Here is a 57,671-nt window from a genome sequence, read left to right on the forward strand (position 1 = left end):
TGCTTTATTATTTAGATAAAGTCCAAAATGCAAATGTGGTCCAGTACTCATACCAGTAGAGCCTACATAAGCAATCACTTGTCCTTGCTTAACTTTTTGTCCGCGTTTGATTTTTGCAAAGCGACTAAGATGAGCATATAAAGTCATATAGCCTGACATGTGTTTTACTTGTACAACCTTACCATAACCACCTTTTGTCCCAACAAAGCTAATCGTTCCATCTCCTGCACTTTTAACTGGAGTACCCGTTGGAGCTGCATAGTCAATACCTAGGTGTGCTCTATAGCGTTTTAATATAGGATGGTATCTTGCTCTAGTAAAACGATCTGAAATTCTTGTATATTTGACAGGTTTAGTTAAAAAGAAATTTTCAAGCTCTTTTCCTTGAGCATTATAATAAGAATCTTTATATAAAAATACAGAATATTCTTTACCTCTAATATTAGCTAAAGCCGCTTGGATATTAATATCGCCAAAAAGTCTTCCTAGTCTTCTTTTTTGCTCATAAATTAATACTACACTATCGCCTTTTCTAACATTTTTAAAATTAACACTATTTTTAAAAGCTCTTACCATAGCTCTTGCTAAGGTTACGCTACCACTTTCATCATAAACATCTTGATAAGCTGAATTGTTAATAGCTACGCGAATAGTTCTTTTTTCTTTGGTATAAGAAATTGGAGTAAAACTTAATACGAATTTATTTTCAGTATTTTTGTAAATATGAATTTGTAAATCATCACTGATTGGGATTAAAACCTGTTCTAATTCTCCTTGATCATCTTTTAACATTTGGTATTTAATACCACTTGCAATTTCTGCACTTAGTTCTTTATCTTCAGCATCAAGATTATAGTATAAATTTAAAGGTATAGAGTGATCTTGTAAAAAATCAAGTAAAGTTTTGCCATTCTCCCAAGAAAGTTCTTCAACACTTGAAATAGCAAAAAGTTTTATCGATATAAGTAAAGATATGAAAATTTTTTTCATGGTATTTTAAAGCCTTCTAAAATTTAAACATAAATTTGTATTTTACTTAATTTTTCTTACAATTTTGTAAGGAAAATACAATATAATTTAATTTTTACACTTTTTTAAGGAGCATCAGTTGTCAAGAATTATTTTAATACTTTGTTGTTTTTTAGCATTTTTGCAAGCTAAAAATTTTGATTTAATACAAACAAAACTTGAAAAAGTAGATGATATTTATGGTTATATAAAAGATGATCCTAGAATTTTATTGCACTCAAGTGGTATAGTTGTGCATGAAATTGATACACAAAAATCAATTATTGCAAGAGCTAGTGTGATAGGACGTGAAAATGGCTTAGTTAAATTACAATTTAAAGTTTTTGATATGCTAGCTCAAGATGCTATGCCTTTACCAAATGTATTGCCACAAGTAGGCGATAAAATAGTTTTAAATTATTTATATGATAGAGCCTTGATTATAGCTCCTGATAAAAATGTGTATGATTTTATAGCTCAAAAATTAAATGGACTTTATTTTTTACACCCTGATTTATTTGGTGCTCATATGATACAAGAATACCGCCAAACTCCAAGAAGATCAGATTTTAGATCTTTTTGTTCAAAAAATGCTGTTGGGCTTTTAGTGGTAGCTTTAGAAAATAAAGCTGAGATAGTTGATTGTCAAGATTTTGGCAAGATAGAAGAATTTAACATACCTCAAGCTCAAAGTTTGCAAATTCCATTTTATTCAAGAATTACAGGTTATAAAAGCGATATTTTTAGCTTAAATGATGAAGCAATTGGAAATTATTATGTATATTATGAAAAATTAATTAGCTTAACTAGAGAAAAATAATGCAAGAAATCCATCAAAAATTTTTTCAAGATCTTTTAGGGATTGAAAATGCTCATTTTGATCCTATCCATAAAAGAGCGTATAGTTATGATGCTACTAAAAAGCATTATTTACCTGATGGAGTGCTTTTTCCAAGAGATGAAAATGATATTAGTCAAATTTTAAAATATTGTAATGAAAATAAAATCATCGTTATTCCTAGGGGCTCAGGTAGTGGATTTACCGGTGGAAGCTTAGCTATTAATGGTGGAGTAGTGTTAAGCTTTGAAAAACATATGAATAAAATTTTAGAAATTGATCTTGAAAATTTAGTTGCAGTAGTGCAGCCTGGTGTGATAAATATGGCTTTACAAGAAAAAGCAAAAGAATATGGTTTATTTTATCCACCTGATCCTGCTAGTATGGAGTATTCTTCTTTAGGGGGGAATGTAAGCGAAAATGCAGGGGGTATGAGAGCTGCTAAGTATGGTATAACTAAAGATTATGTAATGGCTTTAAGAGCTGTTTTACCTAATGGAGAAATCATTAGAGCAGGTAAAAAAACTATAAAAGATGTAGCGGGTTATAATCTAGCTGGAATTTTAATAGCAAGTGAGGGATCTTTGGCTGTGCTTAGTGAGATTACTTTAAAACTAGTAGCTTTGCCAAAGTTTAAAAAGACAGCTATGGGGATTTTTAACAGCATTGATGAAGCAATGAATGCAGTTTATAAAACTTTAGCTAAAGGTGTGACTCCTGTATCTATGGAATTTTTAGATCAATTAAGCATACAAGCATTAGAACAAAAATTCCAAAAAGGCTTACCTATGGATGCGGGTGCGATTTTAATCGCTGATGTAGATGGCAATGTAGAAGAGGCTATTGAAGCAGATTTAAAAATTTTGCAAGAGAGTTTTTATGAATCTGGCGTAAGAGAGTTTAAAATAGCAAAAGATGAGCAAGAAGCAGCCAATATTTGGTTTGCTAGAAGAAACTGCTCTCAAAGTATAGCAATGTATGGAAATTTAAAGCTTAATGAAGATATTACAGTGCCGCGTTCAAAACTACCTGATCTTTTAAAAGGCATAGCTGAAATTTCTAAAAAATATGGTTTTAAAATCCCTTGTTTTGGTCATACTGGCGATGGTAATGTGCATACTAATGTAATGGTAAGTGATAAAAATAATCCTGAGTTGGTTAAAAAAGGTTACGAAGCTGTAGAAGAGGTGTTTAAGCTTACAGTTTCTTTGGGTGGGACTTTAAGTGGAGAGCATGGTATAGGCATTTCAAAAGCTCCTTTTATGAAGCTTGCTTTTAGCGAAGCTGAAATGGACTTGATGAGAAATATCAAAAAAGCATTTGATCCAAATAATATACTTAATCCTTTTAAAATGGGACTTTGATGAATTTTAAAAACTTCATAAAAATTCTTTTAAGCATAAGAGATAAAGAAATTTTAAATTATGCTGCAGCTTTGAGTTTTTATACTATTTTATCTTTAATACCGCTTTTATTTTTATGTTTTTGGGTTTTTACTCAAATTCCAAGTTTTGAAATGTATCAAGAAAGAATTAAAAATTTAATTTTTACTTTTTTAATCCCAACTCAACAAGAATTAATAACACAATATATTAACACTTTTTTAAAAAATAGTGTCAATCTTGGTTTAATTGGTCTTTTAGCTATGGCTTTGACTTCTTTAGCATTTTTTTCAGGTTATGATTATGTTATTAATAAGCTTTTAGAAGAAGACTCTAAAAGTCTTTGGCATAGTATAAGTTCTTATTGGACTTTGGCAACATTAACTCCACTTGGACTTGGAGTGAGTTTTTACATTTCAGGTTTTATACAAAAAACCTTAGATGATTTTAATATTGCTTTAAATTTTTTTGAGATTTTACCTTATGTGATTATATGGGCTTTGTTTTTTACATCTTATTCAAGTTCAGTGAGTAAAAAAGGTGATTTAAAAACTTTGCTTATTAGTTCTTTTGGTGCTTCTGTGATTTGGTATATTTCTAAGATGATTTTTGTATATTATGCTGTATATAATAAAACTTATTTAAATGTATATGGTTCTTTTTCTGTGATATTGTTTTTCTTTTTGTGGATTTATATTTCTTGGATTATTTATCTTTTGGGTTTAAGAGTTTATTTGATTTTAAATCAAGAAAATAAAGGGAATAAAACCAAGAGAAATTACAAAAAGAGCTAAATAACGATGAAAAATAGCCATGAAGGATAAAAATATATAAATAAGATAAATTTCTAATGGTATGTGTAACAATATACTATTTAATTTAAAATCAAATAATGCTAATAATATTTCATCTAATACATCTCCATAAGATAATAAATGCAGTAATAAACTTATAGGGTAAAATAAAGCAAATAATATGCTTAGAGGTATACCTAAAAATTGTTGGAAACTAATAAGTGGAAAAAAATATAATACAGGAATCATCATTGCTAAAAAAGTCCAAAAATTTATAAAAACAATATGAATATAATTTTTTGAAAAATTATCTTTAAAATGATGTAAATATAAATAAATATAAAATACTCCTAAACTTGAAAACAAAAAGCCAACGCTAAATAATAAATTTGGAAATAAGCTTATACATAAAATTACACTTAAGAATAAAAATTTAAAACTCAAAATTTTAATATTTTTGCTAAATAGATAAAAAGCAAAAATACTCATACATAAAGCTCTTATATAAGAAGGGCTAAAGTCTATTAAAAATATATACAAAATTAAAAGCAAGAAAGTAAAAATACTAATATCAAGTTTTAAACTTCTATAAGGAAAATATCGTTTGTGAAAAAAGGCATATAAAGGAGCAAAAATCAAAAAGCAAAAGCTAAATAACAAGCCCAAATGATATCCACTAATAGCAATTAAATGCGCGATATTGTAAAAATTTACATCATTTCTAAGCTCACTTGATACATTTTTTGCAAAAAATAAAGCCCCGTAAAATTCTTTGATTTTTTCATTTTGATGTTGATTTAAAAAATACTCCACTAAGATATTTTCTTTTTGAGTATTAGTTTTATGAAAATCATAACTTGGTACAAAAAAATTTTTACTAAGATAATCTTTAAAGTTAATATTTTTAGTAATAATCCTAAGATTTATAATATCATTTTTAATTAAATTTAGTTCTTTAAAACTAGTAGTGTAAAAAACAAAATCAGAATTTTTAATTTTAAAAACTTGGTATTTTTTACCTTTTTTATTAGTTTTTTGATAGCTAGATATAATGATATTATTTTTAAGCAATAAATGTTTTGCGAGTTTAAAATTTTGGTATTTTTTATACTCATAAATGAGATTTAGGCTAAAAATTGCTAAAAAACATAATAATAAAATTAAAAATTCTCTATAAGAATCTTTTATAGAGAATTTTAAATTCATTTTTTCTTAGAAAAGCGTGATAAGTATAACCATATAATAAAAATTAAAGTGATTATAAAGGCAGGTGCTATATAAGGATGATTTGAAAAAATTTCAAAAGCCTCCTTTAAGGTGTTTCCAAAAATAAATCCAGCATAACCAAGTATTATAGCCCAAATTAAACTAGCTAGGGTATTGATGATAAAAAATCTTACAAAGCTAAATTTGCAAAGGCCTGCTGCTATAGGAATGATAGTTTTTACCCCGTAAATAAATTTTTGCACTACTAAAAGTAAATCTCCATATTTTTTGATTTTTATCATAGCAAGCGCGATTTTTCTTCTATGATTTTTAAAATAAGGCATTATGTCTTTTTTATAATATTTTCCTAGAATAAATAATAGGGTTGAACCTATGGTATTAGCCAAAAAGGCTAAAAATATACACAAATGCAAATCAAGTTTAGTTGAACTTGCACAAAGTACCCCGGCAGCAAGTATGGCCACCATTCCTCCACCAAAAGAATAAAAAAATAAAATCAAATAACCATAAGTGCTAAGATTATCAATCATTTCTTGCATGAAAAACCTTATCTTGCAAAATCAACAGCTCTAAGCTCTCTGATGACATTAACTTTTATTTCACCAGGGTATTGAACTTTTTCTTGAATTTCTTCAGCTATTTCTTTAGCTAAAAGCACAGATTCATCATCATTGACTAATTTTGCATTAACAATAACTCTAATTTCTCTACCAGCATTAATAGCATAAGCTTTTTTAACCCCTTCTTTACTTTTTGCTATATCTTCAAGTTCGCTAACTCGTTTCAAGAAGGCCTCAAGCACCTCACGCCTTGCTCCAGGGCGTGCAGCACTTAGTGTATCTGCTGTACAAACTGCAGCTGATTCTATACTTGTAGCCTCTTCATGTCCATGGTGAGCATAAATTGCATTAATCACTATAGGATGTTCTTTGTATCTTTTGCAAAGTTCAGCCCCTAAATCTACATGAGAACCTTCAAATTCATGCGTTAAAGCCTTGCCTATATCGTGTAAAATTCCAGCTCTTCTTGCTAGTTTTTCATCGCCACCACACTCAGCTGCTATGATTCCAGCTAAATGCGCTACTTCCAAAGAGTGTGCTAGAGCATTTTGTCCATAACTTGCTCTATATCTTAATTTTCCTATTAATTTAACAATTTCAGGATGGATATTATTAAGTCCTAAATCCATTACTATAGTTTGACCTTCTTCTAAGATATTATCCTCAAATTCTTTGCAAACTTTTTCATGAATTTCTTCTATTTTTGCAGGTTGTATTCTACCGTCTTCAACTAAAAGTTCAATCACCTTTGTAGCAATGGCGCGTCTATAAAGATTAAAACAACTTACTATAATTGCTCCAGGCGTATCATCTATGATAATATCAACACCCAAAACCATTTCTAAGGTTTTAACATTTCTCCCTTCTTTACCTATAATGCGTCCTTTTAACTCATCATTTTTGATATTTACTACATTGATCAACCTTTCAGCAGCGAATTCTCCTGCAAATCTTGAAGTAGCTTGTGCTAAGATAAAATTAGCCTTTCTTTTGGCTTCATTTCTAGCCTCTTCTTCGTATTTTCTAACAATATGAGCAATTTCAGCTCTTGAGGTTTCTTCTACTTTTTGCAAGACTATACTTTTTGCCTCTTCTTGTGTGAGACCAGCTGAATGTTCAAGAATTTTTAAAACATCATTTAACTTTGTTTCGTAGCTTTGTTTTAAATTTTCATTTTCTTCATGTAAAGCTTTTATAGTTTGCTGCTCTTTTGCTAATTTGTTTTTGTTTTCTTCATGAAGTTTTTCTTGATAATGAAGATTTTGTTCTTTTTTGTTGAGTTCTTCTAGCTTAATAGAATACTCTTTTTGTAGTTTTTGAATTTTTTCATCAAATTTTTTCTTTGCTGCAAATTCAGCCTCAGCAACTGAATTTTTAGCATCTTTAAGTGTTAGCTCAGCTTCATATTCAATGGCTTTTGCTTTTGCTTTTGCTTGCTCTAAAAAGATATTGAAATTTGCATCATTAATCTTTTTGGCGACTATATATCCAATCCCTCCGCCTATGAAAACGGCTATTAATGCGACTAATATTTCTATCATTGTTTTTAACTTTCCTAAAATATTTTTTATATGGGTTTATATAAAAATTTCCTTTTATATCATGGTCTTGACTAAAAATTTGATGAGATTTTGCATCCATCATTTGTGTGAAAATAACTAAAGGTTTTTTATAAGAAATATTTTCAAAAAACCTATCGTAAAATCCTTGGCCATGACCAACTCTTCCTAATTTTGCATCTACTCCTATAACAGGGATGATTGCAACATCTATACGAGTTTGCAAAAAAGAATCTTTTGGTTCATATACCCCAAAACTCTTTTTATCAAGAGCTAACCTTAATTTTACTACCTTTAAACTTTTATCTTGCATAAATGGAACAAAAATTCGGTATTTTTTTGTTAAAAAATGTCTGAATTTATAAAGATTAATTTCATATTTTAAAGGAAAATATATAAGGATATTTTTATAATTTTTACAAGATTTTAAAATTTTATTTACTTCTTGAAAAACTAAAAAATCTCTTTTGTATTGAAATTTTAGTTTTAATTTCATTTTAAATTTCTGTTTTATTCTAAAGTCATTTTTTATCAAAGCTTTCCTTGGTTTTTTAACTTTTTATGTTATACTTTTAAGCTTAAAAAATCATAAGGATATGACTTGAAATTTAAAATTTTTTTAGCAATTTTTGCTATGATTTTTTTTACTTCATGCTCAAGTGATAAAGAAAATTCTAGTAATGAAAATACTGATAATGCAAGTTTAAGTCAAAGTGAAAATACTGATTTTACTTTGAAATTTTTAGATGGTAGAAAAATGTATGTGAAATATCATGAACAAGAATTTAATTTTGATGATACAGCAAAAGCTAAGTTGTTTGTATTTTTTACAAGTTGGTGTGAGCCATGTAAAGCTGAAATTCCACATTTAAATAATTTAAATAAAAAATATCAAGATAGATTTGAAGTCATAGCGCTTTTTTTAGAAGAAGATAGAAAACAAGAATTATTGGAGTTTATACAAAAAGAAAAGATGAATTTTCCTTCGGTTTTAGGAGAGAATAGTTTTATTTTTTCTAAAGTTTTAAATATCAGCTCTATACCAACAATGGTTTTATTTAATGCAAAGGGTGAAAAAGTTAAAGAGTATTTAGGTTTAATTCCTGAAGAAATGTTAGATATAGATATACAAAAAGCGATAATGTAATGTTTGGATTTTTAAAAAATGGTTTAAAAAAGACTTTAGAAAGCATCCATTTAGTTAAGGCTTCAAATAAAATCATTACAAAAGATTTGCTTGAAGAGATGCTTTTAGAAGCTGATGTGGCATATGAGATAGTTGAAGAGATTATTTACTATCTTCCTCCAAGTGATGAGGTTAAAAAGGCTGATTTAGAGCGTGTTATGGGGACTTATTTTATTTATGATAAGCCTGAACTTGCTAATGCTAAGCCTTTTGTGGATTTGATTTTAGGTGTAAATGGGGTAGGTAAGACTACAAGTATTGCTAAAATGGCACATTTGCATAAAGAAAATGGTGAAAAAGTTATACTTGGAGCTTGTGATACTTTTAGAGCAGGAGCTATAGAGCAGTTAAAATTATGGGCACAAAAATTAAATATAGATATTATAGCTACTTCACAAGGACATGATCCTTCGGCAGTTGCTTATGATGCTATTTCTAAAGCTTTAGCAAAAAACTATGATAGGGTTATTTTAGATACAGCAGGACGCTTGCAAAATCAAAAAAATCTTGCAAATGAGCTTGAAAAAATTGTTCGCATAAGTGATAAAGCTATGCAAGGAGCTCCTCATAGAAAAATCCTTGTACTTGATGGCACTCAAGGTGTAGCAGGAATTTTGCAAGCAAAAGCTTTTAATGATTTAGTAAAACTTGATGGAGTGATTATTACAAAACTTGATGGAACTGCCAAAGGTGGAGCTTTATTTAGCATAGCAAGAGAGCTTGAACTTCCTATTTTATATGTAGGAGTAGGGGAACAATTAGGACAAATTCATGAGTTTAACCCTAGTGAATATGTTAAAACTTTAGTTGAAGAGATTTTTGCTTAATTTATGGCTAAAAAACACATTTTATTTGAATGTCAAGCTTGTGGAAATCAACAAAGTAAATGGCTAGGCAAATGTCCTGAATGTGGTTCTTGGGATAGTTTTGTTGAGCTAAAGCAAGAACAAGTTAAGGTTTTAAAAGAGTTAAATTCATTCTCAAATACTCCAAGTTCTGCAGTATGTATAAATGATGTTATAGCAGAAAATTTCACACGCATTAGCACTGATGATAATGAGCTTGATTTAGTTTTAGGTGGTGGGCTTGTTGTGGGTTCTTTAGTGTTAATTGGGGGTTCACCCGGGGTTGGAAAATCCACACTTTTATTAAAAATTGCTTCGAATTTGGCTAAAAGTGGTAAAAAAGTGCTTTATGTAAGTGGCGAGGAGAGTAAATCTCAAATCAAACTGCGTGCAGATCGTTTAAATGCAAATTGTGAGAATTTATTTTTACTTACTGAGCTTTGCTTGGAAGATATTTTAAGCGAGCTTTCTAAAAAAGATTATGAAATTTTAATTATTGATTCTATTCAAACTTTATATTCTAATAAAATTACTTCAGCAGCAGGTAGTATCACTCAAGTTAGAGAAATTACTTTTGAGTTGATGCGCTATTCTAAAGCCAATAATATTAGCACTTTTATCATAGGACATATCACTAAAGATGGGGCTATAGCTGGACCTAGAATTTTAGAGCATATGGTAGATGTGGTGCTTTATTTTGAAGGCGATACCAATAAAGAAATAAGAATTTTAAGAGGCTTTAAAAATCGTTTTGGAAATATTTCCGAAGTTGGTATTTTTGAAATGACTTCCAAGGGCTTGATTAGTGCTAAAGATATAGCTAATAGATTTTTTACGCGTGGTAAGGCAGTAAGTGGTAGCGCTTTGAGTGTAGTGATGGAAGGAAGCAGAGCTTTAGTGCTAGAAATTCAAGCCTTAGTTTGTGAGAGTGCTTATCCAAAGCGTAGTGCAACAGGCTATGAAAAAAATCGTTTAGATATGCTTATAGCTTTACTAGAGAGAAAGCTTGAAATTCCCTTGGGGCATTATGATGTTTTTATTAATGTAAGTGGTGGGGTAAAAATTAGTGAAACTGCAGCGGATTTAGCGGTGGTTGCAGCAATTATTTCAAGTTTTAAAAACCGCCCTTTGAGTAAAGATAGTGTTTTTGTGGGTGAGCTTAGTTTAAATGGTGAAATCAAAGAAGTATTTTCACTTGATGTGCGTTTAAAAGAAGCTAAAATGCAAAAATTTAAAAATGCCATAGTACCTGTAAAACCTATGGAGGAACTTGGCTTAAAATGTTTTGTAGCTAAAGAATTGCGTGAGGTTTTAGAATGGATGTAAAATTTGATGTAATCATTATAGGTTCAGGTCTTGGAGGCTTAAGTGCGGGTGCTTTTTTAGCTAAAAATGGAAAAAAAGTTTTAGTTTTAGAACAGCATTCTTTAATCGGTGGTTGTGCTACTTGTTTTAAAAGAAAAGGCGCTTTGATTGATGCGGGACTTCATGAGATGGACCTAGGTGAAGCAAAAACTGATATGAAGTATTTGGTTTTTGAAAAACTTGGTATAAAGGATAAAATTGAAATTTTACCTTTACCAAGTGCATGGAGTATTAAAAGTAAAAATTATAATCTAACTTTACCTCATGGTATAGAAAAAGTAAAAGAAGTTTTGAAAAAAGAATTTCCGCAAGAGTGTAAAGGTATAGATAAATATTTTAAAGCTATAAAAACGCAAGCTTATGCTATTCGAAGATTTCCTTGGGATTTAAAATTAAGTGAGTTGTTGTTGTTTCCTTTTGACACTGCTTGGATATTTATTAAAAATAGATTGTTTAATAAAAAAGTTTATGATGTTTTAAATGCTTATATTAAAAATGATAAGCTAAAAAAGATTTTAAATGCAAATATGAGTTATTATCATCATGATAGTAAAGAATTTATTTTCAGTTTTCATGGCATTGCTCAAAAGCATTATTATGATGGTGGAGTGTATATTAAAGGTGGCTCGCAAGCTTTAAGTGATGCTTTGGCTGAGGTTATCAAAGAAAATCAAGGGCAGGTTTTAGCTAAGGCTGAAGTTGTTAAAATACTCACAAAAGAACAAAAAGCTTATGGAGTAGAATACATTCAAAATAATCAAAAATATACCATCCATGCGCAAAATATCATCGCAAATTGCGATCCTTTAATCGTATATAAAGACTTGCTTAAAGAGTTAAATTTAACCCAAGAAATCAAAGCAATAGAATCTAAAAAGCGTGCTTGTTCTTTAGTGAGCGCTTATTTTATTTATGATAAAGATATTTCTAAAATTTATGAAAATATGGATTATTGCAATTTTATATTCGAAGATGATTTTTTAAATAGTTCATATGAAAACACTAATATTTTAAAACTAGATATTAAACAAAGGCCTATGGCTTTTGTGAATTATTCTAAGGTTGATAGTGGCTTAGCTAGTGATAAATACATAGGTGTTGTAGCTTTTAGTTCAAATTATAGCGAATGGGATTTAAATAAGCAAGATTATAAAACTAAAAAAGAAGAAGTATTAAAAGCCATAGTGCAAAGGCTTGATGAGATTTTTCCAAATTTAAGTTCACACTTAATCCATCAAGAATTAGCCACGCCAAAAACTATACAAAGATATACTAAAGCTTACGAGGGTACAATTTATGGATTTTCTCAAGATCAAGAAGGGGTTAAATATAGATTGCATTATAAAAGTAAAAGTATAGAAAATTTATATTTTGCTAATGCTTTTATATTTCCTGGAGGTGGTTTTACAGGTGCGATTTTGGGTGGATATTTTTGTGCTAATAAAATGAATTTTCATTAAAATATAAGCAATTTTTTTTTATAATATTAGCTTTGAAATATTTATTCTGCTAAGGATTTTTAATGAAAGATTTATTTTTATTTAGTTCTTTTATAGATTCTAGCCACACTTTTGCATACTTTTTTCATTTGGGTATAGTGGTTGTGATTTCTTTGATTTTAGCAAAACTTGCTACAAGATCTATGCAAATTGTCCCAAGAGGTAGTCAGAATTTGGCTGAAGCTTATATGGAAGGCATTTTAAGCATGGGTAGGGATACTATGGGTAGCGATGAAGCTGCTAGAAAATATTTACCTTTAGTTGCAACTATAGGTTTTATGGTGTTTTTTAGTAATATCATAGGAATCATCCCTGGTTTTGAAGCTCCAACAGCAAGTTTAAATTTTAGTGCTTCTTTGGCTATTATAGTATTTGTGTATTATCATTTTGAAGGTATTAGAACTCAAGGATTTTTTAAGTATTTTGCACATTTCATGGGACCTGTGAAAATTCTAGCACCTTTGATGTTTCCTATAGAAGTGGTTTCTCATTTTTCAAGAGTTATTTCTTTATCTTTCCGTTTATTTGGTAATATCAAGGGAGATGATTTATTCTTAGCAGTTATTTTAGCTCTTGTGCCTTGGGTTGCGCCATTGCCTGCTTATATGCTTTTAACTTTTATGGCATTTTTACAATCTTTTATTTTTATGATTTTAACTTATGTTTATTTAGCAGGTGCAACTGTAGTTGATGAGCATCATTAATTTTTAAAAAGCAAAAAATATTTTTTGCTTTTTTCTTTTTTAATCTTCTTCTTTTATTCTTTTTTAAACTCTTTTTGAAATAAAAAACGCTAGAATAAACAAAAAATTCTAAGGAAAATTTTAATGTTTGAAGTTGTTATAGGACTTGAAGTTCATGCACAATTAAATACAAAAACAAAAATCTTTTGTTCATGTGCGACTTCTTTTGGAGAAAAATCAAATACTAATGTATGCCCAACATGTTTAGCTTTACCAGGTGCTTTACCTGTATTAAATCAAGAAGCGGTAAAAAAAGCCATAGCATTTGGAAAAGCAGTTAATGCAACTATAAATAAAAAAAGTATTTTTAATAGAAAAAATTATTTTTATCCTGATTTACCAAAAGCTTATCAAATTTCGCAATTTGATATTCCTATAGTGGAAAATGGTGAGTTATTTATCAATGTAAATGGAGAAAATAAACGCATAGGTATCACTAGGGCTCATTTAGAAGAAGATGCAGGAAAAAATATACATGAGAGTAATTTTTCAAAAGTAGATTTAAATAGAGCAGGCACGCCTTTGCTTGAAATTGTCAGTGAACCTGAACTTAGAAGTTCCGATGAAGCAGTGGCTTATTTGAAAAAATTACATTCTATTATAAGATTTTTAGACATTTCAGATGCAAATATGCAAGAAGGTAGTTTTAGATGTGATGCTAATGTTAGTATTCGTCCTAAAGGTGATGATAAGCTTTATACTAGAGTGGAGATTAAAAATTTAAATTCATTCCGTTTTATTCAAAAGGCGATTGAGTATGAAGTAAAACGCCAAAGTGAAGCTTGGGAAGATGGAAAATACGATCAAGAAGTTGTGCAAGAAACAAGATTATTTGATACGGTTAATTTAGTTACTAGAAGTATGAGAGGTAAGGAAGATTCTGCTGAATATAGATATTTCCCTGATCCTGATCTTTTACCTGTAATTTTAGATGATGAAATGCTAAATCAAGATATACCTGAACTTCCTGATGAGAAAAAAGCTAGATTTGTGAGTGAATTGGGTATTAAAGAAAGTGATAGTGAAGTGATTGTTTCTTCATTAGAGCTTTGTAGATATTTTGAGTTTCTAATTAATCAAAAATTAAATCCAAAACTTTGTGTTACTTGGCTTACGACAGAGTTAATGGGGCTTCTAAAAGGCGAATTGACTATAGAAAACTCACCTATAAAACAAGAAAAATTAGCTGTTTTGATCAAACGTATAGAAGAAGGTGTTATTAGCGCTAAAGCAGGTAAGGATATTTTAGCTTATGTATTTGAAAATACAGAAGTTGAAATTGATGATGCTATTGAAAAACTTGGTTTAAAACAAGTAAGTGATGATGGTGCTATTGAAAAGATTATTGATGAAATTTTAGCAAACAATGAAGATAAAGTAGCTGAATATAAAAGTGGTAAAGATAAACTTTTTGGTTTCTTTGTCGGTCAGGCAATGAAAGCAGGTAAGGGTGCATTTAATCCTGCTAAGGTAAATGAAATTTTAAAAGCAAAACTTGGTTAAATATGAAAATAGCAGTTGTTGGTGCAGGAAAATGGGGAAGTGCTTTATATGATGCATTGAGCGTTAAAAATGAATGCGTAATAACTTCTTTTCACGAAAAAGATCTTTCTTATTTTGTTAGTACCAAAGAAGCTTTAGAATATGAATATTTAGTTTTTGCTTTATATGCTCAAGGAATGCATGAATGGCTTGCAAATAATTTTAAAGATTTAAATCAAAAAATTCTTGTAGCTTCTAAGGGTATTGATTGTAAAAGTTTAAAATTTATGGATGAGGTTTTTAGTGAGTTCATAAGTAGTGATAGGCTTTGTTTTTTAAGTGGTCCTTCTTTTGCAAGTGAAGTTTTAGAAAAAAAACCTTGTGCTTTGGTTGTTAGTGGTAAAAATCAAGAGCTTTGTAATCAATTTGCAAGTTTTTTTCCAAATTATATTAAAACCTATACAAGTTCTGATGTTAAAGGCGCTGAAATTTGTGGTGCATATAAGAATGTTTTAGCAATTGCAAGTGGAGTTTGCGATGGTTTAAATTTAGGCAATAATGCAAGAGCTTCTTTAGTTTCAAGAGGCTTGGTGGAAATGCACCGCTTTGGACAATTTTTTAATGCTAAAGAAGAAACATTTTTAGGGCTTAGTGGGGCTGGAGATTTATTTTTAACAGCTTCAAGTAACTTATCAAGAAATTATAGAGTAGGTTTGAGTTTGGCTAGTGACAAAAATATAAAAGATATTTTAATGGAACTTGGCGAGGTAGCTGAAGGAGTGCAAACTGCTTATGCTATACATTCTTTATCGAAACAATTTCAAATTTATACCCCGATTGTTAACGAAGTAGTCTTAATGCTAGAGGGTAAGAATGCTTGGGAATCTTTAAAAGATTTGATGTCATCAAAGGAGGAAATATCATGATCATCAAAAATGCAAAAATTTATGGCGAGCAAAAGCTTGATCTTAAAATAGAAGATGGGAAAATTACTCAAATTGCTAATGATTTAAATGATGATGAGTATATTGTTGATATAGAAGGCAAAACTTTACTTCCCTCGTTTATTGATTTAAATGTTAGTTTGCTTGATAATGAATTTAGTATAGATAAATTATATGATCTTGAAAAAGCATGCTTAAAAGGTGGGGTAGGGACTATTGTTTTAAAAGATAGTTTAGAAGCTAATACTCAAGGCTATGCGCTTTATTTTGATAAATTAAAATCTTTAGATATTAATGTTTTACCTACTATTAATGTATTAGATAAAACAGAAAAATTAAAAAATATTGCTACCTTAATTGATATGGGCGCAAAAGGCTTAGAGCTTTCAAGTACTTTAGGAGCAAATTATTTAAGACAATGTATGCAATATGCCAATATGAAATCAACCCCTGTATTTTTAAAGTGTTTTGATGAGAGTTTTGACGATCATGGAGTAATGAATGATGGACAAATAAGCTTTGAATTAGGACTTATAGGAATTAGTGATATAGCTGAAACTAGTGAAGTGGCAAAAATGAAAGAATTAGTGGAATTTTATAAAAATAAAGCTTGTTTTAGCTCTTTAGCAATTACAAGATCGTTTGAATTATTACATGATCAATATAGTGAAATTTCAATCCATCATTTAATCAAAGATGAAAGTACTTGTGAAAATTTTAACACTCAAGCAAAAATTTTACCTCCATTAAGAACAAAAGATGAAGTAACAAATCTTAAAAAGTTGCTTCAAGATAAGAAAATCACTTTCTTAAGTTCTTTACATGCTCCTAACACTAAAAAAGATTTGGCTTTTGATGAAGCAGGTTTTGGAGTTAATGCCATAGCTATATATATGAGTTTATGTTTTACATATTTAGTAAAAGAAGGTATCTTAACTTGGAAAGAATTATGTGATTTTACAAGCTATAATCAAGCGCAATTTTTAGGATTAAATAAAGGTAAAATAGAACTTGGTTTTGATGCTGATTTAGTTGTATTTGATGAAAAACTTTCTTTTAATGGAGAAGGTTTATATGCAAATGATATCTTGCAAGGTAAGGTAGAAAAAAGTTTTATAGCGGGAAAAGTTTTTAGCCTTTAAGCTAAAAACTTTTATTTATCTTGCATAGCTTGAGCTACTTGAGCTGAACTATTTCTAATTTTTTCCATACATTCTCTAGCTTCTTTGGCTAAATCCACGCTTTGATTTACGCCACTTAAGCCATCTTTAATGCTTTGTACAACTTCAGCTGTTACATTTCTGATAGAATTAATGGTAGTAGTGATTTCATTTACTGAATGTCCAGTTCTTTCAGCTAGATTTCTAACTTCATCAGCAACAACAGCAAAACCTCTACCATGCTCACCTGCACGCGCTGCCTCAATAGCTGCATTTAGAGCTAAAAGATTGGTTTGATCAGCTATATCGCTAATGGTTTGAATAATATTTTTAATTTCTTCTGATTGCTCATTTAATGATGATACGAGATTACTACTATTGTTCATCATATCAGCAATGCCTTGAATATTTTGAACCGTATTTTCTATAACACTATCGCCCTCTTGAGTGAGATTGTCATTTTGTTCAGCTAATTCACTAATGAGCTTTAATTTTTCCTCATCTCTTACAACTTGTTCGGTAATATCTGTTGCAAATTTAATAACTTTGTAAATTTCTCCATCATCATTTTTGATAGGATTATAACTTGCTTCTAAATGGATTAGTTTGTTGTTTTTACCAAAGCGTATGAATTTTCCTGATTGAAATTTACCACTTCTTAGCTCTTCCCAAAAAATTGTATATTCTTTGGAATTTCTAAATTTTTCCTCGCAGAACATACTATGGTGTTTTCCTTTGATTTCACTTAGTGAATAACCCATGGTTTGAGTGAAGTTTTCATTAGCATTTAAAATCTCTCCATAAGGATTAAATTCAATAATAGCCATAGAACGATTAGCGGCATCTATGGTGTTTTTTAGATCAAGCATTTCATAGTTTCTTTGAGTAATGTCATTTGCAAATTTAATAACCTTATACACTTCATTGTTTTGGTTTAAAATAGGAAGATAATTGGCTTCAAGATAAATATCTTTCCCGCCTTTTGCAATGCGTCTAAAAAGTCCATTTCTTGATATACCACTTTTTAAATCTCTCCAAAAATCAACATAGCGTTGTGACTTTACAACCTCTGGTAAACAAAACATACTATGATGTTTACCTTTGATTTCATTTAAAGAGTAATTCATAGTTTTTAGAAAATTTTCATTAGCATTAATAATAGTTCCATCTGTTTGAAATTCTATCATGGCCATAGTTTTGCTAATAGCATTAAGTATATCTTGAAAAGCTTGATTAGATTGCTCTAATTGAGTAATTTGTTCATTAATTTTTTTCTTGTTGATAAACATAAAACCCCTTTATAAAATAATTCGGAATTATATAGTGCTTTTTAAAATAAATAATTTGTTTATATTAGCTTTTTGTTAAATTATAAAATTTTTCTTGGAGAGAATTTCTTATTTCATCGTTAATTTTCTCATTGTCATTTAGATATTGTTTGTTAAGTTCTTCAAGCTCTTTTAAAAATCCAAAAAGTGTTTCTTCCCATAAAGCATTATTTCTTTTACTTAAATTCATTGTTTGGATATGATTAAGTTTTCTACTCATATCGCTTAAATTCTCTAAAAATTCATCTTTATAATTTTCATCTTGGAGTGTAAAGGTATTTTGTAAAAGATTATTTTTTATATTTCTTATTTCTTCGTTAATTAGATCACAAAATTCAGGATAAATATCATTTTTAATAGGTTCAAGTAAGGCTTGTTCATCTAGTTTTAGAGTATATTTTTTTATGGCAAAAAAAAGAATTAAAAAAGCTATTGCACTGACTAAAATATAGAAAGTCATTTTGTTTTGATAATCCTTAAAAAATAAAAATGGTGCGGTTAGCGAGATTTGAACTCGCACACGCTGAGCGCACCACCCCCTCAAGATGGCGTGTCTACCAATTCCACCATAACCGCATAAGCCCCACAAGAGGGCTTTGAAAATTTTAAGCTGCTACTAATGCTTGGAATGGATTAGCATAAAGAGCGATAAGAGCAATAACAAGTGCATAAATAACTTGAGCTTCAATCATCGCTAAAGCAATAAACATAGTAGTCATTAATTTACCACCAAGACCAGGGTTTCTAGCAGTACCTGCTATAGTTGCTGCTGCAGTATTACCCATACCGATAGCTCCACCTAAAGCTGCAACACCAAGTCCTAAACCTGCTGCTAAGATAGAAAAAGAAGCTAACCATTGATTCATAGAACCTTCAGCTGCAAATGCAAAACCGCTTAAAGCTAGCATTAAAAATACGATTTTTTTCATAGTTTTTCCTTGTAAAAATTTAAATCCTTTCGGCTTGCGTATCCCTACTCGTGATTTATAAAAGCGAAATTATATACAAATATAACTTTAAAATTATTGAAATTTAAATTAATATTATATATTTTAAAATAAATTAAAGTTTTTTTTAGCTACATTAAAAATTTTTATAGTTTTATAAATTTAAGGTTATCTTTATGAATGAAAAATTTTCTAAAATAGGCTTTGTATTAGCGGTAGCAGGTTCAGCTGTTGGACTTGGAAATGCTTGGAAATTTCCAACTTTGGTAGGACAAAATGGAGGTTCAGCTTTTGTGCTTTTATATTTGCTTTTAACTTTGGGGGTAGGGTTTGTAATATTTTTGGCTGAACTTAGCATAGGAAAACTTAGTGAAAAAGATCCTGTAAATGCCTATTATACTTTAGCTCCAAAACATAAAAGAGCTTGGTCTATAGTTGGTTTTTCTTTAATAGGTGCTATTTTGATTGTTTCTTTTTATAGCGTGATAATAGGATGGATTGTTAAGTATGCTTATTTTGGGTTTTTTCCTTTACCAAAAAGTATAGAAGAAAGTGGCGCTATTTTTGGAAATTTACTTTCTAATGATGTTTTATCTCAATTTATATGTTTTACTTTTGTGTTTATAGTAATTTTTTATGTAGTATCAAAAGGTGTTAAAAGTGGCATAGAAAAACTCAATGTTTGGATGATGCCAAGCTTATTTATACTACTTATTTTAATGCTTGGATATTCTTTTAGTATGGATGGTTTTTCTAAAGCAAGTGAGTTTTTATTTTCTCCGGACTTTTCTAAGCTTAGTGTAGGAGCATTTTTAAGTGCATTGGGACTTGCTTGTTTTTCTTTATCTATTGGAGTGGGTTCAATTATAACTTATTCTGCAAGTTTATCTGATAAAACAAATTTTATTACAAGCACTATTAACATTATCATTATTAATATTATTATTGGTATTATGATGGGACTTATTGTATTTACTTTCATATTTGAATTTAATGGAGATCCAGCTCAACAAGGTCCAGGTTTGATTTTTGTATCTTTGATGAGTTTGTTTTCAAATATTGACCCAATTGGCTTTTTACCTTTGGGAAATATTTTAGCTGTGGCTTTTTTTATAGCTTTGTTTTTTGCAGGGATTACTTCAGCAGTTTCCATGATAGAACCTTTAACCTTTTATTTAATCAATTCTTATAATTTTACAAGAAAAAAAGCTTTGATTTTTATAGCTTTCATTGTGTATTTTTTGGGAAGTTTGTGTATTTTATCAGGAATTGAGTGGAGTAAAGATTCTTTAGAATTTTTTGGAAAAAGTTTTTTTGATATATTAGATTTTATTGCTTCAAATTTAATGATGCCTTTAGGTGGATTATTTGGTGCAATCTTTGTAGGTTTTGTGCTTAAAAAAGAAGCTTTACAAACTTTATTTTATCCTTATATGAGGGGTAAATACTTTGAGTGTTGGTATTTTTTTGTAAGATATATCTCGCCTTTAGCTGTGATTTTAATCATGGCAAAACAATTATTTTTTTAAGGTTAAAAGATGAATGAAAAATTTTCTAAAATAGGCTTTGTATTAGCGGTAGCAGGTTCAGCTGTTGGACTTGGAAATGCTTGGAAATTTCCAACTTTAGTGGGTAACAATGGTGGTTCAGCTTTTGTGGTGGTATATTTACTTTTAACCTTGGGTGTGGCTTTTGTGATATTTTTGGCTGAACTTAGCATAGGAAAACTTAGTGAAAAAGATCCTGTAAATGCTTATTATACTTTAGCGCCAAAAAATAAAAAGGCATGGTCATTTGCGGGATTTTTTATGCTTGGTGCTATTATTTTAGTGTCTTTTTATAGTGTTGTTATAGGTTGGATAGCAAAATATGCTTATTTTGGGTTTTTTGAACTACCTAAAGATACAAATGAAGCAGGCGCTATTTTTGGAAATTTACTTTCTAATGATGTTTTATCTCAATTTATATGTTTTACTTTTGTGTTTATAGTAATTTTTTATGTAGTATCAAAAGGTGTTAAAAGTGGCATAGAAAAACTCAATGTTTGGATGATGCCAAGCTTATTTATACTACTTATTTTAATGCTTGGATATTCTTTTAGTATGGATGGTTTTTCTAAAGCAAGTGAGTTTTTATTTGTACCTGATTTTTCAAAATTAAGTGTTAATTCTATATTAGACGCACTAGGGCTTGCATTTTTTAGTATGTCTTTGGGTGTATGTGTGATTTTAACTTATGCAGCAAGCTTGCCTGATAAAACAAATTTTATAAGCAGTGCTTTAAATATTATCATTATTAATACTATCATTGGTTTGATGATGGGACTTATTGTATTTACTTTTATATTTGAATTCGGAGCCGATCCTACTCAACAAGGTCCAGGACTTATATTTATATCATTAACAACGCTTTTTGCAAAGTTAGGGTTTTTGGGAAATGTTTTAGCCATAGCCTTTTTTATAGCTTTATTTTTTGCAGGGATTACTTCGGCTATTTCTATGATAGAACCTTTTACTTTTTATCTTATAAATCGTTATCAAATTTCAAGAAAAAAAGCTTTGGTTTTTGTGGGTATGATTGTTTATTTTCTTGGAAGTTTATCTATACTTTCTTTTTATCATGTAAGTGCATCAAGTTTAAATTTCTTTGGGAAAAGTTTTTTTGATATTTTAGACTTTTTCATACAAAATTTATTAATGCCAATTTCTGCTTTAATTACAGCATTTTTTGTGGGTTTTGTGCTTAAAAAAGAAGCTTTACAAACTTTATTTTACCCATTTATGCGTGGGATATATTTTGAAATTTGGTATATCTTTTTAAGATACATTTCTCCATTAGCGGTTATTTTAATTATGGCTAGACAGCTTTTTTTCTAAGGTATTAAAATGAATGATAAATTTTCTAAAATAGGTTTTGTATTAGCAGTAGCAGGTGGAGCTATAGGGCTTGGAAATGCTTGGAAATTTCCAACCTTAGTAGGCCAAAATGGTGGTTTTGCTTTTGTACTTTTGTATTTACTTTTGACTATTAGTATAGGATTTTGTGTATTTTTGGCTGAAATTGCTATGGGAAGATTAAGTCAGAGTGATCCTGTAAATGCTTATAAAAGCTTAGCAACTAAATATGCTCAAAAATGGAAATTTGCTGGATTTTTTATGCTCGGTGGAATTTTTGTATTATCTTTTTATCTTGTTATTATGGGTTGGGTTTTAAAATATATGATAACTTCGATTTATTATCTACCTAGTAATACTCAAGAAGCAGGAGCTTTATTTGGAAATTTAATACAAAATAGTATTTTAGAAAGTAGTTTGTATTTTTTAATTGCTTTTTTTCTTACCTTGTTTGTTGTTTCAAGAGGGGTTAAAAGCGGTATAGAAAAACTTAATGTTTGGATTATGCCAAGTTTGTTTATTATGCTTGTTTTAATGCTAGTATATTGTTTTTTTCAAGATGGTTTTAAGGAAGCTTTTATTTATTTGTTTTATCCTGATTTTACCAAGCTTAGTTTAAACTCTGTTTTAACAGCTTTAGGTCTTGCTTTTTTTACTTTATGTTTAGGTATAGGTTGTATTACCACTTATGCAGCCTCTTTAAAAGATGATACAAATTTAATTACAAGTTCGGCCATAATTGTGCTTTTAAATATCAGTATAGGTTTGATGATGGGACTTATTGTATTTACTTTTATATTTAAATTTAATGCTAATCCTGCAGAAGGAGCTGGGCTTGTATTTATATCTTTAACAACTTTATTTTCTAATTTAGGTGCTATCTTTGGACATTTTTTAGCTTTTTATTTTTTCTTAGCTTTATTTTTTGCAGGGATTACCTCAGCAGTTTCTATGATAGAACCTTTTACTTTTTATCTTGTAAATGAATATAAAATTTCAAGAAAAAAAGCTTTGGTTTTTATAGGCTTTGTAGTCTTTCTTTTGGGAATGAGTTGTATTTTATCTTTTAGTGCTAATTATGGGGCTAGCTTTAGTTTTTTTGGTTTAAGTTTTTTTGATATTTTAGATAAATTAACTTCTAATTTTATGCTCCCACTTGGAGCTATTGCAAGTGCTATTTTCGTAGGATTTTTTGTGGAAAAAATAAAAATTTACAATTTATTTTCTAAGTTTATGAGTAGAAGTATTTTTGAAGTATGGTATTTTTTACTTAGATTTGTTGCACCTATTGCGATTATTATCATTATGTTAAATCAAATTTTATAAATTTATTTTTTAAGAAAGTAGAGTTATAATTGCAAAGATGTAAAAATAAGGAAAAATTATGGCTAAAAAGTTAATTGATGTGATGGATACCACATTTAGGGATGGTTTTCAATCTGTTTATGGTGCTAGAGTTTTAATGAATGATTTTTTTCCTGCCCTAGAAGCAGCTAAAGAAGCAGATATTAAGCATTTTGAATTTGGTGGTGGAGCTAGATTCCAAAGTTTATTTTTTTATTTAAACGAAAATGCTTTTGAAATGATGGACAAATTTAGAGCCATCGTTGGAAAAGATGCAAATTTACAAACTCTTGCAAGAGGGGTTAATACCGTAGCACTTGATACAGGTAGTAAAGAAATTATCAATTTGCATGCAAAAATGTTTGCAAAACACGGCACAACTACAATAAGAAATTTTGATGCATTAAATGATGTAAATAATTTAAAATTTAGTGGAGAATGTATAGTTAAACATGGCTTAAAACATGAAATTACTATTACTTTAATGGATTTACCTCCAAAATGTAAAGGTGCGCATGATGTGCCATTTTATGAAAGAATTTTAAAAGAAATCCTACAAGCTCAAATTCCTTTTGATAGTATTTGTTTTAAAGATGCAAGCGGAACTTCAAATCCAAATAAAATTTATGAAGTTATTAAAATGGCTAGAAAAAACCTGCCTGAAAATATGCATATAAGATTACATACGCATGAAACCGCAGGGGTAAGCATAGCATGCTATTTAGCGGCTTTAGAAGCAGGTGTTGATGGTATAGATTTAGCTGCAGCTCCTGTTAGTGGCGGTACTTCTCAACCTGATATTTTAACAATGCTTCATGCTCTAAAAGGAAGCAATTTTGATCTTGGTTTAGATGAAGAAAAAATTTTAAAATACGAAGAAGTGTTAAAAGATTGTTTAAAAGATTATTTTCTACCACCTGAAGCAACGGCGGTGAATCCTTTAATACCTTTTTCACCTATGCCAGGTGGAGCACTAACTGCTAATACACAAATGATGAGAGATAATAATATTTTAGATAAATTTCCTCAAGTTATAAAAGCTATGCAAGAAGTAGTAGAAAAAGGTGGTTATGGTACTTCTGTTACTCCTGTATCGCAGTTTTATTTCCAGCAAGCTTTTAATAATGTAATGTTTGGTCCTTGGAAAAAAATTGCAGATGGATATGGAAAAATGGTTTTAGGATATTTTGGAAAAACTCCTGTTGCTCCAGATCCTGAAGTAATTAAGCTTGCAAGCGAGCAATTAAAATTAGAACCAACTACAAAATTAGCCACAGATATTGCTGATGCTGATGAGAGCAAAAGTATAGCTTATATTAAAAACTTATTAGAAAAAGAAAATTTAGAAACAAGTGAAGAAAATATTTTTATCGTTGCAGCTTGTAAAGAAAAAGGCATAGCTTTCTTAAAAGGCGAAGCTAAGGTTAATGTTAGAAAAAATAGCAAATTAAAATCAAGTCTTATCGATGAAAATCAATTTACCGTTTCAGTTAATGGTAACAAATACCATGTAGAAGTAAGTGCAGGTTTTGATAGAGATGTTAATGTTAAAAGTGCTGTAAAAGTAAGTGCAGATAATGCAAAAGTTGCAAAAACTCAATTAAGTGATAATGCTATTGTTGCAAGTATGAATGCAAATGTGTTTAAAATTTTAGTTAAAGAAAATGATAGTGTAAAGGCAGGTCAAGTTGTAGCTGTACTTGAAGCTATGAAAATGGAAATTGAGATTAGTGCAAGTAAAGATGGAGAAATTGCAGAACTTTTAGTAAATGCTGGTGAGAGCGTAAGTGAAGGTCAAGCTTTAATGACTTATAAATAAGGAGGTAAAGATGAAAGGTTTAGAAAATTTAGGCTTAGAAAATATCGGACAAGTTTTTCACAATCTTAGCTATGATGAGCTTTTAAAGCACGAAAAAAACAATAATGAAGGTGTATGTACTAAAAATGGTACCTTTAGTGTAGATACAGGGATTTTTACTGGAAGAAGTCCTAAAGATAAATATTTTGTAAAACAAGATCCTTCGCAAAAATACATTGCTTGGGGTAAGATTAATCAGCCTATTAGTGAGAAATTATTTGAAAAGCTTTTAGCAAAAGCTAAAAAACAACTTAGTAATAGTGATATTTATATCCAAGATGCATATTGTGGAGCTTCGTTAAAAAGTCGTAAAGCTGTGCGTTTTGTAACTCAAATTGCATGGCAAGCACATTTTGTAAAAAATATGTTTATTCGTCCAAAAGAAGAAGAACTTAGTGAGTTTAAACCTGATTTTGTGGTGTATAATGCTTGCAAATGTATTAATGAAGATTATAAAAAAGATGGTTTAAATTCAGAGGTTTTTGTCATTTTTAACATAGAAAAAAATATAGCAGTAATTGGTGGAACTTGGTATGGTGGAGAGATGAAAAAAGGAATTTTTTCTATGATGAATTATTGGCTTCCACTAGAAAATAAACTTTCTATGCATTGTAGTGCTAATGTTGGAGAAAAAGGTGATGTAGCGCTTTTCTTTGGGCTTAGTGGTACAGGTAAAACTACTCTTTCAACTGATCCAAAAAGAAAATTAATAGGCGATGATGAGCATGGTTGGGATGATGAGGGTGTGTTTAATTTTGAAGGAGGTTGTTATGCAAAATGCATTAACCTTGATCCTCAAAGTGAACCAGAAATTTATGGAGCTATAAAGCAAAATGCACTTTTAGAAAATGTAGTTTTAAAAGATGATTTAAGCGTTGATTTCAATGATGGTTCTAAAACTGAAAATACTAGAGTTTCTTATCCGATAGAGCATATTTTAAATCACGAGCCAAGCCTTAGTGCAGGTCATCCTAGTAATATCATTTTCCTTTCAGCGGATGCTTTTGGTGTTTTACCTCCGGTTAGTAAGCTCAGTAAAGAACAAGCAATGTATTATTTTCTAAGTGGTTATACTGCTAAAGTAGCAGGTACTGAAAGAGGCATTACCGAACCTGTTGCGACTTTTTCAGCTTGTTTTGGAGAAGTGTTTTTGCCATTACATCCAACTGTTTATGCAAAACTTTTGGGCGAAAAAATCATCAAGCATAATGTAAATGTTTATCTGGTAAATACCGGTTGGAGCGGTGGAGCTTATGGTGTAGGTACAAGAATGAGCATTAAAGCTACTAGAGCTTGCATTAATGCGATTTTAGATGGTAGCATACAAAATTGTGAGTTTGAAAACTATGATTTATTTAATCTTGCAGTTCCAAAAGAATTAGCGGGTGTAGAAAGTAAGTTGTTAAACCCTGTTAATACTTGGGAGGATAAAAAAGCTTATGAAGAAACTAAATTAAAGCTTGCAAAAATGTTTATAGAAAATTTCAAACGCTATGAAGATGTAAAAGAAGGAGCAGAATTTAAACTAGCTGGTCCTGCTATCTAAAAAGAGTTAAGCTCTTTTTAGAATAAAGATTGAGGATTGATTTGGGTTTCTTTATTTTTTGGAAGCTCAAATCCACCTAACATATGAAAATGTAAATGAAAAACTTCTTGTCCGCTATTTTTTCCACAATTTGTGATTAATCTATACCCACTTTTATCAAGTCCTAAAAGAGTAGCTAGTTCTTGGATAAATTGTGTCATTTCACTCATTAATTCAGGTCTTAATTCTTGAAAGTTTTCAAAATGCTCTTTTGGAATGATTAAAATATGAATAGGTGCTTTAGGATTGATATCATGAAAAGCTAAAAATTTTTCACTTTCTAAAACTTTATTAGCAGGGATTTTTCCTTCTACGATTAGTTCAAATACGGTTTTTTCTCTCATTTAATAGTCCTTTTTTTATTATTTTTGCTAATTTTAAATAATTTTACATTAGAATGTTTAAAAAAAATTTAGTTGGAGCTAAAATTGCAAGATATGATAGAAAAAATTGCTTCTGTAAATACTTTAGCAGAGCTTGAAAATATAAAAGTAAGTGTTTTAGGAAAAAAAGGTATTTTGACTTTAGAATTTGCAAAGTTAAAAGATTTGCAAGGTGAAGAAAAAAAAGAATTTGCCAATGGTTTAAATAAAACAAGAGATGAATTTAATGAAGCTTATCAAATAAAATTAAAAGAATTAGAAGAAAAAGCTTTAAATGAAAAAATGAAACAAGATGTGCAAGATTTTAGCTTTTTTGATGAAACTTCAAATGCAGGTGCTTTGCACCCAATCATGCAAACTATGGATAAAATCATAGAGTATTTTACGACTTTAAATTTCAGCATAGAAAAAGGGCCTTTGATCGAGGATGATTTTCATAATTTTGAAGCATTGAATTTACCACAAAATCATCCTGCAAGAGATATGCAAGATACTTTTTATTTTGAAGATAAAACCTTGCTTAGATCTCAAACTTCTCCAGTTCAAATTAGAACTATGCTATCTCAAAAACCACCTATTAGAATGATAGCACCAGGTGCAGTTTTTAGAAGAGATTTTGATATTACTCATACCCCTATGTTTCATCAAGTAGAAGGACTTGTGGTAGAAGAAGGCGATAAGGTAAATTTTGCAAATTTAAAAGATATGCTAGAGCATTTTTTAAAACATATGTTTGGCGATGTAAAAGTGCGTTTTAGACCAAGCTTTTTTCCTTTTACAGAGCCATCTGCTGAAGTAGATATTTCTTGTGTGTTTTGTAAAGGTTGTGGATGTAGGGTTTGTAAGCAAACAGGATGGCTTGAAGTTTTAGGATGTGGCGTTGTTGATCCTAATGTTTATAAATTTGTTGGTTATAAAAATGTAAGTGGTTATGCTTTTGGTTTGGGTGTGGAGCGTTTTGCTATGCTTTTACATAAAATTCCTGATTTGCGTTCTATGTTTGAAGGTGATTTAAGATTATTGGAGCAATTTAGATGATTATTAGTAGAAATTGGTTAAATGAATGGATTGATTTAAGTGAAATACCAACACAAACTATAGTAAATACTTTAAATTCTATAGGATTAGAAGTTGATAGTTTCAAAAGTGTTAAAGCTCCCCAAAAAGTTGTAATAGGTAAGGTTTTAGAAAAAGTTAAACATGAAAATTCAGATAAATTGAATATTTGTAAAGTAGATGTTGGGAATGAAATTTTACAAATTGTTTGTGGGGCAAAAAATGTTGATAAAGATCAATTTGTGGCCGTATCTTTAGTAGGCGCAGTGCTTCCTAGCGGACTTGAGATAAAACCTGCTAAACTTAGAGGGGTTGAATCTATGGGTATGATTTGCTCTTCTAGTGAGCTTGGTTTTGGAAAAAGTAATGAAGGCATTATGGTTTTAGATGAAAACATGGGGGAATTAGTTCTAGGAAAAGCTTTAAATGATTATGAACTTTTTAATGATGAATTAATCGAGATAGAACTTACTCCAAATCGCGGAGATTGCTTGAGTTTATATGGTGTTGCTAGAGATTTAAGCGCGGCGCTTGATTTAAATTTAAAAGAATTAAACCCTTTAAAAGAAAGTGAAAATAGCGTAGGTATAGGAAGAATACTAAGTGTTAAAAATCAAAGTGATGTCGAAGGGTTTTTTACTTATAAAGCATTAGAGATTAAAGAAGAATTTAAGCTAAATATCATGATACAAATTCGTCTTGCATTGATTGAAGCATACAAAAATAATAACATAGAAAATCTTTTAACTTATGCAACTCATGCAAGTGGAGTGATTTTTTGTGCTTATGATTTTCATAAGCTTTGTCAAGATTGTCAAATCGATGAAAAGATTGTTTTAGAAATTAAAACTCAAGAACATGGGGAGTATGGAGTTTATTATAAAGATGAGATGATTGCTTTAGCAGGTATAGAGCAAGAAGATAAATTTAAAATCAATGATGAGAGTAAAATCATCATTATAGAAGCAAGCTATACTCATCCTCAAACTATAGCAAATGCAATAGCCTTTTATAAAAAGAAAAATGATACTATATATCGTTCTTTAAGAGGCAGTGAGCCTAAGCTTTCTTTGGGAATGGAGTATTTATTTAATGAGTGTTTAAAAATTAGCGCGATGAGCGTTTTTTCAGGAAGTCAACAAGTTTTTAAAGAAAATGAAGCAAATATTATTGGTATTTTTGGTGCAGAAATTGATAAAATCATTGGTATGCCTATAGATAAAAATAATTTAGTAAAAATTCTTAAAAAGCTAGGCTTTGAAATAAGTGTAGTAAATGATGAACAATTTAATATCAAAATCCCACTTCATCGCAGTGATATAGCAAATATAGCTGATATTAGTGAAGAGATAGTAAGAATTATTGGCATTGATAATATCCCATCAAAAGCTTTAGAATTTAAAGAAAAAAATCGCCTAAATAAAGTATATTTTGATTATCAAGAGCTTAAAAATTTAAGATTAAAAGCAAGTAGTAATGGATATTTTGAAAGTGTGCATTATGTTTTAGATAATGAAGAAGAATTAAGTCAATTAGGATTTAAATGCATTAAAAATAAGCTTATTAATCCTATCACCAATGAGCTTAATACTTTAAGAAGTACTTTGATAAATCATCTTTTAAATACAGCAAGCTTTAATCTAAGAAATTCAAAAAAGAAAATCAAACTTTTTGAGTGTGGCAGTGTTTTTGATGAGTTTTCAAACGAGCATGCTAAATTTGCAATGATCTTTAGTGGCTACAAAGAAGAAGCTAAAATCACAAATAAAGCTAAACCTGTTTTTGTAGATTTTTATACTTTTTTAGCAGAATTAAAAAGCATTATAGGTGAGTTTAGTTTGCAAAAATCAGAATACGCATTTTTAAGCCCATATGAGCAAGCAAATGTATATAAAAACGGTAAGCGCATAGGTTTTGTAGGTAGAGTGCATTTAAGTATAGAAAATAAAAGAGATTTGACTAAAACTTATATTTGTGAGCTTGATTTAGAAGGTTTAAAACAAGACTTTAAAATCGCTAAAGCTTATTCTAAATTTCCATCTATGAGCAGGGATTTAAGTATAGTTATACCTAAGGGTTTTGAATATGAAAAAATCAAACACACTATTGCTAAATTAGATATTGAAAGATTAGAAAGTTTTAGAGTGGTAGATTTATATACAGATGAGAATTTAGGCGATTTTTATAGCTTGACTATTAATTTAGTATTTAGAGATTTTGAAAAAACCTTAGAAGATAATATTATCCTTGAATATATTGATAAAATCATCAAAGTTTTAGATGATGAGCATGGTTTAAAACTTCGATGAAGATAAGTCCTATTGATTCTTTTAAAGTAGAGCTTGAAGATATAGCTTCTGATAAGTCTATATCTCATCGCTTTGCTATTTTTTCTTTGCTTACTCAAGGAACTTGTAAGATTAAAAATTATCTAAAAGCACAAGACACTTTACATACTTTAGCAATCATTCAAGCTTTAGGAGCTGAAGTTGAAGAAATTGATGGATTAATTTATATTAAAGCTCCAAAATATATAAAATCTCCAAATTGCGTTTTAGATTGTGGAAATTCAGGTACAGCTATGAGACTTTTAATAGGTTTTTTAAGTGCTATTGAAGATGAATTTTTTGCTCTTAGTGGAGATTGTTATTTAAATGCTAGGCCAATGAAGCGAGTGAGTGGGCCTTTGATGAGTTTAGGAGCTAAGATTTTTGGAAGAGCTAACGCAAATTTAGCGCCTATTTGCATACAAGGGGCTAAGTTAGATGGTTTTGACTTTAGTAGTAATATTGCTTCAGCTCAAGTAAAATCAGCTTTAATTTTAGCAGCTTTATTTGCCAAAAAAGAAAGTTATTTTAAAGAAGTTGAGCTTTCAAGAGATCATAGTGAGATTATGCTTAATAAAATGGGAGCTTGCATTGAGTATTTAAATGAGGATAAAACTTTTATCAAAATCAATCCTTTAAAAGAAAAATTAAAAGCATTTGAAGTATGTGTACCAAATGATCCATCATCAGCCTTTTACTTTGCCTTAGCTGCTTGTATTTTACCTCATTCAAAAGTAGTCTTAAAAAATGTTTTGTTAAATAAAACACGCATTGAAGCCTTTAAAATTTTAGAAAAAATGGGTGCAAAGATCACTTATAATATTACTAATGAAGATTTTGAAAGTATTGGAGAAATTTGTGTTGAAAGTACGCCTTTAAAGGCGGTAAATGTGAGTGAAAATATCGCATGGTTGATTGATGAAATTCCAGCTTTGGCTATAGCTTTTGCTTGTGCAAAAGGAAAAAGCATTATAAAAAATGCTAAAGAATTGCGCGTAAAAGAAAGTGATAGAATCAAATCAATTGTATTAAATTTGCAAAAATGTGGCATAAAAGTAAAAGAATTTGAAGATGGCTTTGAAGTAGAAGGCGGCGAAGTTAAAAATGCTAAAATAGAAAGCTTTGGAGATCATAGAATTGCGATGAGTTTTTTAATTTTAGGTTTAAGATGTGGAATGGAAGTGGATGATAGTGAATGCATCAAAACTTCTTTTCCAAATTTTATTGAGATTTTAAAGCAAATAGGAGCTAAGATTGGAGATTGAATTAGCAAAAAGTTATGGATTTTGTTTTGGAGTAAAAAGAGCTATTAAAAAAGCCGAGCAGATTAAAGATGCAGCTACTATAGGACCTTTAATTCATAATAATGAAGAAATCACAAGACTTTGGAAAAATTATAATGTTAAAACATTAAATGATATCAATGAATTAAACGCAGAAAAAAAAGCCATCATTAGAACCCATGGTATTACAAAGCAAGATTTAGAAAAATTAAAGCAAAAAGATATAGAAATTTTTGATGCAACTTGTCCTTTTGTGACTAAACCTCAAAAAATTTGTGAGCAAATGAGCAATGAAGGTTATGAAGTTGTTATTTTTGGGGATGAAAATCATCCTGAAGTAAAAGGGGTTAGAAGTTATGTAAGTACTAAAGCTTATGTAGTGCTTGATGAAAAAGAATTGCTTGATATTAAATTGCCTTCTAAAATTGCAGTAGTATCACAAACTACAAAAAAGATAGAAAAATTTATGGAGATTGTGAATTTTTTAATGCTTAGAGTTAAGGAAGTGCGTGTTTTTAATACAATATGTGATGCGACTTTTAAAAACCAAGAAGCAATCAATGAGCTTGCAAAAAAAAGTGATGTAATGATAATAGTTGGAGGGAAGAACTCAGCCAATACTAAACAGCTTTTTTTGATAGCAAAAAACTATTGTGAAGATAGTTATTTAATCGAAAATGAAAAAGAAATTCAGAAAGAATGGTTTAGCGGTAAAGAAAAATGTGGCATTAGTGCGGGTGCTTCTACACCTGATTGGGTGATTGATTTGGTTTTGGAAAAAATCAAAGAATACGCCAAAATTAACTAAGTTTAAAGAAAACAATACTATAATCAACAATTAAAATTTAAAACAAAGGACCACAATGAGCGAGGTGAACAAAAAAGTTCAAAACAGACTAGAGGATATTATCATAGAAGAAGATTTTGAGCAAATGCTTGAAGAATCTTTTAAGTCTGATGAGGAGGCAACTACACAAGGTATAATTGTCGCGATTAAAGGCGATGAGGTATTTGTAAATGTAGGACAAAAATCAGAAGGTATTTTAGTAGCAGAAGAAATTCAAAACGAAAAAGGCGAATTTATCTTCAAGGAAGGTGATACATTAGAAGTTGCTATAGTAGGTTCTCGCGGTGGCAGATCTTTACTTTCTCATAAAAAAGCTTTAAGAAAACAAAAAGTTAAAGAATTTATTAACAATTATAAAGATGATGAAAGTATATTTGATGTAAAAATCATTGGTAAAAATAGAGGTGGCTTTGTAGCTGTGGATGAAAATGGAGTGGAGTTTTTCCTACCAAAATCACAAAGCAGTTTTAAAGATTCAAATAATATTATCAATAAAACTTTTAAAGTTAAAATTATAAAAATAGATAAAGAAGCTCAGAGTATAGTAGTTTCTAGAAAAAAAATAGTAGATGAGGAAAGAAAAAAACGCAAAGAAATTATTTCAAATGTATTAAATCAAGAAGAAATTATAGAAGGTGTTGTTAAAAAAATCACTACTTACGGTATGTTTGTTGATGTAGGCGGTGTTGATGGTTTAGTTCATTATAGTGAAATTTCTTATAAAGGACCAGTAAATCCTAGTTCATTGTATAATGAAGGTGATAAAGTTCCTGTAAAAGTGATTAAATATGATAAAGATAAAAAACATCTTTCTTTATCTATAAAACTTGCTATGCCTGATCCTTGGGATGAAATCAAAGATGGTTTAGAAGTTGGCGATACTATTAAAGTTACGGTTTCAAATATAGAACCATATGGTGCTTTTGTAGATTTAGGAAATGATATAGAAGGATTTTTACATATAAGTGAAATTTCTTGGGATAAAAATGCTAAAAATCCAAAAGATTATATTAACGAAGGTCAAGAGCTTGATGTGGAAGTGATTGAAATTAATGCTAAAGAAAGAAGACTTAGAGTTTCTTTAAAAAATTTATTAGCAAAACCTTTTGATGAGTTTTTAAAATCATATAAAGTAGGTGATGTACTAAAAGGCAGTGTTACTTCCGTGACTAATTTTGGTGCCTTTATAAAAATTGCTAATTTAGAAGGTTTGTTGCATAATGAAGATGCTTCTTGGAATAGAAGTGATAAATGTAAAGATATGTATAAAGTTGGTGATGTTGTAGAAGTTAAAATCATTAAACTAGATAAAGAAAATCAAAAAATTTCTTTAAGCACTAAAGAATTACAAAAAAGTCCTGTTCAAGTTTATGCTCAAAAACACCAAGTAAATGATGTTATTTCTGGTAAAATTAGAGATATTAAAGATTTTGGAGTTTTTGTAGAGCTTGAAGAAGGCGTTGATGCGCTTATTCATAAAGAGGATTTAGGTAATATTGATTTTTCAAGTTTAAAAGTAGGTAATACAATAGAAGCTTTGATTGTTTTCATTGATGAAAAGAAAAATAGAATTCGTTTAAGCGTAAAAAGCCTTGCAAGAATGAAAGAAAGAGAAGCGTTAAATGAAATCAATGATAATGACAAAGTAACTTTAGGTGATATTATCAAAGATCAACTTTTATAATAAAAAATGAAAAAATATACCCTTTATGGTATTTTAGGTTTTTTAAGCCTAATTTTATTTATTGCTTTTATTTTTATGGTGAGATATGTAGATATTGGGAATTTACCTATCTCACAAAATGTTAAATATTCTTTTGATGAAATAAAAAAAGAGTTACCACAAACTTGGCAAGATAAACTTTCAAATATTAAAATCAATGATTTTTCTCCAGCAGCAAATGAATTTTATATGAGTTTTAATATGGATGATTCTGTAGTAAAGCCAAAACAAAAATTTTATATGCTCGATGTAAATAAAAATGATGTTTATTCTATGTTTTGTTTAAAGCAAACTCTGCATTCTTTTTTTATCAAATACACTTTAACACAGAGTAAAGATGAAGTGGCAATTTATTTAGATACAAATAATGAAAAAGTATTAAATACACTGATCGACAAATTAAAAATTTACAACATAAATGCAAAATTAAAGGAGGTTTGGTTATGAAAAAAATTATTGTATGTGATGCGATATTAGACAAAGGCGTAGAACTTTTAAGAAAAGCTGATGATGTTGAGCTTATCGAAGCAGCACTTTTACCTAAAGATGAACTTTTAACAAAATTAAATGATGTAGATGTTGCTATTACTAGAAGTTCAACGGATGCGGATTTGAAATTTATCAATGCATGTTCTAATTTAAAAGCTTTAGTTAGAGCAGGCGTTGGGGTTGATAATGTTGATATAGATGAATGCTCTAAAAAAGGCATTATAGTAATGAATGTACCAACGGCTAATACTATAGCAGCAGTTGAGCTTACTATGAATCATCTATTATGCTCTGCAAGATCTTTTGTAAATGCTCATAATTTTCTAAAAATACAAAGAAGATGGGAAAGAGAAAAGTGGTATGGTGTTGAACTTATGAACAAAACTTTAGGGGTTATAGGTTTTGGCAATATAGGTTCAAGAGTAGCTGTACGCGCAAAAGCTTTTGGTATGAAAGTTATAGCTTATGATCCTTATGTGGTAGCTTCTAAAATGACTGATTTGGGTATAGAGTGTGTGAATTCTTTAGATGTAATCTTAACTCAAAGTGATTTTATTACCATACATACGCCAAAAACAAAAGAAACAACAGATATGATTTCTTTTGAAGAAATTTCTAAAATGAAAGATGGGGTAAGATTGATAAATTGTGCCAGAGGTGGTCTTTATAATGAAGATGCATTGTGCGAGGGGTTAAAAAGTGGTAAAATAGCTTGGCTTGGTATCGATGTGTTTAATAAAGAACCAGCAACTAATCATCCATTTTTAGACTTTGAAAATGTTTCTGTTACTTCTCATCTTGGTGCAAACACTTTAGAAAGTCAAGAAAATATCGCTATCCAAGCATGCGAGCAAGCTTTAAATGCTGCAAGAGGAATTTCTTATCCTAATGCTTTAAATTTACCGATTAAAACTGAAGATTTACCAAGTTTTGTAGCACCTTATATTGAGCTTATTTCCAAAATGGGCTTTTTGGCTGCTCAGCTTGATAAAACTCCTATTAAGGCTATTAAACTTGAAAGTGAAGGACAAATTAGCGAGTATAATGAGTCTTTATTAACTTTTGCAACAGTGAGTGTTTTAAGAGGTATTTTAGGTGAAAATATTAATTATATTAACGCACATTTTGTAGCTAAAGATAAGGGCGTAGAACTTTCTTCTTGTATTCTACCAAGTAGTGGTTATAGTAATAAAATCACTATAAAAGTAATTACAGATAATTCTAACCTTTCTATCTCAGGAACTATTTTTGGTGAAAATGAACAAAGAATAGTAGAATTGAATGGTTTTGATGTAGATTTTAAACCAAAAGGGAAAATGATAATTTTAAACAATAATGACATACCAGGAGTTATTGCTAATGTTAGCGGAATTTTAGCCAAAAATAATGTTAATATAGCTGATTTTAGACTTGGTAGAAATGGCTTTGGAAAAGCTTTGGCTGTAATTTTGCTTGATACGAAAATTTCAAAAGCTTTGCTTGAGGAATTAAGAGCTATTGATGCTTGTATTTTTGCAGAATATGCAGAAATTTAAGGCTTTTTATAAGCCTTAATTGTTACAATTATTTTTTAATTTTAAAATTAAGGAAAATATATGGCTTCTTATGGAATGGGAGATTTAAAAAAAGGTTTAAAAATAGAAATTGATGGTATTCCTTTTAAAATCGTAGAATATCAACATGTAAAACCAGGAAAAGGTCCTGCTTTTGTTCGTATTAAAATTAAATCTTTTATCGATGGTAAGGTTTTGGAAAAAACTTTCCATGCAGGGGATAAATGTGAATCTCCAAATTTAGAAGAAAAGCAAATGCAATATCTATACGATGATGGTGAAAATTGTCAATTTATGGATACTCAAACTTATGAGCAAGTTGCAATTAGCGATGAAGATGTGGGTGAAGCTAAAAAATGGATGCTTGATGGAACCATGGTAGATGTTTTATTTCACAATGGAAAAGCAATTGGTGTGGAAGTGCCTCAAGTAATGGAACTTAAAATTATTGAAACGGCACCAAATTTTAAAGGTGATACTCAAGGCTCAAACAAAAAACCAGCTACTTTAGAAACAGGCGCAGTAGTGCAAATTCCTTTCCATGTATTAGAAGGGGAAGTAATCCGCGTTGATACTGTGCGTGGAGAGTATATAGAAAGAGCAAATAAATAATCCCTTATTTAAGGGATTATAAAGTTCTTAATTTATTAATTTCATCTCTAAGCATTGCCGCTTTCTCAAACTCAAGATTTTTAGCTGCTTCTAGCATTTGTTTTCTTAATTCTTTTACTATTTTAGCGCGTTCTTTCGCAGGCATTTTTTCAAGTTCTTTGCCTTTACGATAAATTTCTCCTTGTTCAAGCTCATGTTTTAAACTTTCTTCTATGTTTCTTTTTACTGAGGTTGGTGTGATGTTGTGCTTTTTATTATAAGCTTCTTGTAGGGTTCTTCTTTCATTGGTAGTATCGATAGCTTCTTGCATAGATTTTGTGATTTTTTTAGCAAAAAGTAATACTTTTCCATTGACATTTCTAGCCGCGCGTCCCATCGTTTGAATGAGTGCAGTGGTGCTTCTTAAAAAGCCTTCCTTGTCTGCATCCATAATCGCTATAAGGGAAACTTCAGGTAAATCAAGTCCTTCTCTTAAAAGATTAATCCCGATTAAAATATCAAAAGCACCACTTCTTAAGCCACGGATGATTTCATTGCGCTCAATTGCATCAATTTCTGAGTGCATGTATTTTACTTTTAAGCCAAGTTCCAAGTAGTATTTACTAAGCTCTTCAGCCATTTTTTTAGTTAAAACGGTTATTAAAACTCTTTCATTACGCTCTATAACTTTTTTAGCTTCATCGTATAAAATTTCTACTTGATTTTCACTATCTTTGATTTCTATTTTAGGATCTAAAAGCCCTGTTGGACGCATGATTTGATAAAAAATATTTTCTTTGCTTAATTCTAGTTCTAAAGGTGCAGGTGTGGCTGAAACAAATAAAAATTTACAATTTTTATTAATAAATTCATCAAACATCAAAGGTCTATTATCTAAGGCACTTGGCAAGCGAAAACCATAATCAACCAAAGTTTGCTTTCTGCTTCTATCCCCTGCAAACATTCCGCGAAATTGTGGTAAAGATACATGAGATTCATCTACAATGACTAAAAAATCTTGATTTTTAATGGCAAAATAATCAAAAAGCGTATAAGGTGTATCGCCGCTCTTAAGCCCTGTTAAATGCAAGGCATAATTTTCAACTCCTTTGCACATGCCAGTACTTTGAAGCATTTCAAGGTCAAATTCTACCCTTTGTTTTAGTCTTTGTGCTTCTACGAGTTTATTTTCATTTTCAAAATAAGCAAGGCGTTTATTTAATTCAGCTTTTATACCTTTTATAGCCTCTTTAAGTCTAGCTTCACCTACGCTAAATTGACTAGTTGGATAAAGTATAAATTTTTTTAAGTCTTTACCTTTTTTATTTTCTAAGATATTATAATGATACATCGCCTCAAGTTCATCGCCAAAAAATTCAAGTCTAATAGCTTCATCCTCATAATAAGCTGGATATATATCTACTATATCTCCATTGACTCTAAAATCAGCTCTGTCAAAGAAATTATCATTGCGTTTATAACCCATATCTACAAGTTTTTTTAAAAGTTCTTTTTGATTTATTTGCATATTAAGCTCTAAAATCAAAACCATACCCACATACTCACTTGGATTTCCCAAACCATAATTTGCTGAAACACTAGCTATGCAAATAACATCATCATAACTTAAAAGCGAAGCACTTGCGCTTAGTCTTAATCTTTCTAAGTCTTCATTAGTAGAGCTGTCTTTTTCTATAAAAACATCGGTTCTTGGTATATAAGCCTCGGGTTGATAATAATCATAATAGCTTATAAAATACTCCACATGATTATTTGCAAAAAAGCCTTTAAATTCACTATAAAGTTGCGCGCATAGGCTTTTATTGTGGCTCATGATAAGAGTAGGCATGTTTAAGTTTTTAATGATATTTGCCATAGTGAAAGTTTTTCCACTACCTGTAACACCTAGCAAGGTTTGGTATTTATTACCTGCTTTAATGCTTTTTACTATACCATCAATAGCTTGCTTTTGATCAGGACTTGGCTTAAATTCGCTAGTAAGTTCAAACATAATTTTTCCTAACTTGTATTTTTACTAATTTTACACAAAATTTTTTCTAAAAATTTAAATTTTAAAACAAAAAGCTATGCAAAATTAAATTTTTTTTTGTTACAATATGTGTTTAAAATACTCTAAAATATAAAATCAATAAAGGCAAAAAATTATGTATGATGAAAGAATAATCAACACAATGACAGATAAAGTAAATGAGCTTTTGGCTAAATATAATGAAGTATGTGAAATAAATGAAAATTTAAGAAATGAATTAGTGAGCGTAAAAGCACAAAATGAAGCCAAAAACAATCAAATTGCGCGTTTGGAAGAAGAGCTTAAAAATAAAAATATTGAAAGTGAAGATGTGATCAAAAAAATAGAGGCAGTTCTTGGCAAACAATAATCAAAGAAAAGTTACAATCAATGTCTATGCAAAAGACTTTGTTGTAACATGCAGTAATGAATTTGCAAATCATCTTGAAGATGAGATTGCTTTAATTTCTGGAGGCACAGGTAAGATAGAACTTGCAAATTTCATTAATGCTTTTGTAAAACTTAGCTATGAAAATTATATCTTAAAAAAAGAACTCAACAAACTTATAAACACTATCGATGAAGAAATACAATAAATGCAAGTAAAAAAAGCTTTTACTTTAGTAGAGCTTATTTTTTGTATGATGATTATTGCTATTCTTAGCACAATTGCTTATCCGTATTTTTCTTTTGGAAAAAATGATGCTAAACTTATCCAAGCAAAAAGTGAGGTAGAGCTCATCAATGCTTCTTTGGCCTTACTCAAAAATCAGTTTTTATTTAAAGAAAGTAAGGATTTTCCAGCCATTTTAGATGAAGCTTTGATAAATAGTGAAAATCAAAAATTATTTTTTTGTGATAGTTTGCAAAATTACAAAAAAACAAATCATTGTACATATAGTGTATTAGATAAGCCAATTGTTTCAAGTAAAAAATCATGGATGAAAATAGCAAATACTCAATATAGATTTTTTATAAATGCTAAAAATTACATAGATTTTTCTTATAATGGTGAAAAAGTTTTTTTAGAATATGTGAGTTTAAATTGTAAGGATTATGGGTTTTGAATTTTTATCAACTTGCTATAAAAGGATATTATTTAGATACCTTAATTTATGAAAGTGAAGAAGAAATTGAAATTTTAGATGAAGTGATAGTTGATCTTGCAAGGAAAAAAAATCTCAAAGCTATAATTTTACAAAAATGTTCAAAGCCTGATTTTAAAACCCAAGCTATAAAAGAAAAAACAGGTTTTAAACTAACGCAATACCAATACGAACTTGCTCAATTTATTGCTTATTATTATGCTAGTAAAATAGCTTTTGTTTTGGGTATGTTTGAAAGCATTAAAGAGTATAAAAATGAAAAAATTCATATAGAAAAAGCACCTAGTTTAAGTAAAAACCAGCAAGAGGCTTTGGAATTTATAAAAACTAAACAAACTAGTTTGTTATTTGGCGATACAGGAAGTGGTAAAACTGAAATTTATATTAGCTTGATAAAAGAATATCTAGAGCAAGGAAAGCAAGTTTTGCTTTTAATGCCAGAAATCGCTCTAACTCCGCAAATGCAAAAAAGATTAAAAGTGTATTTTGGCGAGCATTTTTTCTTGTGGCATTCTAAAATTACTAAGAAAAAAAAGCAAGAATATTTGCAAGATTTAACAAATTCAAAAGCTCTTTTGGTGGTGGGAGCTAGATCGGCTTTGTTTTTACCTTTTAAGAATTTGGGTTTGATTATTATTGATGAAGAGCATGATAATTCTTATAAAGCTTCTAATAATCCAAAAATCAATGCAAGAGATTTGGCTTTATTTGTAGCAAAAAAAATGCATATAAAAGTTCTTTTGGGTTCGGCTACTCCAAGTGTTGTAAGTTATTATAAACATCCTTGTTTTAGACTTAAAGGAACCTTTTTTGAAAGCAAAAAGCAGTTTTTATATGATGAGAGCGAGCTTAGTGTCTCGTCAAAATTACTTTTAGAATTAAAAATTAGCTTAAGAAATAAAAAGCAAGCTGTGGTATTTTTACCTACAAGGGCAAATTTTAGACAAATTTTATGTAAAGAATGTGCTAATACCATTAAATGCCCTTTTTGTTCTATTGCTTTGAGTTTGCACAAAAATAAAAATGCATTAAAATGCCATTATTGCAATTTTACTAAAGAAATCGATCAAACCTGCCCAACTTGCAATGGAGTTATGCTTGAAGCTAAAAAAATGGGCACAGCAGAGCTTTGTGAGCTTTTAGAAAGAGAATTAGCTGAGTTTAATCCTATCATAAAAAGATTTGATAGTGATGAGATTAGCAGTGTAAAAAAGCTTGATATGATTTTAAAAGATTTTAATCAAGAAAAAATTGATATTTTAGTAGGCACTTCTATGCTTGCTAAAGGACATGATTATCACAATGTGGATTTGAGTGTGATTTTAGGTCTTGATGAGTATTTATTCAGACCTAATTTTAAAGCTTTGGAAGAGACTTTGGCTCTTGCTATGCAAGTAGCAGGTCGTGCAGGTCGAAAGGGTGAGGGTAGGGTACTTTTACAAACTAAAAATAGATCTTTTTTTGAAAAATATATACAAGATTATGATAGTTTTTTAAAAGATGAATTAAATGCCAGAAATGAGCTTTATCCCCCATTTAAAAGACTTTTAAGGCTAATTATTGAAGATGAGGATAAAAACAAAGCTTTAAATTTATGTGAATTTATAGCTAATAAAGTTCGAGAATTAAAACAAGTGCAATTAGTAGGCCATGGTGCTTGTGGCATTGAAATGCTAAATAAAAAATGGCGTTTTTATGTATTATTGCGCGCTAATACTCATCAAGAACTTGTAAAATTTGAGCACTTTGCTTTAAATTTTAAAAATATTACTTGCGATATAGATCCGGTTGATTTTTCTTAAAAAATATATTTATTTATAAATAATTATTATTTTATAATAAAAACAATATTTTATTTTTAATTTTAAATTTATTTTGATAAGAATATACTTTTTTAATTTCTTAAATTCAAAGGAGAGAAAATGAAAAAGTTTAGTTTTCTTACAAACTGTGTACTTTTTGGTGCTTTGCTCAATAATACTTTAGCTTGCACTACTATTTTAGTGCCAAATGAAGCAAGCAAAGATGGCTCTATGTTGGTTGCAAGAAGCGCTGATAGTAAAGCAGATAAAGCACAGATTTTTTTAATCCATCCAAGAGTTGAAAACCAAAAAGGTATTTATAGTACTAAAGCACATCAAGGAATGAATGATTTTACTTACCCTTTACCTGCTAAATCTTTTCAATATAGCACTATAGCTAATTGGCAAAGTAAATTACATGGTGCTACTGGTTTTAATGAAAAGGGTGTCGGGATAAGTGCTACTGAATCAATTTATGCAAAAGATGAGCTTTTAAAATTTGATCCTTATAATGAGAAAAATGGTATTAGTGAAGATGATATTTTAGATGTTTTGCTTCCAAGAATTAAAAGTGCAAAAGAAGGTGTTCTATTATTAGGCGATATTATAGAAAAACAAGGTGCTGCTGAGGGTTTTGGAGTGGCTTTTGTAGATTCTAAAGAAATTTGGTATTTAGAAAGTGCTACAGCACATCAGTGGATGGCTGTAAAAATTCCTAATAATTCGTATTTTGTTAGCGCAAACCAGGGTAGGTTGAAGCAATTAAAATTTAACGATGAAAATACCTTGCATTCTAAAAATTTAATAAATTTTGCCATAATTCATAAAGCGTATAATCCTAAAGTAGATAAGGATTTTGATTTTTTTAAAGTTTATACAAGAAATGATGATAGAGATTTAACTTATAATTATCCTAGAGTTTGGTGGATACAAAAAATGTTTAATCCATCTTTAAATCAAGATGTAAAAAATGGTGCTAATTTTAATGTGTTTTTAGAACCTGAACAAAAACTTAGTGTGGATGATTTAAAAAAAGCTTTAAGATCGCACTATGATAGAACAAAATATGATCCATACTCAAATTTCAATGAAGATGAAAATATTTATCGTGTTGTGAGTGTGTTTAGAACTTATGAATCTCATATCATGCAAGTTAGACCGTGGCTTCCTAAAGAGATAGGCAGGTTAAATTATGTCGCAATAGGAATGGCCGATTTGAGTGTGTATTTGCCTTATTATTTTGGTAATGATGAATTTATTGCAGGTTATCAACAAGGAACAAATGAAGCTGATGATGAATCAATTTATTGGATTTATCGCAAGTTACAAACTCTTGTAATGAGTGATTATAATAAGTATGCACCTATTGTAAAAAATGCTTATGTTAAATTTGAAAAAGACACATCTTTAAAACAAGAAGCTATGGAAAAAGAATATTTAAGTCTTTATCAAAAAGATAAGAATAAAGCAAAGCAAATTTTAGTTGATTTTTCATTACAAAATCAAAAGGAAGCTAAAAAACTTACCCAAGATTTAACAAATCAAATTTTTACCCTTTTAACAAGAGATACAGATGTAAAATATAAATCTCTTAATAAAAATAAAAAAGATTAATGATATAGCCCATTTTTGGGCTATAATACTCTAAAAATATTTTTAGAGTGATTTTATAATGACAAGATATAAAACAAGACAAATAAAAGTAGGCGATGTTTTAATAGGTGGTGATGCACCTATTTCTGTGCAATCCATGCTTTTTACTAAAACAAGAGATATTGAAGGTTGTTTAGAGCAACTTAATAGGCTTTATTTTACCGGTGCAAATATAGTGCGTTTAGCTTGTTTGGACATGGCAGATGCAAGAGCTTTAAAAGAAATCAAAGCAAAAAGTCCCTTGCCTTTAATAGTGGATATACATTTTAATCATAAGCTAGCAGTTTTTTGTGCTGAATTTATCGATGGGGTGAGAATTAATCCGGGAAATATAGGCTCAAAAGAAAATATAAAAGAAGTGGTGCAAGCTTGTAAACAAAGAAAAATTCCTATTAGAATAGGGGTAAATCATGGCTCTATAGAAAAGCAATTTAGCGATAAATATGGTTATAATATAGAGGCTATGCTTGAGAGCGCTTTATATAATATAAAATTACTAGAAGATTTAGACTTTTTTGACATTAAAATTTCTATGAAAACTTCAGATGTGCAAAATACCATAAAAGCTTATGAAGCTCTAAGACCACTTTGTGATTATCCGTTTCATTTAGGGGTTACTGAAGCAGGAACTAAATTTCATAGTACGGTTAAAAGTTCGATTGCTTTAGGAAATTTGCTTTTAAAAGGTATAGGCGATACAATGAGAGTTTCTATGACAGGGGAACTTGAAGAAGAGATTAAGGTAGCAAGGGCTATTTTACAAGATAGTGGAGTGCAAAAGAGTGGAGTAAATATCATCTCATGCCCAACTTGTGGAAGAATTCAAAGTGATTTGATTAAAGCGATTAAGATAGTAGAAGAAAAAACTAAACATATAAAAGAACCATTAAATATAAGTGTTATGGGTTGTGTTGTAAATGCCTTGGGTGAGGCTAAAGGTGCTGATGTGGCTATTGCTTTTGGAAAAAATCAAGGTTTAGTTATAAGACATGGTGAAGTGGTGGCAAAATTAAAAGAAGATGAGCTTGTTGATAGATTTTTACTTGAAGTAGAAGATGAAGTAAAACTTAGAGAAAAAGATTAATTTTTTTCTAAGTAAGTTTTTTGCATATTTTGTAATTTTTTAGAAATTTTTACTTTATAAATACTTGGATTTTGAAGTTTTTTTAGTTTAAAATCCAAACTATCAACACTTTTTTTATGATACTCTTGAATATTTTTCAAGTTAGGAAGCCCATAGATTAATTTTCCATCTTTAAAAATAAGCTCATGTAAATTTTTATATGTATAACCTTGATAATTTTTGATACTCTCATCATGTGTATATAAAATATCAAAACTTGCTTTATTGTTTTTATAATACCTTATGAGTTTTTTAAAATGTGGCAAGGTTGTTTTGCTTGCGCTTGCGCTGATTTTTATTTTAGGGATGATTTGATTGTTTTTTTCTAATGCAACAAGCTTGTAAACAGCTCCAAAAATAGGCGAGCTTGCTGAAGTAATAAGCTTTTCTCCAATACCAAAAGCATCGATTGGAGCTTTGTTTTTTAGTAATTTTTCTATGATGAACTCATCTAAGGCATTACTAGCTATGATTTTGCATTTTGTTAAGTTAGCAAGATCTAGTTTTTTTCTAATATATTTAGAGATTTTCAGCAAATCTCCTGAATCAATACGGATGGAATAATTTTGCATAGAATCTTGCGTATTTAACTCATTAAAAACTAAAATAGCATTTTCAATACCTTTTTTATAATCATATGTATCAATCAAAAGACTTATATTATCTTTATAAATTTGACAATATGCTCTAAAAGCACTTAGTTCATCATCAAACATTTGTACCCAAGCATGAGACATGGTTCCACTAATAGGAATATTAAATTTTCTCCCAGCTAAAGTACAGGCACTTGCATGAAAACCACCTATAAAAGCAGCTCTAGCACCATTTAAAGCTGCGCTTTCTCCATGGGCTCTGCGAGAGCCAAATTCTAAGAGTAATTTTTCTTTTGCAATTTGAGCAATTCTGCTAGCTTTAGTGGCAATTAGACATTGATGATTTAGAGTTAAAAGTATGAAAGTTTCTAATAATAAAGCTTCTATTATAGGTGCTTTGATAATCATTAAAGGTGTATTAGCAAAAATACATTCACCTTCTTTAACACTTAGTATATCTCCACTAAATTTTAAAGTTGAAAGGTAGTTTGCAAAATCATCATCAAATTTTTTAGTATTTTTCAAAAAATCTATGTCATCTTTAGAGAAAGAAAAATGATTAATATGATTTATGATTTGCTCTAATCCACAAAAAATAGCATAAGAAGCACTATCAGGAGCTTTTCTAAAAAAAACTTCAAAATAAACAATCTGCTTATGCATATTTTGTTTAAAATAAGCATAAGCCATATTTAGTTCGTAAAAATCACATAATAATGAAGAATTCATATAAGGATTTTTACTTACAAATTAATCCATTTGACGACGCAAGAAAGCAGGAACATCAAGTTGAGAAATCACTTCCTCATCAAACCCACCGCTAGCTTTGCGCAAATTCATATAGCTATTTTTTTTACTTTCTTCTTGTTCTTTAGCACTTTCTATTTCAGCTTTATCTTCAAAACCTGTAGCAATGATAGTTACTTCAACACGATCGCCCATGCTTTCATCAGTAGTTGCACCAAAGATTACTTTTGCATTTTCATCTGCTATATCGCTAATGCTTTGAGTAGCTTGTGAAATTTCTATTAACGAGCATTCAGGTCCAATTTTATAATGGATGATTACGCCTTTAACACCTTTCATAGTCATACCATCTAATAATGGAGATTCTATAGCGCTTGATAATGCGTCCATGATAGCATTTTCACCTTCTCCATGACCCACACCCATTAAAGCTAAACCTCTATGGCTCATAACAGTTCTAACATCTGCAAAGTCAACATTGATATCGCCATCTTCTAAAAGAATAGACACCATACCTCTAACAGCTCTAGCTAAGATATCATCAACTAGTTTGAATGCTTCTTTTATACCTGCTTTTTTTGGAAGTATGCTAAGAAGTTTTTCATTTTGGATTACAATGATAGAATCACTTTCTTTTTTTAATTCAGCCAAGCCAGCTTCTGCTAATTTTTTTCTTTGTTTTCCTTCAAATGCAAAAGGCATAGTTACAACTGAAACGGTTAGTGCGCCTACTTCTTTAGCAGCTTGTGCTACAACAGGAGCTGCACCTGTACCAGTTCCACCACCAAGTCCTGCTGAAATGAATACTATATCACTTTGACTTAAAGCTGCTTTTACTTCTTCAAAGCTTTCTCTTGCACTTTCTGCTCCAATTTCTGGTTGCATACCAGCACCTAAACCTTTAGTTTTTTTCTCACCTAGTTGAATTCTAGTTTTTGCTAAAGATTTAGCTATGGCTTGTGCATCAGTATTTGCTGAGATAAGATCAAGATCATGTAAGCCCATATTTACCATATGATCTATCATATTACCGCCACCGCCACCGCAGCCTATGACTTTTATTTTTGCACCTTTTGCGTGTTGCATTTCTTCTACTAGATATTCGCTCATTGTATCTCCTATTAGAACTGGTTTATTAATTTATTCCAAAAATTATGCATAAAACTTGATTTTTTATCTTTTTTGGTTTCAACTTTTGTTAATTCTGTTTTTTCATCTTCAAAATCTCTCTGTTCTTGAAAAATTTCTTCAAAATTTTTATTTTCTTCTTCATGTTCTTCTATGGTGAGATTTTGTTTTATCTGTTTGTTGATAAATTCAGGCTCTCCTTTGTATCTTAGTTTTTCATTAGAATCTAATTCATAAGGAGTAAAATGTCCACCACCATATAAACAAAGACCTATAGCACAGCTATTTTCTGCATCTTCAAAAATTTCTTTAAAGCCATCCATAGTATCTTTTTTTGCGGTCGCTATTCTAACAGCTTTATTATCAAAATAAGCTGAAGCAAGTTTGTCAAGTCCTGCAAATTTTGTCATTCCACCTGTTAATACTATGCCTGCTCCTGCTTGATTTGCACAAGCATTATCACTTAGCATTTTAGCCAAAATAATAATAGTTTCTTCAATTCTTGCATAAATAACATTAGATATAACTTCTACTGAAACTTCATTTTTTCTTTTTTCATCCCCCATATATGGAATTTGTATAATTGAGTTTTCATTTTGTGCTAAAGATGCATAATTTAATTTTAGTTTTTCTGCTTCTTTTGGTGGGGTATGCAAAGCTATGGATAAATCATTAGTGATATTTACTGAACCAATTTGTAAGCATTCATTATATCGTATAGAATTACCCGCATGAATGACCATATCACAAACCGCTCCACCCATATCGATTAAAATAGCACCTAGTTCTTTTTCACTATCATCAAAGCATGCGATAGAAGAAGCATATCCTGAAAGAACGATATTATCTACTCTAAGATCAGCAAGCTCAACTGCTTTTTTTAGATTTTTAATATGCACTTCTTGCGAGATTACAATATGTGTAGAAACTTCAAGACGATTTCCACTCATTCCCAAAGGATCTTCTACATGCTCAAGATCATTTACTTTAAAATTATAAGGCAATACATGAATGATTTCATATCCACTAGGTATATTTGCGGTATGTTTTGCTGTGCTTACTGCTCTGTGAATTTCTTTAATACCTATTTCATGATTTGGTATATTAACTACACCTATACTGTCTACACTTTTTGCATAAGCACCTGAAATAGATACAATTACTTTATCATAATGCACACCTGACATCATTTGTGCATCGGCTACTGCCTCTTCTATAGATTTTGAAGCAAGCTCTATATTGGTAATTGCTCCTTTTTTTATACCATTTGATTTTGATTTTCCAAAACCAATGATTTTAAGTCCTTCTTCACTTTTTTGTGCCAAAATAGCACAAGTTTGTATTGAGCCTAAATCAATTCCTAAAATATTCAATTTGTATTTCCTTTATAATAGCGTTGGATTGGATATAATTCTATAAGTTTTTTTAATAATTCTTCCTTAAGTAAAGCTTGTTTAGTTTGTTTGGCACTTTGTTCTATGATAAATTTATAAATTTCTTCTTTATCTTTGTTTTCTAGAGTTTGCTTTGTAATTTCATAAACTATTGCTTTATCATCAAATAAAACATAAGATTTAGCTTTATTTGAGTCAAATACATGCATTAAAAACTCACTAAATTCAGCATCATTTATCATTTCACCTACTTTTGCTCCTTTACTTGAGTCGCGACTATAAGTTCCTATATCTATGCCTTGGAAATTATTTAGGGCAAGCTTTGCTTTTTCTTCTAATAAAGTTTTAGTTTTTTCTCTGATGTAAAGTTTGCTCACTTCATTTTTGGCTTGCTCAAAAGTCATAGTCTGTATAGGATTTATTTTTATAAGTTTTGCAATCATATAGCCATTTTCAAATTTAAAAGGCTTAATAAAATCATTTTCTTTAGCTTTTTGTATGTTTTCTAAAGGGTAATAAATATCAGCATCGCTTATTGTGATGTTTTTGTCAAAACTAAGCTTGTTTTTTCTCAAAGCAACATAGCTTTCATTAGCTTTAAGTTTAAGCTTGGAAAGTTTTAAATCTTTTATAACTTTATCTTTGCTTTGTTCTAAGCTTAGAATTTTTCCTGCAAAATCTTTATAGTCATTTTTATTTTCTTCATAGTAAGCTTGAATTTCTTTATCAACAACTGTGATTGTATTAGGATCTAAAAAATAAGTTGCAAGCTCATAGCTTTTTTGTGTTTTATATAGGTTTTTGTTTTTTTCCCAAGTTTGTTTTAGTTCTTTTTCATCAATAGGAATATTTTTATTATCAAGTTTTATTATTTGAATTTTTAAATTATCTTGCATTAAAAAACTTGCACCAAACATATCAAGCTCATTTTGTTTGATTTGTAAATTTAAAATAGCATTGATTTTTTTAAGCAATAATTCATCATGGATAATTTTTTCATAAGCTTTTGGTGTATAGTTGTTTCTTGCAAGTAAATTATAATATAAATCTTTATCAAAAACACCTGAAGCATTATGAAAAATTTTTTGATGCGCTAAATCATAAGCAATTTCTTCTTCGCTTACATTTAAACCTAAAGTTTTAGCATAAGAAAGTAGAAGTTTTTCTTGTATAAGTTCATTGATAGCTTGAGTATCTAAGCCATCTTTTTGTGCTTGTTCTTGTGTATAATTGCCATTGTTTAATTGTGAGTAGTAGTTAAATAATTGAGAATATTTTAGATTGAATTCATCATAGCTTATTTTTTCATCGCCTACTTTTGCAACAGAATTTGATCTATCGGTGTTAAAATCATAACTTCCCCAGCCAACAAAACCTGCTCCAACAAAAGCAATAACACTAATCCAAATAGTAATAACTAAATATTTTTTATGATGCTGCATCCAAGTGAGCATTTTTACCCCAATCCATAATTAATTAAATTAAACCATAAATTATAGGTAATTTGTGATTAATAAAAAATTAATTTTATGATTTTATGATAAATTTGTCTCTGCTAAATGGATAATTTTACAAGAATTCTCGATTAAATCTATTATTTTTCCAAGTTCATAGCTTGTTCTTCCATAAGCAAATATTCCATATCCTTTCACAACGACAAAATTTTGTTTTTGTTCTAACATATAACGATAAATTTCAGTTTGTGATCTATCATCCCAATCCTCATAACTTTTAGGATTGTAAACTCGAATTTCTTCTAAAAAAATTTCTCCAAAATAATCTTGAGGTGTTATGAAATCATGATTTAAACTCATGGATAAGGTATAAGCTGGATAAGCAAAACATACGAATTTAGCTTCAGGTATATTTTCATATATGCTTTTATGTATTTCACTATCGCTGCTTGCTTCATCCCAGCTATAATCTTTTGCAAATTTTAAGATACTTAAATTTTTTTCATCTAATTGATTCAAAAAAGCATTGCTTTTGTTGATAATAAATGAGCCTTGGGAAAGTTTTGCTGAAACAGAACCATGGCAAATTCCAAAAAAATTTTTTTTAAACATTGATGAGGATAGAATTTGAATTTGGGAAATAATATTTTCTTTATTCATTAAAAACCTTGTTTTAAACTTAGCTAAGGTATTATACTAAAAAATATTAAAAGGTATATTTTGCAAAGTCCACATATTCCTGTTTTATTACAAGAAGTTTTAAATACTTTTGATGATTTTGATAGCGGAGATTTTTTAGATTGTACTTTGGGTTATGGAGGGCATTCTAAAGCATTATTGCAAGCTCATGAAAAATTAAGATTAATTGCTTGCGATAAAGATTTAGAGGCTTTAAGTTTTTCCAAAGAGTTTTTAAAAAATTTTCAAGATAGAATAAGTTTTAATCATATAGGTTTTAAAGATATTTTAACTCAAATTTCAACGCAAAACATAAGAGGAATTTTAGCCGATATTGGTGTATCTTCTTTGCAGCTTGATAAAAATGATAGGGGTTTTTCACTAAATTCTGATTTTTTAGATATGAGAATGGATCAAAATAATCCTTTAAGTGCTAAAGAAGTAGTAAATTCTTACAACAAGGAAACTTTAGAACGAATTTTTAAAGACTATGGAGATCTAGCGCCGGTTGCTTCAATGCTTGCTCAAAAAATTATCAATGCAAGAAGTCAAAAAGAGATTACAAGTGCAAAAGAATTAAGTCAAATTATAGGAAATGCTAAGTTAAAAGGACGCAATGTATCTTTAGTTTTGCTCGTATTTCAAGCTTTGCGTATAGAAGTAAATAATGAACTTGGTGAGTTAAAATCCTTACTTGAAAATATAGAAAAAGCAAAATTAAAAGATTGTAAATTAGCTATTATTAGCTTTCATTCTTTAGAGGATAGAATAGTAAAAAATACTTTTAAAAGATGGGAAAAAGACTGCATTTGTGATGAAAGAGCTATAAAATGCGAATGCGGTAAAGGACATAGTCTTGGTAAAATTTTAAGTAAAAAGGCTATAAGTGCCTCCAAAGAAGAAATAAGTTATAATAGTAGATCAAGTTGTGCAAAAATGAGAATTTTTTATTTTAGGTAAATAATGATTGAAGATGATTTTTTAAAAGAAAAACAAAATATACGCGAAAAAATGTTGAAATATTCTAGGGCTATTAAAGAAGGTAGACCTTATGAAGAGTATGAGCACAATTTCAATGAAAGCGATCGCATATTAAAAAATAGAATACAGCGTAAAAAAAGACCTAAATTTACAGACTTTGATGAAGAATATAAAGAAAAACCTAAAAAGCAATCCGCTATTTATTTAAAAGAAGATTTGATAAATGTTAAATTAGAAGAAAAAAAGCCTTTTAAATTACAACTCAATTTTTTCAAAAAGCAAAAAGAAAAATTTGATAAAAAAAATGATAAAAATCTTAAGCCATCTAAAAATGTTAAAACTTTGCAGGAAGTAAAAAAAGTAGAAAAAATACAACAAGAAAAAAAAGATTCTATTCAAATATCTAAAATTCTTACTCAAAGTAATGTCTTTGTTGTTTCAAAATTTCAAGATTTAAAAGAAAAAAGAAAAGAAAAAATCAAACTCAAACAAGAATTAAAAGAGCAAAAAAAAATCGAACAAGAAAAAATAAAAAAAGCTCAAGAAGAATTAAAAGAAAAAGAAAAATTAGCTAAGCAAGAGCAAAAAATTTTAGAAGAAAAAGTAAGGCTTGAAGAAAACCAAGAATATAATCAAGAAGATAAATACGAACTTTTAGATAGCATAGTAAGTGAGGAAAATAAAAATTTAACCCCTAAAAATTTATTATATGCAGGTTTGATGATAGCATTTGCTTTATTGATATTTTTCCCACAAATTTATATTAGAAATCAAATTTATTATGTAAGTAGAGAAATAGCAGATTTAAGATCGCAAGAATTAGTTTTAGATGAAGAAAACAAAGAGCTTCAAAGACAGCTTGAAGCATTGTATTTTCAAAATCAAGTTTTAGACTTTTTAGATTAATCTTGTGTTTGAATGATTTTCTCTAAAACATATTGTTCAAGTTGATTTTTTGGAATTTCTTCTTTAATAGCTTGATTATAAATATTTTCTGCTATTTTTGAATATTTTTCATAAGCAAAATATGGAAAATGTAAAGTCCAGGCTTTTTTCAATAATCTTTTGCTTATTACTTTTCTAGTATAAATTTTAAAAATATCATAGCCAACAAAAACACAAGCGGTAACAAAAATAGCACTTAAGATACTAATATGAAAATCAATAATTGTTAAAAAATAATGGCTGATGATAAGCATAGGAACTAAAATGGCTATACAAAAAAGGGTATATATAAGATAAGAATTAAATACCTTAAATTTAAAATTTAATTTCGCAGGATCTATCATCATACCTTCATTTAACAAGGCATTTGCTTCTAATAAATCTTTTAAATTAACAGGTTGATTTGAAACTTTAAAAATAAAGTTTAAAATAAATTCTTGTATTTTCATTGTTTTACCTAGTAAGTATGTGATTTTTGTGATTTTAGCATTTTTGTTTTTAAATAAGATAAATTTTAAGTCTTGTAAATGAAATCTTGTGTTAAAATTTACATTATTTTTGCATATTAAAGAAAGAAAAAGATGGCAGACTCTAGATTTATGATGAATGTAAAAGGCATAGCTAAAAGTTTTATACCTAGAAAAATTTATCAAAATCAATTACAAAATATTTTCAAAGAGCTTTTAAAATCAAAAAATATAGATAATATTATTACTCGCTTAAATTATTACAATTTGCAAAATGATTTTTTTGATATAAAAAATTTTCAAAATTATGAAAAAATAGGAAAATTTCCCTTTAAAAAAACTTCCTATGCTTATGATGCTTATGCGATTAGTAAGTATTTTAATGATGATTTTTTATGGATTAAAGGTTTTGGAGATATTAGTTATAATCTTAAATATCCAAGCATAGCTAAATCAAGACCAGTTGAAAATGGCTTTAATAATATCATTTTAAAATTAGACAAAAATAGACATTTTGATTTTATACAAGATAAAAACCAATTTGAAGATAAAAAAGACTTACTCTTTTTTAGAGGTGCAATTTATCAACCTCATCGTATTAAATTTTTTGAAAAATATTTTGATAATCCTCGTTGCGATATTGCTCATGTTGGCGGTAGAAAAATTCAAGCCGAAAAATGGATTAAAAATTTAAATTTTAAAATTAGCAGAGCCTATCAAACCCAGTTTAAATTTTTACTTTCATTGGAAGGTAATGATGTAGCAAGCAACTTAAAGTGGGCGATGAAAACAAATTCTTTAGTTTTAGCTCCAAAAATGCGTTATGAAACTTGGTTTATGGAAGGAAAGTTAGTTCCAAATGAGCATTTTGCTTTGATTGATGATGATTATGAAAATGTAGAAGCTTTGCTTGATTATTATTTAGCTAATCCACATAGAGCAAAAGAAATCATACAAAATGCTCATGCTTATATAGAGCAATTTTTAGATGAAAAGATAGAATTTTATATAGGAATTTTAGTTTTAGCTAAGTATTTTTATTATTCTAATCAGCTTGATTTACCAAAAGATATTATTAATTTATTTGATTAAAAGGAGAGTTTATGCAAGAGATGGAAATAGTATTTTTAAATGATGAATTTATAAAAGCTAGCGAAGCTAAAGTGAGTATTTTTGATAGAGGTTTTATCTTTGGAGATGGAATTTATGAAGTAGTTCCTGTGGTAAATGCAAAAATAGCTGATAAGGAAGAATTTTGGGAGCGTTTTGAGCGTAGTTTAGCCCAAATTAATCTACAAATTCCTTATACAAAAGAAGAATTTGAAAATATTTTAAAACAATTAATCATTAAAAATTCTCTCAAAGAAGGCGGGCTTTATATGCAAATTACTAGAGGGGTTGCTAGTAGAAATTTTGCTCTTTTAAAGGGGTTAAAACCTACTATTATGGCCTTTGCTTTTGAATGCAAGGTGATTGAGCATGAGTTTGCTAAAAATGGGGTGAGTGTTATTTCAACAGCTGATTTAAGGTGGAAAAGAAGGGATATAAAATCAATTTCTTTATTAGCTCAATGTCTTGCAAAAGAAGAAGCTGTTAAAGCTAAGGTTTTTGAAGCTTTTATGGTAGAAAATGCTTTAGTAACGGAAGCTTCTAGTAGTTCAGCTTTTATTATAAAAGATAAAACTTTAATCACTAAGCCATTTTCTAATGAAATCTTACCAGGAATTCGCCGTAAAAATATCTTAAAATTTGCAAAAGAACTTGATCTTAAAGTAGATCAAAGAGCTTTTAGTATGAAAGAAGTGTATGAGGCTGATGAGGTGTTTATTTCTGCGGCTACTTTTTTGATTTTAGGTGTTATAAAAGCAGATAGTAAGGTAATTAATGATGGTAAGGTGGGCTTTTATACCCAAAAACTAAGAGAAAAATATGTAGAAAAAATTCAAAAAGAGGTTTTTTAATCAAAACCCGCATTAGTAAATTCTTTAGGATTATCTAGAGCGTAGCGAAATTTTTCCCAGTCTATTTGTTTATCCCAAATAGCTACGATTAAAGCTGCTACGCTATTACCACATAAATTTCCCACAGCACGAATTTCAGACATAAATTTATCCACGCCCAAAAGTATAGAAATGGCAGCCACAGGTAAAACCTCGCCCAAACTTGCTCCTAAGCCATTGTTAGCTTCTACAATATGCATATTAGATAAAGCCGCAAGTGTACTTCCTAGTATAATAAAACCTGATCCAGTCACACCAACAGCACCTTTTGAGGCTATCATAAGCACTATTAAAATGCTAATTTCATGAGTTAAAGAAAGTTCTACATTAAAAGCTTGAGCAAGGAAAATTAAACTCATAGCCAAATAAATATTAGTACAATCAAGATTAAAACTATATCCAGTTGGTAATACCAAGCCCACAGTGGCTTTTGAAATTCCTGCTTTTTCAAGTTTTCTCATAAGCGGAGCTAATGCTGATTCGCTAGAACTCGTGGCAAAAACTATTAAAACTTCTCTTGAGATAAAACGCATAAATTTAAAAATATTGACTTTAGCAATAAAACAAATAAGCCCTAAAACTCCAAAGATAAAAAGCAAAGAAGCAAGCAACATAACAATAAGCAAATAACCCAAATTTAATAAAGAATCAAGTCCATATTTTGCCACTAAAAAAGCCATCGCAGAAAAAGCGGCGATGGGAGAAAAATACATAATGATTTCTAAGATTTTAAAAACAAAACTTTGCATAATTTCTAAGGTTTTTTGTATAGCTTTTCTCTCATCAATTCTCATAAGTGAAATAATAAAAGCACAAGCTAGGGCTATAACTAAGATTTGCAAAGTTTTTCCCTCGCTAAAAGCAGCTATGATATCAGTAGGTATAGCGTCTTTTAAAATATGCAAAATTTCATTTTGCGCACTTATTTCTATATTTTTATTAACAAATTGAGTCACACTTTCTTGATCTAGAGTGCTTGGATCAAGGTTCATTCCTTTACCAGGTCCCATAATGTTTGCCATAAAAATGCCAATAGCTAAAGCAAAAGTGCTTACTATTTCAAAATAAAGCAAAGCTTTAGCTCCTATGCTTCCAACTTGTTTTAAGCTTTCAAGACTAATAACACCTAAAACAATAGTTAAAAATATAATAGGACCTATGAGAATTTTTAAAGCTTGTATAAAATAATCTACACCGATTTTACTAGCTAATGCAAATTCCTTATCTAATAAGCCAAGGCAAATGCCAGCTATAATTCCTATAATCACCCAAAAACCTAAATTTTTTAACATTTTTTTGAGCTTGCTTGGTTTTTCATGAGTAATAACTAGCATAAAAAACTCCTTGTAATTTTAAAAAACGATACATATTAGCAAATAAAAACTTATTTTTATTGTTAAAATAAATAAAAAATAAATATAAAAGCTAAAAATAATAATTTTTTATCTTATTTTGTAGATAAAAGTAGCATTTTGTAGTATTTTTGTATGATTTATTATGAAATAAATAATGATAATGTTTATCTAAATTTAAGAAAGCTAGTACTATACTTGTGACTATGATTTTAAAAATGAATATCATTTCGGAGTAAAATAGTGTTTAAAAAAATAAGTTTATTAATGATTTTTTTATTTTGTTCTTTAACACTTGCTAGGGATATTGATTATCAAAAAGAAAGTCAAAATATTAAGCAAATTTTGAATGAAAGCATGGTGTTATATAAAGATAATAAAAATTTAGAAGCTAAGAAAAAAGCTGAAGATGCATATTTTCAGCATTTTGAAACCATGGAAGGCTCTATTGGTCGCAATGTCGGTAGAAAAGTCATTGTGATGGAGCGTAAATTTATTAATTTAAGAAAAATGTATAAAGATAAAGAAGATATTTCTAAGATAGAAGCTTTAATTAGTAGCTTGTATTTTGATTTAGATGAAGTCGTTCCTATATTAGAAAAAGGATTTCAATTAAAAGCTGAAGCTAGTGATATAAATTATGATAAAAAAGCAGCTGAAAGCTCATCTTTAAAAGCAGAAAAAGAGCGTCAAGCGCAAGCTGAAGCTATGTTTGCATCTTTACTTGGAGAGGATGTTAAAGGACAAACATCATCAAATTTGACTCAAAATTCAACTACTCAAGAGCAAAATATCCAAAAAGACGAAACATTATTAGCCTTACAAGAAGCTTCAGCTATGGATGCAAGATTGCAATTTTTAATGGATTCAATGATTTCAAAACTTGATCAAGCAGCATTGGCTTTTGTAAATAAAGATTACCAAAAAGCTAAAGATTTAATCCAATCAGCATTATTCGAAGATTATAGAAATTCAAAGGTAGAAGTTTTAGTAGCAAGATACACAAAAGCGGGTATGGATAAAAAAATTCAAACAAAACTTAGAACTATAATAAGAAAAATCAACAATAACACTTTGGATGAAAAAGCTATAAGAGATGAAATTTCAGACATATCAGATTTATTATATGAAGCATTCCTAGCTTTACCTAAAGAAGAATTAGCTTTACTTCAGGTTAAAGGCTTTAATGAAAGTGTTATGAGTACTAAAAACTATACTAAAGTATATGATGATATAAAAATTGCACTTAATAATATTTTACAAAATTATGATGGTTTTAATTTAAATAGCATAGATGCTTTACAAAATGTTTATTTGGATATTTTTGAAGCAAGTGGTATGGAAAGTAAAATTGGTGCTATTGATAGTGCTTTAAAATTAAAAATAGAAAGTTATTTTTCAAAAGGTGTTGCACTTATT

Annotated in this window: 52 protein-coding genes and 1 tRNA gene (2 of these 53 only partly in view); 35 read left to right on the forward strand and 18 right to left on the reverse strand. The window is 29.4% G+C overall.

What is annotated here, in order from left to right; all coding sequences use genetic code 11:
- Positions 1–990 carry the 5' portion of a M23 family metallopeptidase gene (locus L8V85_RS01760; protein ID WP_133319708.1) on the reverse strand. Its footprint begins 168 nt before the window's first position, so the window shows 990 of its 1,158 coding nt (coding positions 1–990); it begins with the start codon at positions 988–990; its stop codon lies beyond the left edge, outside the window.
- Positions 991–1,117: 127 nt separating this feature from the next.
- Here L8V85_RS01760 and L8V85_RS01765 point away from each other — a divergent pair, with 127 nt between their 5' ends.
- From L8V85_RS01765 to L8V85_RS01775, 3 genes are read left to right on the forward strand one after another with little or no spacing between them, the layout of a single operon-like run.
- On the forward strand, positions 1,118–1,828 hold the full coding sequence (locus L8V85_RS01765; protein ID WP_375154839.1) for a plasminogen-binding N-terminal domain-containing protein: 711 nt from the start codon (positions 1,118–1,120) through the stop codon (positions 1,826–1,828).
- A complete protein-coding gene (locus tag L8V85_RS01770; RefSeq protein WP_263737350.1) occupies positions 1,828–3,210 on the forward strand; it encodes an FAD-linked oxidase C-terminal domain-containing protein in 1,383 nt (460 codons plus the stop codon). Before L8V85_RS01765 ends, L8V85_RS01770 begins: the two co-directional genes overlap by 1 nt.
- Positions 3,210–4,022: a YihY/virulence factor BrkB family protein gene (locus L8V85_RS01775; RefSeq protein WP_133319705.1), complete on the forward strand. Its 813-nt coding sequence runs from the start codon at positions 3,210–3,212 to the stop codon at positions 4,020–4,022. Before L8V85_RS01770 ends, L8V85_RS01775 begins: the two co-directional genes overlap by 1 nt.
- Here the strand turns inward: L8V85_RS01775 and L8V85_RS01780 are convergent.
- The 4 genes from L8V85_RS01780 to L8V85_RS01795 are packed head-to-tail and all read right to left on the reverse strand — an operon-like array spanning position 3,969 to position 7,903.
- Positions 3,969–5,228, reverse strand: a complete 1,260-nt coding sequence (locus tag L8V85_RS01780) for a ComEC/Rec2 family competence protein (protein ID WP_263737351.1) — start codon at positions 5,226–5,228, stop codon at positions 3,969–3,971. The genes L8V85_RS01775 and L8V85_RS01780 overlap by 54 nt on opposite strands.
- Positions 5,225–5,788 carry a DedA family protein gene (locus L8V85_RS01785; protein ID WP_133319703.1) on the reverse strand — a complete coding sequence of 188 codons (564 nt, stop codon included), beginning with the start codon at positions 5,786–5,788 and terminating at the stop codon, positions 5,225–5,227. The genes L8V85_RS01780 and L8V85_RS01785 overlap by 4 nt, the downstream gene beginning before the upstream one ends.
- An 8-nt stretch (positions 5,789–5,796) precedes the next feature.
- Entirely contained in the window at positions 5,797–7,350 is a 1,554-nt protein-coding gene (gene rny, locus L8V85_RS01790) for a ribonuclease Y (protein ID WP_263737352.1), read from the reverse strand.
- Positions 7,274–7,903, reverse strand: coding sequence for a 5-formyltetrahydrofolate cyclo-ligase (locus L8V85_RS01795; RefSeq protein WP_263737353.1), 630 nt, complete (start codon positions 7,901–7,903; stop codon positions 7,274–7,276). The genes rny and L8V85_RS01795 overlap by 77 nt, the downstream gene beginning before the upstream one ends.
- A gap of 66 nt (positions 7,904–7,969) precedes the next feature.
- Here L8V85_RS01795 and L8V85_RS01800 point away from each other — a divergent pair, with 66 nt between their 5' ends.
- The 8 genes from L8V85_RS01800 (at position 7,970) to L8V85_RS01835 (ending at position 16,574) form a co-directional block, all read left to right on the forward strand.
- Positions 7,970–8,515: a TlpA family protein disulfide reductase gene (locus L8V85_RS01800; RefSeq protein WP_263737354.1), complete on the forward strand. Its 546-nt coding sequence runs from the start codon at positions 7,970–7,972 to the stop codon at positions 8,513–8,515.
- The gene (gene ftsY, locus L8V85_RS01805; RefSeq protein WP_133319699.1) at positions 8,515–9,381 is read left to right on the forward strand and encodes a signal recognition particle-docking protein FtsY; all 867 of its coding nucleotides are present in this window, start codon (positions 8,515–8,517) and stop codon (positions 9,379–9,381) included. The genes L8V85_RS01800 and ftsY overlap by 1 nt, the downstream gene beginning before the upstream one ends.
- A gap of 3 nt (positions 9,382–9,384) precedes the next feature.
- On the forward strand, positions 9,385–10,725 hold the full coding sequence (gene radA / locus L8V85_RS01810; RefSeq protein WP_263737355.1) for a DNA repair protein RadA: 1,341 nt from the start codon (positions 9,385–9,387) through the stop codon (positions 10,723–10,725).
- Positions 10,716–12,224 carry a phytoene desaturase family protein gene (locus L8V85_RS01815; RefSeq protein WP_263737356.1) on the forward strand — a complete coding sequence of 503 codons (1,509 nt, stop codon included), beginning with the start codon at positions 10,716–10,718 and terminating at the stop codon, positions 12,222–12,224. Before radA ends, L8V85_RS01815 begins: the two co-directional genes overlap by 10 nt.
- Positions 12,225–12,286: 62 nt before the next feature.
- Complete coding sequence (locus L8V85_RS01820; protein WP_133319696.1) at positions 12,287–12,967, forward strand: F0F1 ATP synthase subunit A; 681 nt, start codon at positions 12,287–12,289, stop codon at positions 12,965–12,967.
- A gap of 123 nt (positions 12,968–13,090) precedes the next feature.
- Positions 13,091–14,509 carry an Asp-tRNA(Asn)/Glu-tRNA(Gln) amidotransferase subunit GatB gene (gatB, locus tag L8V85_RS01825; protein WP_263737357.1) on the forward strand — a complete coding sequence of 473 codons (1,419 nt, stop codon included), beginning with the start codon at positions 13,091–13,093 and terminating at the stop codon, positions 14,507–14,509.
- Between the two features lie 2 nt (positions 14,510–14,511).
- Positions 14,512–15,414, forward strand: a complete 903-nt coding sequence (locus tag L8V85_RS01830) for an NAD(P)H-dependent glycerol-3-phosphate dehydrogenase (protein WP_133319694.1) — start codon at positions 14,512–14,514, stop codon at positions 15,412–15,414.
- Positions 15,411–16,574 (forward strand): metal-dependent hydrolase, encoded by a 1,164-nt coding sequence (locus L8V85_RS01835; protein WP_263737358.1) that lies wholly within the window; start codon positions 15,411–15,413, stop codon positions 16,572–16,574. Before L8V85_RS01830 ends, L8V85_RS01835 begins: the two co-directional genes overlap by 4 nt.
- Positions 16,575–16,585: 11 nt before the next feature.
- Here the strand turns inward: L8V85_RS01835 and L8V85_RS01840 are convergent, their stop codons facing one another.
- The 4 genes from L8V85_RS01840 to L8V85_RS01855 form a co-directional block, all read right to left on the reverse strand.
- Positions 16,586–17,881 (reverse strand): methyl-accepting chemotaxis protein, encoded by a 1,296-nt coding sequence (locus tag L8V85_RS01840; RefSeq protein ID WP_220566680.1) that lies wholly within the window; start codon positions 17,879–17,881, stop codon positions 16,586–16,588.
- 64 nt (positions 17,882–17,945) lie between these two features.
- Complete coding sequence (locus L8V85_RS01845) at positions 17,946–18,380, reverse strand: hypothetical protein (protein WP_220566681.1); 435 nt, start codon at positions 18,378–18,380, stop codon at positions 17,946–17,948.
- A 30-nt stretch (positions 18,381–18,410) separates the two neighbouring features.
- Positions 18,411–18,496 (reverse strand) — tRNA-Leu (locus tag L8V85_RS01850).
- A 29-nt stretch (positions 18,497–18,525) separates the two neighbouring features.
- The gene (locus L8V85_RS01855; protein ID WP_012661906.1) at positions 18,526–18,849 is read right to left on the reverse strand and encodes a F0F1 ATP synthase subunit C; all 324 of its coding nucleotides are present in this window, start codon (positions 18,847–18,849) and stop codon (positions 18,526–18,528) included.
- Positions 18,850–19,043: 194 nt separating this feature from the next.
- Here L8V85_RS01855 and L8V85_RS01860 point away from each other — a divergent pair, with 194 nt between their 5' ends.
- From L8V85_RS01860 to pckA, 5 genes are read left to right on the forward strand one after another with little or no spacing between them, the layout of a single operon-like run.
- Positions 19,044–20,396 (forward strand): sodium-dependent transporter, encoded by a 1,353-nt coding sequence (locus tag L8V85_RS01860; RefSeq protein WP_258108779.1) that lies wholly within the window; start codon positions 19,044–19,046, stop codon positions 20,394–20,396.
- Positions 20,397–20,405: 9 nt separating this feature from the next.
- A complete protein-coding gene (locus tag L8V85_RS01865) occupies positions 20,406–21,743 on the forward strand; it encodes a sodium-dependent transporter (protein WP_263737359.1) in 1,338 nt (445 codons plus the stop codon).
- 9 nt (positions 21,744–21,752) lie between these two features.
- Positions 21,753–23,087 carry a sodium-dependent transporter gene (locus L8V85_RS01870; protein WP_263737360.1) on the forward strand — a complete coding sequence of 445 codons (1,335 nt, stop codon included), beginning with the start codon at positions 21,753–21,755 and terminating at the stop codon, positions 23,085–23,087.
- Positions 23,088–23,145: 58 nt separating this feature from the next.
- On the forward strand, positions 23,146–24,924 hold the full coding sequence (locus tag L8V85_RS01875) for a biotin/lipoyl-containing protein (protein ID WP_263737361.1): 1,779 nt from the start codon (positions 23,146–23,148) through the stop codon (positions 24,922–24,924).
- Between the two features lie 10 nt (positions 24,925–24,934).
- The gene (gene pckA, locus L8V85_RS01880) at positions 24,935–26,509 is read left to right on the forward strand and encodes a phosphoenolpyruvate carboxykinase (ATP) (protein ID WP_263737362.1); all 1,575 of its coding nucleotides are present in this window, start codon (positions 24,935–24,937) and stop codon (positions 26,507–26,509) included.
- Between the two features lie 17 nt (positions 26,510–26,526).
- On the opposite strand, the gene L8V85_RS01885 is transcribed toward pckA, so the two are convergent.
- Entirely contained in the window at positions 26,527–26,892 is a 366-nt protein-coding gene (locus L8V85_RS01885; RefSeq protein ID WP_220566684.1) for a histidine triad nucleotide-binding protein, read from the reverse strand.
- Between the two features lie 84 nt (positions 26,893–26,976).
- Here L8V85_RS01885 and pheS point away from each other — a divergent pair, with 84 nt between their 5' ends.
- The 8 genes from pheS to efp are packed head-to-tail and all read left to right on the forward strand — an operon-like array spanning position 26,977 to position 36,821.
- Complete coding sequence (pheS, locus tag L8V85_RS01890; protein ID WP_263737363.1) at positions 26,977–27,969, forward strand: phenylalanine--tRNA ligase subunit alpha; 993 nt, start codon at positions 26,977–26,979, stop codon at positions 27,967–27,969.
- Positions 27,966–30,296 carry a phenylalanine--tRNA ligase subunit beta gene (gene pheT, locus L8V85_RS01895; protein ID WP_263737364.1) on the forward strand — a complete coding sequence of 777 codons (2,331 nt, stop codon included), beginning with the start codon at positions 27,966–27,968 and terminating at the stop codon, positions 30,294–30,296. Before pheS ends, pheT begins: the two co-directional genes overlap by 4 nt.
- Complete coding sequence (gene aroA, locus L8V85_RS01900) at positions 30,293–31,579, forward strand: 3-phosphoshikimate 1-carboxyvinyltransferase (protein ID WP_263737365.1); 1,287 nt, start codon at positions 30,293–30,295, stop codon at positions 31,577–31,579. Before pheT ends, aroA begins: the two co-directional genes overlap by 4 nt.
- On the forward strand, positions 31,569–32,405 hold the full coding sequence (locus tag L8V85_RS01905) for a 4-hydroxy-3-methylbut-2-enyl diphosphate reductase (protein WP_133319891.1): 837 nt from the start codon (positions 31,569–31,571) through the stop codon (positions 32,403–32,405). The genes aroA and L8V85_RS01905 overlap by 11 nt, the downstream gene beginning before the upstream one ends.
- Positions 32,406–32,460: 55 nt before the next feature.
- Positions 32,461–34,128, forward strand: coding sequence for a 30S ribosomal protein S1 (locus L8V85_RS01910; RefSeq protein ID WP_263661201.1), 1,668 nt, complete (start codon positions 32,461–32,463; stop codon positions 34,126–34,128).
- A gap of 6 nt (positions 34,129–34,134) precedes the next feature.
- Positions 34,135–34,614 (forward strand): hypothetical protein, encoded by a 480-nt coding sequence (locus L8V85_RS01915; RefSeq protein WP_133319893.1) that lies wholly within the window; start codon positions 34,135–34,137, stop codon positions 34,612–34,614.
- Positions 34,611–36,191, forward strand: a complete 1,581-nt coding sequence (serA, locus tag L8V85_RS01920; RefSeq protein WP_263737366.1) for a phosphoglycerate dehydrogenase — start codon at positions 34,611–34,613, stop codon at positions 36,189–36,191. The genes L8V85_RS01915 and serA overlap by 4 nt, the downstream gene beginning before the upstream one ends.
- A gap of 60 nt (positions 36,192–36,251) precedes the next feature.
- Complete coding sequence (gene efp / locus L8V85_RS01925; RefSeq protein WP_039618934.1) at positions 36,252–36,821, forward strand: elongation factor P; 570 nt, start codon at positions 36,252–36,254, stop codon at positions 36,819–36,821.
- 16 nt (positions 36,822–36,837) lie between these two features.
- Here efp and uvrB read toward each other — a convergent pair whose 3' ends face one another.
- Positions 36,838–38,811, reverse strand: a complete 1,974-nt coding sequence (gene uvrB / locus L8V85_RS01930; protein WP_133319895.1) for an excinuclease ABC subunit UvrB — start codon at positions 38,809–38,811, stop codon at positions 36,838–36,840.
- 154 nt (positions 38,812–38,965) lie between these two features.
- On the opposite strand from uvrB, the gene L8V85_RS01935 reads away from it, so the two are divergent.
- The 6 genes from L8V85_RS01935 (at position 38,966) to ispG (ending at position 44,474) form a co-directional block, all read left to right on the forward strand.
- Positions 38,966–39,199, forward strand: coding sequence for a hypothetical protein (locus L8V85_RS01935; RefSeq protein ID WP_012661890.1), 234 nt, complete (start codon positions 38,966–38,968; stop codon positions 39,197–39,199).
- On the forward strand, positions 39,186–39,425 hold the full coding sequence (locus tag L8V85_RS01940; protein WP_133319896.1) for a hypothetical protein: 240 nt from the start codon (positions 39,186–39,188) through the stop codon (positions 39,423–39,425). Before L8V85_RS01935 ends, L8V85_RS01940 begins: the two co-directional genes overlap by 14 nt.
- Positions 39,426–39,896: a type II secretion system protein gene (locus L8V85_RS01945; RefSeq protein WP_263737367.1), complete on the forward strand. Its 471-nt coding sequence runs from the start codon at positions 39,426–39,428 to the stop codon at positions 39,894–39,896.
- Complete coding sequence (locus tag L8V85_RS01950; protein WP_263737368.1) at positions 39,893–41,737, forward strand: primosomal protein N'; 1,845 nt, start codon at positions 39,893–39,895, stop codon at positions 41,735–41,737. Before L8V85_RS01945 ends, L8V85_RS01950 begins: the two co-directional genes overlap by 4 nt.
- 120 nt (positions 41,738–41,857) lie before the next feature.
- Positions 41,858–43,351: a C69 family dipeptidase gene (locus L8V85_RS01955; protein WP_263737369.1), complete on the forward strand. Its 1,494-nt coding sequence runs from the start codon at positions 41,858–41,860 to the stop codon at positions 43,349–43,351.
- Between the two features lie 58 nt (positions 43,352–43,409).
- On the forward strand, positions 43,410–44,474 hold the full coding sequence (ispG, locus tag L8V85_RS01960; RefSeq protein WP_263676484.1) for a flavodoxin-dependent (E)-4-hydroxy-3-methylbut-2-enyl-diphosphate synthase: 1,065 nt from the start codon (positions 43,410–43,412) through the stop codon (positions 44,472–44,474).
- Here the strand turns inward: ispG and L8V85_RS01965 are convergent.
- From L8V85_RS01965 to L8V85_RS01985, 5 genes are all read right to left on the reverse strand, one after another.
- Positions 44,471–45,835, reverse strand: coding sequence for a nicotinate phosphoribosyltransferase (locus tag L8V85_RS01965; protein WP_263737370.1), 1,365 nt, complete (start codon positions 45,833–45,835; stop codon positions 44,471–44,473). The genes ispG and L8V85_RS01965 overlap by 4 nt on opposite strands.
- A 21-nt stretch (positions 45,836–45,856) precedes the next feature.
- The gene (gene ftsZ / locus L8V85_RS01970; protein WP_039626779.1) at positions 45,857–46,963 is read right to left on the reverse strand and encodes a cell division protein FtsZ; all 1,107 of its coding nucleotides are present in this window, start codon (positions 46,961–46,963) and stop codon (positions 45,857–45,859) included.
- Between the two features lie 11 nt (positions 46,964–46,974).
- The gene (gene ftsA / locus L8V85_RS01975; protein ID WP_220566695.1) at positions 46,975–48,354 is read right to left on the reverse strand and encodes a cell division protein FtsA; all 1,380 of its coding nucleotides are present in this window, start codon (positions 48,352–48,354) and stop codon (positions 46,975–46,977) included.
- On the reverse strand, positions 48,351–49,829 hold the full coding sequence (locus tag L8V85_RS01980; RefSeq protein WP_263737371.1) for a peptidylprolyl isomerase: 1,479 nt from the start codon (positions 49,827–49,829) through the stop codon (positions 48,351–48,353). The genes ftsA and L8V85_RS01980 overlap by 4 nt, the downstream gene beginning before the upstream one ends.
- A gap of 81 nt (positions 49,830–49,910) precedes the next feature.
- Positions 49,911–50,489: a class II aldolase and adducin N-terminal domain-containing protein gene (locus L8V85_RS01985; RefSeq protein ID WP_263659740.1), complete on the reverse strand. Its 579-nt coding sequence runs from the start codon at positions 50,487–50,489 to the stop codon at positions 49,911–49,913.
- A 60-nt stretch (positions 50,490–50,549) separates the two neighbouring features.
- Between L8V85_RS01985 and rsmH the strand changes: the two genes are divergently transcribed.
- Positions 50,550–51,467: a 16S rRNA (cytosine(1402)-N(4))-methyltransferase RsmH gene (rsmH, locus tag L8V85_RS01990; protein WP_263737372.1), complete on the forward strand. Its 918-nt coding sequence runs from the start codon at positions 50,550–50,552 to the stop codon at positions 51,465–51,467.
- 3 nt (positions 51,468–51,470) lie between these two features.
- The gene (locus L8V85_RS01995; protein ID WP_263737373.1) at positions 51,471–52,394 is read left to right on the forward strand and encodes a hypothetical protein; all 924 of its coding nucleotides are present in this window, start codon (positions 51,471–51,473) and stop codon (positions 52,392–52,394) included.
- On the opposite strand, the gene L8V85_RS02000 is transcribed toward L8V85_RS01995, so the two are convergent.
- Positions 52,391–52,882: a hypothetical protein gene (locus L8V85_RS02000; protein ID WP_133319905.1), complete on the reverse strand. Its 492-nt coding sequence runs from the start codon at positions 52,880–52,882 to the stop codon at positions 52,391–52,393. The genes L8V85_RS01995 and L8V85_RS02000 overlap by 4 nt on opposite strands.
- 132 nt (positions 52,883–53,014) lie before the next feature.
- On the opposite strand from L8V85_RS02000, the gene L8V85_RS02005 reads away from it, so the two are divergent.
- Together L8V85_RS02005 and L8V85_RS02010 are read left to right on the forward strand one after the other, a co-directional pair.
- Complete coding sequence (locus L8V85_RS02005; RefSeq protein ID WP_263662653.1) at positions 53,015–53,992, forward strand: glycosyl transferase family 90; 978 nt, start codon at positions 53,015–53,017, stop codon at positions 53,990–53,992.
- An 11-nt stretch (positions 53,993–54,003) separates the two neighbouring features.
- The gene (locus tag L8V85_RS02010) at positions 54,004–54,861 is read left to right on the forward strand and encodes a D-amino acid aminotransferase (RefSeq protein ID WP_263737374.1); all 858 of its coding nucleotides are present in this window, start codon (positions 54,004–54,006) and stop codon (positions 54,859–54,861) included.
- On the opposite strand, the gene L8V85_RS02015 is transcribed toward L8V85_RS02010, so the two are convergent.
- On the reverse strand, positions 54,858–56,234 hold the full coding sequence (locus L8V85_RS02015; protein ID WP_263737375.1) for a cation:dicarboxylate symporter family transporter: 1,377 nt from the start codon (positions 56,232–56,234) through the stop codon (positions 54,858–54,860). The two genes, L8V85_RS02010 and L8V85_RS02015, sit on opposite strands and share 4 nt — an antisense overlap.
- A gap of 285 nt (positions 56,235–56,519) precedes the next feature.
- Here L8V85_RS02015 and L8V85_RS02020 point away from each other — a divergent pair, with 285 nt between their 5' ends.
- A protein-coding gene (locus L8V85_RS02020; protein ID WP_263737376.1) for an FTR1 family iron permease crosses the window boundary here: on the forward strand, positions 56,520–57,671 show its 5' portion. 900 nt of this gene lie beyond the right edge of the window; only the first 1,152 of its 2,052 coding nucleotides appear in the window; the start codon lies at positions 56,520–56,522; the stop codon falls past the right edge of the window.

The sequence above is a fragment of the Campylobacter sp. IFREMER_LSEM_CL2090 genome, from assembly GCF_025771865.1.
Lineage (GTDB): Bacteria > Campylobacterota > Campylobacteria > Campylobacterales > Campylobacteraceae > Campylobacter_D > Campylobacter_D lari_D.

Excerpts from the sequence above, each read along its gene's own strand:
- efp (WP_039618934.1), top strand. The coding sequence starts at position 36,252 with ATGGCTTCTTATGGAATGGGAGATTTAAAAAAAGGTTTAAAAATAGAA.
- rny (WP_263737352.1), bottom strand. The coding sequence starts at position 7,350 with ATGATAGAAATATTAGTCGCATTAATAGCCGTTTTCATAGGCGGAGGG.
- L8V85_RS01915 (WP_133319893.1), top strand. The coding sequence starts at position 34,135 with ATGAAAAAATATACCCTTTATGGTATTTTAGGTTTTTTAAGCCTAATT.
- L8V85_RS01785 (WP_133319703.1), bottom strand. The coding sequence starts at position 5,788 with ATGCAAGAAATGATTGATAATCTTAGCACTTATGGTTATTTGATTTTA.
- L8V85_RS01845 (WP_220566681.1), bottom strand. The coding sequence starts at position 18,380 with ATGACTTTCTATATTTTAGTCAGTGCAATAGCTTTTTTAATTCTTTTT.
- L8V85_RS02005 (WP_263662653.1), top strand. The coding sequence starts at position 53,015 with ATGGCAGACTCTAGATTTATGATGAATGTAAAAGGCATAGCTAAAAGT.
- L8V85_RS01935 (WP_012661890.1), top strand. The coding sequence starts at position 38,966 with ATGTATGATGAAAGAATAATCAACACAATGACAGATAAAGTAAATGAG.
- L8V85_RS01995 (WP_263737373.1), top strand. The coding sequence starts at position 51,471 with ATGATTGAAGATGATTTTTTAAAAGAAAAACAAAATATACGCGAAAAA.
- ftsZ (WP_039626779.1), bottom strand. The coding sequence starts at position 46,963 with ATGAGCGAATATCTAGTAGAAGAAATGCAACACGCAAAAGGTGCAAAA.
- L8V85_RS01840 (WP_220566680.1), bottom strand. The coding sequence starts at position 17,881 with ATGTTTATCAACAAGAAAAAAATTAATGAACAAATTACTCAATTAGAG.
- L8V85_RS01875 (WP_263737361.1), top strand. The coding sequence starts at position 23,146 with ATGGCTAAAAAGTTAATTGATGTGATGGATACCACATTTAGGGATGGT.
- pheT (WP_263737364.1), top strand. The coding sequence starts at position 27,966 with ATGATTATTAGTAGAAATTGGTTAAATGAATGGATTGATTTAAGTGAA.
- uvrB (WP_133319895.1), bottom strand. The coding sequence starts at position 38,811 with ATGTTTGAACTTACTAGCGAATTTAAGCCAAGTCCTGATCAAAAGCAA.
- L8V85_RS01855 (WP_012661906.1), bottom strand. The coding sequence starts at position 18,849 with ATGAAAAAAATCGTATTTTTAATGCTAGCTTTAAGCGGTTTTGCATTT.
- pckA (WP_263737362.1), top strand. The coding sequence starts at position 24,935 with ATGAAAGGTTTAGAAAATTTAGGCTTAGAAAATATCGGACAAGTTTTT.
- L8V85_RS01780 (WP_263737351.1), bottom strand. The coding sequence starts at position 5,228 with ATGAATTTAAAATTCTCTATAAAAGATTCTTATAGAGAATTTTTAATT.
- L8V85_RS01860 (WP_258108779.1), top strand. The coding sequence starts at position 19,044 with ATGAATGAAAAATTTTCTAAAATAGGCTTTGTATTAGCGGTAGCAGGT.
- L8V85_RS01775 (WP_133319705.1), top strand. The coding sequence starts at position 3,210 with ATGAATTTTAAAAACTTCATAAAAATTCTTTTAAGCATAAGAGATAAA.
- L8V85_RS01870 (WP_263737360.1), top strand. The coding sequence starts at position 21,753 with ATGAATGATAAATTTTCTAAAATAGGTTTTGTATTAGCAGTAGCAGGT.
- L8V85_RS02010 (WP_263737374.1), top strand. The coding sequence starts at position 54,004 with ATGCAAGAGATGGAAATAGTATTTTTAAATGATGAATTTATAAAAGCT.
- L8V85_RS02015 (WP_263737375.1), bottom strand. The coding sequence starts at position 56,234 with ATGCTAGTTATTACTCATGAAAAACCAAGCAAGCTCAAAAAAATGTTA.
- L8V85_RS01820 (WP_133319696.1), top strand. The coding sequence starts at position 12,287 with ATGAAAGATTTATTTTTATTTAGTTCTTTTATAGATTCTAGCCACACT.
- L8V85_RS01830 (WP_133319694.1), top strand. The coding sequence starts at position 14,512 with ATGAAAATAGCAGTTGTTGGTGCAGGAAAATGGGGAAGTGCTTTATAT.
- L8V85_RS01865 (WP_263737359.1), top strand. The coding sequence starts at position 20,406 with ATGAATGAAAAATTTTCTAAAATAGGCTTTGTATTAGCGGTAGCAGGT.
- ispG (WP_263676484.1), top strand. The coding sequence starts at position 43,410 with ATGACAAGATATAAAACAAGACAAATAAAAGTAGGCGATGTTTTAATA.
- aroA (WP_263737365.1), top strand. The coding sequence starts at position 30,293 with ATGAAGATAAGTCCTATTGATTCTTTTAAAGTAGAGCTTGAAGATATA.
- L8V85_RS01955 (WP_263737369.1), top strand. The coding sequence starts at position 41,858 with ATGAAAAAGTTTAGTTTTCTTACAAACTGTGTACTTTTTGGTGCTTTG.
- serA (WP_263737366.1), top strand. The coding sequence starts at position 34,611 with ATGAAAAAAATTATTGTATGTGATGCGATATTAGACAAAGGCGTAGAA.
- L8V85_RS01910 (WP_263661201.1), top strand. The coding sequence starts at position 32,461 with ATGAGCGAGGTGAACAAAAAAGTTCAAAACAGACTAGAGGATATTATC.
- L8V85_RS01770 (WP_263737350.1), top strand. The coding sequence starts at position 1,828 with ATGCAAGAAATCCATCAAAAATTTTTTCAAGATCTTTTAGGGATTGAA.
- L8V85_RS02000 (WP_133319905.1), bottom strand. The coding sequence starts at position 52,882 with ATGAAAATACAAGAATTTATTTTAAACTTTATTTTTAAAGTTTCAAAT.
- L8V85_RS01965 (WP_263737370.1), bottom strand. The coding sequence starts at position 45,835 with ATGAATTCTTCATTATTATGTGATTTTTACGAACTAAATATGGCTTAT.
- radA (WP_263737355.1), top strand. The coding sequence starts at position 9,385 with ATGGCTAAAAAACACATTTTATTTGAATGTCAAGCTTGTGGAAATCAA.
- L8V85_RS01985 (WP_263659740.1), bottom strand. The coding sequence starts at position 50,489 with ATGAATAAAGAAAATATTATTTCCCAAATTCAAATTCTATCCTCATCA.
- L8V85_RS01885 (WP_220566684.1), bottom strand. The coding sequence starts at position 26,892 with ATGAGAGAAAAAACCGTATTTGAACTAATCGTAGAAGGAAAAATCCCT.
- L8V85_RS01835 (WP_263737358.1), top strand. The coding sequence starts at position 15,411 with ATGATCATCAAAAATGCAAAAATTTATGGCGAGCAAAAGCTTGATCTT.
- gatB (WP_263737357.1), top strand. The coding sequence starts at position 13,091 with ATGTTTGAAGTTGTTATAGGACTTGAAGTTCATGCACAATTAAATACA.
- L8V85_RS01980 (WP_263737371.1), bottom strand. The coding sequence starts at position 49,829 with ATGCTCACTTGGATGCAGCATCATAAAAAATATTTAGTTATTACTATT.
- L8V85_RS01945 (WP_263737367.1), top strand. The coding sequence starts at position 39,426 with ATGCAAGTAAAAAAAGCTTTTACTTTAGTAGAGCTTATTTTTTGTATG.
- ftsY (WP_133319699.1), top strand. The coding sequence starts at position 8,515 with ATGTTTGGATTTTTAAAAAATGGTTTAAAAAAGACTTTAGAAAGCATC.
- L8V85_RS01815 (WP_263737356.1), top strand. The coding sequence starts at position 10,716 with ATGGATGTAAAATTTGATGTAATCATTATAGGTTCAGGTCTTGGAGGC.